Origin of the sequence: Streptomyces sp. SID10853 (assembly GCF_010548145.1) — a bacterium.
Taxonomy (GTDB): domain Bacteria; phylum Actinomycetota; class Actinomycetes; order Streptomycetales; family Streptomycetaceae; genus Streptomyces.
Map to the genome: position 1 here is coordinate 1 of NZ_JAAGLN010000040.1, position 41,354 is coordinate 41,354.

General features: G+C 69.8%; 42 protein-coding genes, 4 pseudogenes and 1 riboswitch. Of the genes and pseudogenes, 28 read left to right on the forward strand and 18 right to left on the reverse strand.

The features are described from left to right. Positions 1-349 (forward strand): trehalose-phosphatase (locus G3I19_RS10925; protein WP_239074157.1); only part of this gene is annotated, 349 nt, incomplete at its 5' end. Between the two features lie 35 nt (positions 350-384). Here G3I19_RS10925 and G3I19_RS10930 read toward each other — a convergent pair. From G3I19_RS10930 to G3I19_RS10940, 3 genes are all read right to left on the reverse strand, one after another. Beyond that, on the reverse strand, positions 385-1,812 hold the full coding sequence (locus G3I19_RS10930; RefSeq protein ID WP_164262616.1) for a trehalose-6-phosphate synthase: 1,428 nt from the start codon (positions 1,810-1,812) through the stop codon (positions 385-387). 110 nt (positions 1,813-1,922) lie between these two features. Then, on the reverse strand, positions 1,923-3,380 hold the full coding sequence (locus tag G3I19_RS10935; RefSeq protein WP_239074158.1) for an APC family permease: 1,458 nt from the start codon (positions 3,378-3,380) through the stop codon (positions 1,923-1,925). Positions 3,381-3,743: 363 nt separating this feature from the next. After that, positions 3,744-4,688, reverse strand: coding sequence for a glucosyl-3-phosphoglycerate synthase (locus G3I19_RS10940; protein WP_164262618.1), 945 nt, complete (start codon positions 4,686-4,688; stop codon positions 3,744-3,746). Positions 4,689-4,844: 156 nt separating this feature from the next. Continuing rightward, positions 4,845-4,971, forward strand: a riboswitch (SAM riboswitch). 15 nt (positions 4,972-4,986) lie between these two features. On the opposite strand from G3I19_RS10940, the gene thrC reads away from it, so the two are divergent. The 4 genes from thrC to groL all read left to right on the forward strand — a co-directional run bounded on the left by thrC (position 4,987) and on the right by groL (position 9,196). Then, positions 4,987-6,288: a threonine synthase gene (gene thrC / locus G3I19_RS10945; RefSeq protein ID WP_164262620.1), complete on the forward strand. Its 1,302-nt coding sequence runs from the start codon at positions 4,987-4,989 to the stop codon at positions 6,286-6,288. Between the two features lie 69 nt (positions 6,289-6,357). Then, positions 6,358-6,633 carry a MoaD/ThiS family protein gene (locus G3I19_RS10950; RefSeq protein WP_164262622.1) on the forward strand — a complete coding sequence of 92 codons (276 nt, stop codon included), beginning with the start codon at positions 6,358-6,360 and terminating at the stop codon, positions 6,631-6,633. A gap of 424 nt (positions 6,634-7,057) precedes the next feature. Then, positions 7,058-7,261 (forward strand): cold-shock protein, encoded by a 204-nt coding sequence (locus G3I19_RS10955; RefSeq protein ID WP_005315736.1) that lies wholly within the window; start codon positions 7,058-7,060, stop codon positions 7,259-7,261. 309 nt (positions 7,262-7,570) lie between these two features. Further along, positions 7,571-9,196 carry a chaperonin GroEL gene (groL, locus tag G3I19_RS10960; protein WP_164262624.1) on the forward strand — a complete coding sequence of 542 codons (1,626 nt, stop codon included), beginning with the start codon at positions 7,571-7,573 and terminating at the stop codon, positions 9,194-9,196. 116 nt (positions 9,197-9,312) lie between these two features. Here groL and G3I19_RS10965 read toward each other — a convergent pair whose 3' ends face one another. Continuing rightward, positions 9,313-9,894 carry a Uma2 family endonuclease gene (locus tag G3I19_RS10965; protein WP_164262627.1) on the reverse strand — a complete coding sequence of 194 codons (582 nt, stop codon included), beginning with the start codon at positions 9,892-9,894 and terminating at the stop codon, positions 9,313-9,315. 355 nt (positions 9,895-10,249) lie between these two features. After that, positions 10,250-11,029 (reverse strand): alpha/beta hydrolase, encoded by a 780-nt coding sequence (locus G3I19_RS10970; RefSeq protein ID WP_164262630.1) that lies wholly within the window; start codon positions 11,027-11,029, stop codon positions 10,250-10,252. A gap of 238 nt (positions 11,030-11,267) precedes the next feature. Here G3I19_RS10970 and G3I19_RS36860 point away from each other — a divergent pair, with 238 nt between their 5' ends. From G3I19_RS36860 to G3I19_RS11005, 7 genes are all read left to right on the forward strand, one after another. Beyond that, positions 11,268-11,591 carry a hypothetical protein gene (locus tag G3I19_RS36860; RefSeq protein WP_203599430.1) on the forward strand — a complete coding sequence of 108 codons (324 nt, stop codon included), beginning with the start codon at positions 11,268-11,270 and terminating at the stop codon, positions 11,589-11,591. A 401-nt stretch (positions 11,592-11,992) separates the two neighbouring features. Beyond that, positions 11,993-12,193 (forward strand): hypothetical protein, encoded by a 201-nt coding sequence (locus tag G3I19_RS10980; protein WP_164262632.1) that lies wholly within the window; start codon positions 11,993-11,995, stop codon positions 12,191-12,193. Between the two features lie 54 nt (positions 12,194-12,247). After that, positions 12,248-13,018: an FAD-dependent thymidylate synthase gene (thyX, locus tag G3I19_RS10985; protein ID WP_164262634.1), complete on the forward strand. Its 771-nt coding sequence runs from the start codon at positions 12,248-12,250 to the stop codon at positions 13,016-13,018. A gap of 19 nt (positions 13,019-13,037) precedes the next feature. After that, positions 13,038-13,598, forward strand: a complete 561-nt coding sequence (locus tag G3I19_RS10990; protein WP_164262636.1) for a TIGR00730 family Rossman fold protein — start codon at positions 13,038-13,040, stop codon at positions 13,596-13,598. A gap of 40 nt (positions 13,599-13,638) precedes the next feature. Continuing rightward, a complete protein-coding gene (locus G3I19_RS10995) occupies positions 13,639-14,676 on the forward strand; it encodes a 2-oxoglutarate and iron-dependent oxygenase domain-containing protein (protein WP_343235064.1) in 1,038 nt (345 codons plus the stop codon). Between the two features lie 59 nt (positions 14,677-14,735). Next, entirely contained in the window at positions 14,736-15,971 is a 1,236-nt protein-coding gene (locus tag G3I19_RS11000; RefSeq protein ID WP_164262638.1) for an ATP-grasp domain-containing protein, read from the forward strand. Positions 15,972-16,097: 126 nt separating this feature from the next. Continuing rightward, the gene (locus tag G3I19_RS11005; RefSeq protein ID WP_164262640.1) at positions 16,098-17,630 is read left to right on the forward strand and encodes a solute carrier family 23 protein; all 1,533 of its coding nucleotides are present in this window, start codon (positions 16,098-16,100) and stop codon (positions 17,628-17,630) included. A gap of 31 nt (positions 17,631-17,661) precedes the next feature. Here the strand turns inward: G3I19_RS11005 and G3I19_RS11010 are convergent, their stop codons facing one another. Further along, entirely contained in the window at positions 17,662-18,708 is a 1,047-nt protein-coding gene (locus G3I19_RS11010; protein WP_164262642.1) for a LuxR family transcriptional regulator, read from the reverse strand. Between the two features lie 142 nt (positions 18,709-18,850). After that, positions 18,851-19,852 carry a helix-turn-helix domain-containing protein gene (locus G3I19_RS11015; protein ID WP_164262644.1) on the reverse strand — a complete coding sequence of 334 codons (1,002 nt, stop codon included), beginning with the start codon at positions 19,850-19,852 and terminating at the stop codon, positions 18,851-18,853. A 193-nt stretch (positions 19,853-20,045) separates the two neighbouring features. Between G3I19_RS11015 and G3I19_RS11020 the strand changes: the two genes are divergently transcribed. The 6 genes from G3I19_RS11020 to G3I19_RS11045 all read left to right on the forward strand — a co-directional run bounded on the left by G3I19_RS11020 (position 20,046) and on the right by G3I19_RS11045 (position 26,505). Continuing rightward, on the forward strand, positions 20,046-21,308 hold the full coding sequence (locus tag G3I19_RS11020; RefSeq protein WP_239074159.1) for an ATP-grasp domain-containing protein: 1,263 nt from the start codon (positions 20,046-20,048) through the stop codon (positions 21,306-21,308). Position 21,309: 1 nt separating this feature from the next. Then, complete coding sequence (locus tag G3I19_RS11025) at positions 21,310-22,533, forward strand: MFS transporter (RefSeq protein ID WP_164262648.1); 1,224 nt, start codon at positions 21,310-21,312, stop codon at positions 22,531-22,533. A 107-nt stretch (positions 22,534-22,640) separates the two neighbouring features. Beyond that, complete coding sequence (locus G3I19_RS11030; RefSeq protein ID WP_164262650.1) at positions 22,641-23,900, forward strand: ATP-grasp domain-containing protein; 1,260 nt, start codon at positions 22,641-22,643, stop codon at positions 23,898-23,900. A gap of 4 nt (positions 23,901-23,904) precedes the next feature. Then, positions 23,905-25,191 (forward strand): biotin carboxylase, encoded by a 1,287-nt coding sequence (locus G3I19_RS11035; RefSeq protein ID WP_164262652.1) that lies wholly within the window; start codon positions 23,905-23,907, stop codon positions 25,189-25,191. A gap of 52 nt (positions 25,192-25,243) precedes the next feature. After that, entirely contained in the window at positions 25,244-25,942 is a 699-nt protein-coding gene (locus G3I19_RS11040) for a 2OG-Fe dioxygenase family protein (RefSeq protein ID WP_164262655.1), read from the forward strand. 113 nt (positions 25,943-26,055) lie between these two features. Continuing rightward, complete coding sequence (locus G3I19_RS11045; protein ID WP_164262690.1) at positions 26,056-26,505, forward strand: PPOX class F420-dependent oxidoreductase; 450 nt, start codon at positions 26,056-26,058, stop codon at positions 26,503-26,505. Positions 26,506-26,646: 141 nt separating this feature from the next. On the opposite strand, the gene G3I19_RS11050 is transcribed toward G3I19_RS11045, so the two are convergent. Further along, a complete protein-coding gene (locus G3I19_RS11050) occupies positions 26,647-27,030 on the reverse strand; it encodes a hypothetical protein (RefSeq protein ID WP_164262657.1) in 384 nt (127 codons plus the stop codon). A gap of 317 nt (positions 27,031-27,347) precedes the next feature. On the opposite strand from G3I19_RS11050, the gene G3I19_RS11055 reads away from it, so the two are divergent. Beyond that, positions 27,348-27,614, forward strand: coding sequence for a transposase (locus G3I19_RS11055; protein ID WP_164262659.1), 267 nt, complete (start codon positions 27,348-27,350; stop codon positions 27,612-27,614). Here G3I19_RS11055 and G3I19_RS11060 read toward each other — a convergent pair. Further along, positions 27,591-28,088 (reverse strand): GNAT family N-acetyltransferase, encoded by a 498-nt coding sequence (locus G3I19_RS11060; RefSeq protein WP_164262661.1) that lies wholly within the window; start codon positions 28,086-28,088, stop codon positions 27,591-27,593. The genes G3I19_RS11055 and G3I19_RS11060 overlap by 24 nt on opposite strands. Between G3I19_RS11060 and G3I19_RS37405 the strand changes: the two are divergent. Continuing rightward, positions 28,043-28,373, forward strand: a pseudogene (locus G3I19_RS37405) (hypothetical protein); the annotation flags it as partial. The gene G3I19_RS11060 and the pseudogene G3I19_RS37405 sit on opposite strands and share 46 nt — an antisense overlap. 66 nt (positions 28,374-28,439) lie before the next feature. Then, a pseudogene (locus G3I19_RS11065) lies at positions 28,440-28,899 on the forward strand (hypothetical protein); the annotation flags it as partial. A 34-nt stretch (positions 28,900-28,933) separates the two neighbouring features. Here the strand turns inward: G3I19_RS11065 and G3I19_RS11070 are convergent. Then, a complete protein-coding gene (locus tag G3I19_RS11070) occupies positions 28,934-29,359 on the reverse strand; it encodes an acyl-CoA thioesterase (RefSeq protein ID WP_164262663.1) in 426 nt (141 codons plus the stop codon). A 120-nt stretch (positions 29,360-29,479) separates the two neighbouring features. Here G3I19_RS11070 and G3I19_RS11075 point away from each other — a divergent pair, with 120 nt between their 5' ends. After that, positions 29,480-30,055, forward strand: coding sequence for a SigE family RNA polymerase sigma factor (locus G3I19_RS11075; protein WP_343235065.1), 576 nt, complete (start codon positions 29,480-29,482; stop codon positions 30,053-30,055). Then, positions 30,052-30,552, forward strand: coding sequence for a hypothetical protein (locus G3I19_RS11080; RefSeq protein ID WP_164262665.1), 501 nt, complete (start codon positions 30,052-30,054; stop codon positions 30,550-30,552). The genes G3I19_RS11075 and G3I19_RS11080 overlap by 4 nt, the downstream gene beginning before the upstream one ends. Positions 30,553-30,767: 215 nt before the next feature. Here G3I19_RS11080 and G3I19_RS11085 read toward each other — a convergent pair whose 3' ends face one another. After that, positions 30,768-31,040, reverse strand: coding sequence for a DUF397 domain-containing protein (locus G3I19_RS11085; RefSeq protein WP_164262667.1), 273 nt, complete (start codon positions 31,038-31,040; stop codon positions 30,768-30,770). 67 nt (positions 31,041-31,107) lie between these two features. Here G3I19_RS11085 and G3I19_RS38070 point away from each other — a divergent pair, with 67 nt between their 5' ends. Then, a complete protein-coding gene (locus G3I19_RS38070; RefSeq protein WP_275402714.1) occupies positions 31,108-31,239 on the forward strand; it encodes a hypothetical protein in 132 nt (43 codons plus the stop codon). Positions 31,240-31,314: 75 nt separating this feature from the next. Here G3I19_RS38070 and G3I19_RS11090 read toward each other — a convergent pair whose 3' ends face one another. The 5 genes from G3I19_RS11090 to G3I19_RS11110 form a co-directional block, all read right to left on the reverse strand. Further along, positions 31,315-32,559 carry an alpha/beta hydrolase gene (locus G3I19_RS11090; RefSeq protein ID WP_164262669.1) on the reverse strand — a complete coding sequence of 415 codons (1,245 nt, stop codon included), beginning with the start codon at positions 32,557-32,559 and terminating at the stop codon, positions 31,315-31,317. Positions 32,560-33,324: 765 nt separating this feature from the next. Next, positions 33,325-34,023 carry a DUF899 family protein gene (locus tag G3I19_RS11095; protein WP_164262671.1) on the reverse strand — a complete coding sequence of 233 codons (699 nt, stop codon included), beginning with the start codon at positions 34,021-34,023 and terminating at the stop codon, positions 33,325-33,327. 179 nt (positions 34,024-34,202) lie between these two features. Then, on the reverse strand, positions 34,203-35,960 hold the full coding sequence (locus tag G3I19_RS11100; protein ID WP_164262673.1) for a PTS transporter subunit EIIC: 1,758 nt from the start codon (positions 35,958-35,960) through the stop codon (positions 34,203-34,205). Between the two features lie 54 nt (positions 35,961-36,014). After that, positions 36,015-36,962, reverse strand: coding sequence for an N-acetylmuramic acid 6-phosphate etherase (gene murQ / locus G3I19_RS11105; protein WP_164262676.1), 948 nt, complete (start codon positions 36,960-36,962; stop codon positions 36,015-36,017). A gap of 62 nt (positions 36,963-37,024) precedes the next feature. Continuing rightward, the gene (locus tag G3I19_RS11110) at positions 37,025-37,951 is read right to left on the reverse strand and encodes a MurR/RpiR family transcriptional regulator (RefSeq protein WP_164262677.1); all 927 of its coding nucleotides are present in this window, start codon (positions 37,949-37,951) and stop codon (positions 37,025-37,027) included. A 79-nt stretch (positions 37,952-38,030) separates the two neighbouring features. On the opposite strand from G3I19_RS11110, the gene G3I19_RS11115 reads away from it, so the two are divergent. Both G3I19_RS11115 and G3I19_RS11120 read left to right on the forward strand, forming a co-directional pair. Beyond that, the gene (locus tag G3I19_RS11115) at positions 38,031-38,381 is read left to right on the forward strand and encodes a hypothetical protein (protein ID WP_164262680.1); all 351 of its coding nucleotides are present in this window, start codon (positions 38,031-38,033) and stop codon (positions 38,379-38,381) included. Then, positions 38,378-38,644 carry a DUF4031 domain-containing protein gene (locus G3I19_RS11120; protein WP_164262682.1) on the forward strand — a complete coding sequence of 89 codons (267 nt, stop codon included), beginning with the start codon at positions 38,378-38,380 and terminating at the stop codon, positions 38,642-38,644. The genes G3I19_RS11115 and G3I19_RS11120 overlap by 4 nt, the downstream gene beginning before the upstream one ends. A 208-nt stretch (positions 38,645-38,852) precedes the next feature. Here the strand turns inward: G3I19_RS11120 and G3I19_RS11125 are convergent, their stop codons facing one another. Continuing rightward, positions 38,853-40,076 carry a Cmx/CmrA family chloramphenicol efflux MFS transporter gene (locus G3I19_RS11125; protein WP_164262694.1) on the reverse strand — a complete coding sequence of 408 codons (1,224 nt, stop codon included), beginning with the start codon at positions 40,074-40,076 and terminating at the stop codon, positions 38,853-38,855. Positions 40,077-40,429: 353 nt separating this feature from the next. Here G3I19_RS11125 and G3I19_RS11130 point away from each other — a divergent pair, with 353 nt between their 5' ends. Further along, positions 40,430-40,681 carry a hypothetical protein gene (locus G3I19_RS11130; protein ID WP_164262684.1) on the forward strand — a complete coding sequence of 84 codons (252 nt, stop codon included), beginning with the start codon at positions 40,430-40,432 and terminating at the stop codon, positions 40,679-40,681. An 86-nt stretch (positions 40,682-40,767) separates the two neighbouring features. Here the strand turns inward: G3I19_RS11130 and G3I19_RS11135 are convergent. Beyond that, positions 40,768-41,124, reverse strand: a pseudogene (locus G3I19_RS11135) (hypothetical protein); the annotation flags it as partial. On the opposite strand from G3I19_RS11135, the pseudogene G3I19_RS11140 reads away from it, so the two are divergent. Continuing rightward, positions 41,125-41,354, forward strand: a pseudogene (locus tag G3I19_RS11140) (hypothetical protein); the annotation flags it as partial.

Here is a 41,354-nt window from a genome sequence, read left to right on the forward strand (position 1 = left end):
GGCCCTGCGCGCCCCGCTGGCCGCGCTCGCCGCCCGGCACGGACTGATCGTGGAGCCGGGCCGGATGGTCCTCGAACTGCGCCCGCCCGGCGTCGACAAGGGCGTGGCGCTGACCGCGTACGTACGTGAGTCGGGCGCCGGGGCCGTCCTCTACGCCGGGGACGACCTCGGGGACCTGCCCGCCTACGACGCCGTCGACGCACTCCGCGCACAGGGCGTGCCGGGGCTGCTGGTGTGCAGCGGCGGCGACGAGGTGCCCGAACTGGCCGCACGCGCCGACCTGGTGGTGCCGGGCCCTGGCGCGGTGGTCGCCCTGCTCGCGGCGCTCGCCGACGCGGTCACGGCGTAAGGCGCCCCCCTGCGCAGTACACGTGCAGGGGCGGGCTACCCCTGCGGCGCTGCCGGGCCCAGTGCGTTCAGCTGGTCGAGGAACCACTGCTGCGGCGGGAGCGCGGTGGCCGCTGCGGCCAGTCGCTCGCTGCGCTCCGCGCGTTCGGCGTCCGGCATGGTGAGTGCCTCGTGCAGCGCGGCGGCGGTGGCGCTCACGTCGTACGGATTCACGGCGATCGCGTCCCGGCCCAGCTCCTCGTACGCCCCGGCCTCCCGCGAGAGCACCAGCGCGCACCCGCGGTCGGTCACCACCGGGACCTCCTTGGCGACCAGGTTCATACCGTCGCGGATCGGATTGACCAGGGCGACGTCCGCGAGCCGGTACGCGCCGAGCGAGCGGGCGAAGTCGTCCTTGAGGTAGAGCGCGACCGGGGTCCAGTCCGCCGTCCCGTAACGGGAGTTGATCTCGTCGGCGACCCGGCTCACCTCGGCCATGTAGTCGCGGTAGACCGAGAGGTCCTGCCGCGAGGGGTACGCGAACGCCATGTGCACCACCCGGCCGCGCCACTCGGGGCGGGTGTCGAGCAGCTCCCGGTAGGCGAGCAGCCCGCGCACGATGTTCTTGGACAGCTCGGTCCTGTCCACCCGGACGATCGTCTTCCGGCGGCCGTCGGGCCCGTCGCCCGTGCCGCCGCCGATCCGTTCGCGCAGTGCGGCCATCCGCTCGTCCACATCGGGCTCGTGGGACCGCTTCCGCAGGAAGTCCGCGTCGGCGCCGAGGCCGTGCACCGAGATCACGGTGCTGTCCCCGGTGCCGCCGATGACCTCCGTACAGCAGGCGGTGAAGGCGTCGGCCCAGCGCCGGGTCAGGAATCCGGCCCGGTCGGCGCCCAGGATGCCGCGCAGCAGCTCGGCGCCGACGTCGTCGGGCAGCAGCCGGAAGTACTCGGGCGGCGCCCACGGGGTGTGCGAGAAGTGCGCGATCCGCAGGTCGGGGCGGAGTTCGCGCAGCATGCCCGGCACCAGGGCCAGGTGGTAGTCCTGGACCAGCACGGCGGCCCCGTCGGCGGCCTCGGCGGCCAGGGCGTCGGCGAAGGCCCGGTTGTACGTACGGAACGCGTCCCAGCGGCGCCGGAACTCCGCGTCGAAGACCGGCTCCAGCGGGGTCTGGTAGAGCATGTGGTGGACGAACCACAGCACGGAGTTCGCGATGCCGTTGTACGCGTCGGCGTGCACCTCGGGGTCGATGTCGAGCATCCGTACCCCGTCCTCGGCGACCCCGCGCCGCACGGCGGCCCGGTCGCCGTCGCCGAGCGCGGCACAGACCCAGAGCGACTCGGCGTTCCCCTCGACGGCGGAGAGTCCGGAGACGAGACCGCCGCCGCCGCGCTTCGAGGTGAGTTCACCGTCGTCGCGGAGGGTGTACGAGACGGGGCCCCGGTTGGAGGCGACGAGGACGCGGGCGGCGTGCGGAGAGGCCATGACGCGAACTTAGCCCGTGCCGCGAATGCTCAAACGTGCGGGCGACGCGGGCGGTACGGAGGGAACGGGGGAGCGGCGGTAGCGCGGCGCGGGGAGCGGGGGAGCGGCGGTCAGTGCGGGGCGGGGACCGCGTCCGCCGTCGGGGCGCGCTCGTCCTCGGGCACGGAGATCACCCAGTGCGTGGCCTGCCGGGGCCTGAGGTAGAGCGCCCAGTACGCGGCGGCAGCGATCACGATGATGCCGGTGATGACCAGGCTCTTGGCGCTCTGCTGGTACAGCACCCAGGCCAGCACGACGACCAGCAGCGCCGGCACCGCGGGCCACAGCGGCATGCGCCAGGCCAGCCGGTGCTTGTGCTCTCCGCGCCGTGACACCAGCGCGCCGAGCGCGACGAAGACGTACATCGCGGCCACCGCGACACCGGTGACATCGCTCAGCGTGTCCAGATTGACGAAGCACAGGACCGCTCCGGGCACGCCGACGGCGAGCGTCGCCGCCCACGGGGAGTTGTAGCGCTTGCCGATGTGGGACAGGACGCGGTTGGCGGCAGTCGGCCAGGCCGCGTCGCGCGCCGACGAGTAGACGACGCGGGAGTTCTGGATGACCATCACGATCGCCGCGTTGATGATCGCGAGGGCGATGCAGAGGCTGACGAACGTGCCGACGCCCGAGTTGCTCCAGGTCTGCACCATGCCCGCCACATCACCGGCGGCGAGCGTCCTGAGGTCCGGGGCGCCCAGCGTGATCGCGACCACCGGGATCAGTACGACGGCCGCGCCGATGCCGAGCGTCCACAGCACGGTGCGGGAGACGTTGCGGCGCGGGTTGTCCATCTCCTCGGCCAGATACACGGCCGTCGAGAAGCCCTGGAGGATGAAGAGCGCGGTGGCGAGCCCGGTGACGATCAGCCCGGCGGTGACGGCCGAGCTGTGGCCGTGCCCCGCGTCCATCACGGGGTGGACGAGCACGGAAGCGGACCGGCTGGTGTGGGTGAAGCCGAGGAAGGCGACGACCGCGCAGGCCACGACCTCCAGGACGAGGAAGATGCCGGTGATCCAGGCATTGGCCCGCAGGTCGAGCAGGCCCATCGCGGTGGCGAGCAGCATCACGCCGGCCGCCGTGTACTGCGGGTTCAGATGCACGATCGGCGCCAGATAGTCGGCGGTGCCCAGCGCGATGATGGGCGGCACGATCATGACGACGATCAGCGAGAGGATGAAGACCAGCCATCCGGCGAGCCGCCCCATGAGGGTGCCGACCATGGCGTACTCGCCACCGGAGCTGGGGATGAGCGTGCCCAGCTCGGAGTAGGTGAACGCGACACCGATACAGAGCACACCCGCGATGGCGATGGTGAGGGCGGTCCCGGTGCCCAGGGTGGCGAACGAGTCCGGCACGATCACGAAGAGCGACGATGCCGGGGTCAGACAGGAGAGCGTGAGCAGCGTGCCTCCCACCACCCCGATGGACCGGGTGAGCGTGGGGGCTTCCCCCGCCGTCACGGCACGGGTGTCGGCTTCCGGCTCCCCGGGGGGCGCGGCAACGGTCGTGTCGGGCGTATGGGTCATCCGTTGTCCCATCGGTGCTGGCGGCAGGAGGCTGGCGGCATGAGGGGGAGGCACCTTCGGGGATTCACCGATGGGTGCCGCACATGCGGGGTGGACCGCGAGGACGTCCACGCCGCTCCGGTGACCGAATACAACTCCCGACGGCGATTCCCGTCAAGGGTTCGCCAAAGCGTCACCGCAACGAAATCCGTTGTTTGTTTACGGCATTGCGGTGCTCATTACCGTTCCGAGTGCGGTGACTGCACGGATATCGCGGATCAGAGTCAGGTTCGGATTCTCGCGCCGGCGATGGCCAAAACCTTTCCATGGACGGTGTGCGCGTACGGAACCCATGGATGGCTTGCGCGTACGGCTGGCTCCCGGTCAGGCCGCCCGGCGTGCCGCGTACTCGCCGACGCTCCGCATCGGGGGCCGCTCCTCGGTGTCCACCGCGTACGTCCTCGGTACGAAGCCGCCGGCCCCGCGCTCGAACTGCGTCAGCGCCGGCCGCACCAGCTGCCCCCGCGAGAGCCGCAGCTGCGCCGTGCGGTAGATCGCCGCCGCCATCCGCCCCAGCGCGAGCCCGTCCTGGTGGCGGTGTTTGCGCGAGCCCACGTCGACCTGCGCCAGCGCGTCGAGCCCCACCGTGTGCAGCGCGTCGACGAGCAGGCCCAGCTCGACGCCGTAACCGACCGGGAACGGCAGCTGTTCGAGCAGCGGGCGCCGCACCGCGTACTCGCCGCCCAGCGGCTGGACGAATCCGGCCAGCTGCGGCCAGTGCAGATTGAGCAGCGGCCGCGCCACCAGCTCGGTCACCCGCCCGCCCTGGCCGGCCGCCTCGCCGAGCGGCCGGTCGTACATGGCCTTCACGAACTGCACGTCGGGGTCGGTCAGCAGCGGCCCGACGATCCCGGAGACGAAGTCCGCGGAGAACTCCCGCAGATCCGCGTCCACGAAGCAGACGATGTCGCCGCCGGTCACCAGCAGCGAACGCCACAGCACTTCGCCCTTGCCCGGCACGGCCGGAATCCGCGGCAGGATCTCGTCCCGGTGCACCACCCGCGCCCCGGCGGCCGCCGCCACCTCGGCCGTACGGTCGGCGGAGCCGGAGTCGATCACCACCAGCTCGTCGACGAGCGGCACCGGCAGGGTGTCCATCAGCTCCCGCCGGATGGTCTCGACGATCGCCCCGACCGTCGCCTCCTCGTTGAGCGCCGGCAGGACGACACTCACGGTCGTGCCGCGCTTGGCGGCGGTCAGCCGGTCCAGCGGACGGTCGGCCACCGACCAGGAACGCCTGGTCAGCCAGCGGTCCACCTCTTCCAGCACGGCGCGTCTCCTTGACTGTGAGCCATCTCGCGGTTCGGACGACTATCTCAACCGTCCCGGCCTTCGGTTACAGTCTTGAACAACGCGAATGGCCACGGCATGCCGGGGTCAGCACTCGCGGACAAACACGCCGGGCCTCGAGGCCCGCGTCATAAGCGCTCATCCAGAGGGACTGAGGGAACGGCCCGTAGAAGTCCCGGCAACCTTCCGCCGACCGCGAGGTCATGGTGGGGAAGGTGCCAATTCCGTCTCGCGGCGAAGTACGTCGCGAGGAAGATGAGGAGAGGACCTCGCCACCATGGCTGTGCAGACCATCACCAGCACCAACGACTCCACCGGGACCGTCGATCTCGGCCCCGCGGCGGCCCTCTCGTGCCGTGAGTGCGGCGAACGTTTCCCGCTCGGCCCCCTCTTCGCCTGCGCGTCCTGTTTCGGGCCGCTCGAAGTGGCGTACGACCTGCCGAGCGGCTCCCCCGACGAGCTCAAGAAGCGCATCGAGGCCGGCCCGAACAGCATCTGGCGCTACGCCCCGCTGCTGCCCGTCCCCGCAGGCGTGGCCGACCAGCCCAACCTGAACCCGGGCTTCACCAAGCTCGTCAAGGCCGACAACCTCGCCCGTGAGCTGGGTGTCACCGGCGCGCTGCACATCAAGGACGACTCCGGCAATCCGACGCACTCCTTCAAGGACCGTGTCGTCGCCATCGCCGTCGAGGCCGCCCGCGCCTTCGGCTTCACCACGCTCTCCTGCTCCTCCACGGGCAACCTGGCCGGTGCCGTCGGCGCCGCCGCCGCCCGCGCCGGCTTCCGCTCCTGCGTGTTCATCCCGCACGACCTGGAGCAGGGCAAGGTCGTGATGGCCGCGGTGTACGGCGGCGAACTGGTCGGCATCGAGGGCAACTACGACGACGTCAACCGCTTCTGCTCCGAGCTCATCGGCGACCCGATCGGTGAGGGCTGGGGCTTCGTCAACGTCAACCTCCGCCCGTACTACGGCGAGGGCTCCAAGACCCTGGCGTACGAGATCTGTGAGCAGCTCGGCTGGCAGCTGCCCGACCAGATCGTCATCCCGATCGCTTCCGGCTCCCAGCTCACGAAGATCGACAAGGGGCTCCAGGAGCTGATCAAGCTCGGCCTGGTCGAGGACAAGCCGTACAAGATCTTCGGTGCGCAGGCCGAGGGCTGCTCTCCGGTCTCCACCGCGTTCAAGGCCGGGCACGACGTCGTACGGCCGCAGAAGCCGGACACGATCGCCAAGTCGCTGGCGATCGGCAACCCGGCGGACGGCCCGTACGTCCTGGACATCGCCCGCCGCACCGGCGGCGCCGTCGAGGACGTCAACGACGCGCAGATCGTCGACGCGATCAAGCTGCTGGCCCGCACCGAGGGCATCTTCGCCGAGACCGCGGGCGGTGTGACCGTCGGCGTCACGAAGAAGCTCATCGAGGCCGGTCTGCTCGACCCGTCCCTCACCACCGTCGTACTGAACACGGGCGACGGCCTCAAGACCCTGGACGCGGTCGCCCCGACGTCCGGCCCGACCGCGACGATCCGTCCGACCCTGGACGCGTTCCGCGAGGCCGGTCTGGCCACGGGCGCCTGAGCCGCCGTCCACCGCCCGCCCCGCCGTCCACCGCCTGACACCGCTGCCCATCCCCGGAAGGCAATCCGCATGAGCGTCAAGGTCCGTATCCCCACCATCCTCCGCACCTACACGGGCGGCCAGGCCGAGGTCGCCGCCGACGGCGGCACCCTCTCCGAGGTCATCGCCGACCTGGAGAAGAACCACACCGGCATCGCGGCCCGCGTCCTGGACGACCAGGGCAAGCTCCGCCGCTTCGTGAACGTCTACGTGAACGACGACGACGTGCGCTTCGAGCAGGGCCTGGAGACGGCCACGCCCGACGGCGCGGGCATTTCCATCATCCCGGCCGTCGCCGGCGGCTGAGCGCCCCCTCCGGCGCCGCGGCGCGCCCTCCGGGGCGCTCGCCGCTCTGCTGTCCGCTATGCCTATTGCCCTCTCCGCGCCCCAGGCGGAGGGGGCAATTCTGCATGGTTGAACACGGTAGAGTTGGGGCAGCCCCCTTGATCGTCCGCGCCGTGAGCTGCTGAGCCGGCGCCAATGTGTGGGCAATGTGCTCGATCTCTTTGCGGCCTAAGTGCCCTTTGCCCGGCCCGACTTGCCCGGGGATCCCCAGGAATCCGCCCAATGGTGCGGTCGGTCTCGCTCAGAATTCTCGTCCGATTGACCTGTTGCAGAGGGCAGTTGGGCAGATACATTCAGCCGCGGTCGACGCGTTCCGGCGCAAGGTCTGACCCGGATCCCGCGAAGTGCGGGCTCTGTGCAAGGGCCAGTAATAGGGGAGTTAGGCATGGCTCAGGGCACCGTCAAGTGGTTCAACGCGGAGAAGGGGTACGGCTTCATCGCGGTCGACGGTGGTGCGGATGTTTTCGTCCACTACAGCGCGATTCAGATGGACGGCTACCGCACCCTTGAAGAAGGTCAGCGAGTCGAGTTCGAGATCTCGCAGGGCCAGAAGGGTCCGCAGGCGGACATGGTCAAACTCGCCGTCTGATCTCGGCGCGATCGGCCACCGGCCCACTCACGCACGAGAGGCCCGCACCCCACAGAGGGGAGCGGGCCTCTCGCGCGTCCGGGCGCTGTCCCCGGGGCCAGGGGCCGCATCCACCGAAGGCGCTTGCACTCGATGGGGTCGAGTGCTAATCATTGGCGTTAGCACTCTCCCAGTGAGAGTGACAGAAGGACCGGGTTGGTGAGGCTCGCGGGCCGGGTGGGGCAAGGAACCACCGGGCAAGCAGGCCGTCCGTCGCGGGCACCGCCAGGTCTGACGCTTTCCACCCCCTGTCCGGGAGGACCACTTCACATGGCCAAGATCATCGCGTTCGACGAGGAGGCACGGCGCGGTCTCGAGCGCGGGATGAACCAGCTCGCCGACGCCGTCAAGGTCACCCTCGGCCCCAAGGGCCGCAACGTCGTCCTTGAGAAGAAGTGGGGCGCCCCCACGATCACCAACGATGGTGTTTCCATCGCCAAGGAGATCGAGCTCGAGGACCCGTACGAGAAGATCGGCGCCGAGCTGGTCAAGGAGGTCGCCAAGAAGACGGACGACGTCGCCGGTGACGGTACGACCACCGCGACCGTCCTCGCGCAGGCGCTGGTTCGTGAGGGCCTCCGCAACGTCGCCGCCGGTGCCAACCCGATGGCCCTGAAGCGTGGCATCGAGAAGGCCGTCGAGGCCGTCTCCGCCGCTCTCCTGGAGCAGGCCAAGGACGTGGAGACCAAGGAGCAGATCGCTTCGACCGCCTCCATCTCCGCCGCTGACACCCAGATCGGCGAGCTCATCGCCGAGGCGATGGACAAGGTCGGCAAGGAAGGCGTCATCACCGTCGAGGAGTCGCAGACCTTCGGTCTCGAGCTTGAGCTCACCGAGGGCATGCGCTTCGACAAGGGCTACATCTCGGCGTACTTCGCCACCGACATGGAGCGTATGGAGGCGTCGCTCGACGACCCGTACATCCTGATCGTCAACTCCAAGATCGGCAACGTGAAGGACCTCCTTCCGCTGCTCGAGAAGGTCATGCAGTCCGGCAAGGCGCTGCTGATCATCGCGGAGGACGTCGAGGGCGAGGCGCTGTCGACCCTGGTCGTCAACAAGATCCGCGGCACCTTCAAGTCCGTCGCCGTCAAGGCCCCGGGCTTCGGCGACCGCCGCAAGGCCATGCTCGGCGACATCGCCATCCTCACCGGTGGCACGGTCATCTCCGAGGAGGTCGGCCTCAAGCTGGAGAGCGCCGGTCTCGACCTGCTCGGCCGCGCCCGCAAGGTCGTCATCACCAAGGACGAGACCACGATCGTCGACGGTGCCGGTGACAGCGACCAGGTCCAGGGCCGCGTCAACCAGATCCGTGCCGAGATCGAGAACTCGGACAGCGACTACGACCGCGAGAAGCTGCAGGAGCGCCTGGCGAAGCTCGCCGGCGGTGTTGCGGTCATCAAGGCCGGTGCCGCGACCGAGGTCGAGCTCAAGGAGCGCAAGCACCGCATCGAGGACGCCGTTCGCAACGCGAAGGCGGCCGTCGAGGAGGGCATCGTCGCCGGTGGTGGCGTGGCCCTGCTCCAGGCTTCCGCGGTGTTCGAGAAGCTTGAGCTCGAGGGTGACGAGTCGACCGGCGCCAACGCCGTGAAGCTCGCCCTGGAGGCCCCGCTGAAGCAGATCGCCGTCAACGGTGGTCTCGAAGGCGGAGTCGTCGTCGAGAAGGTCCGCAACCTGACGGTCGGCCACGGCCTGAACGCCGCGACCGGCGAGTACGTCGACATGATCGCCGAGGGCATCATCGACCCGGCGAAGGTCACGCGCTCCGCGCTGCAGAACGCCGCGTCGATCGCCGCGCTGTTCCTCACCACCGAGGCCGTCATCGCCGACAAGCCGGAGAAGGCCGCCCCCGGCGGCGCCCCGGGCGGCATGCCGGGCGGTGACATGGACTTCTGATCCTCGGCTCGCAACGAGGATCGGCTGCTCCAGCAGCAGTACGGCAAGCAGTACGGACCGAGGGCGGTACCCCTTCTCGAAGGGGTACCGCCCTCGGGCGTCTGCGGTTGCTTCGGTCAGGGGGCGTAGGCCTTGAGCTTCTCGGTCTCCAGGGTGATCGAGACGGGGGCGGGAAGAGTGACCGTGGAGCCGTAGGCGTGAGACGTACGGGTCCGGTACTCGCCCCGGTCCGGCTCGCTGTAGACGACGAGTTTCTCCGCGTCGCGGTCGACGAGAAGGTAGACGGGGATGCCCGAGGCCGCGTAGCCGTCGCGCTTCTCCACGCGGTCAGGGAGGTCGGTGTCGCCGTCGTACGAGGTGACTTCCACAGCCATGAGCGTGCCATCGGGGTCCGCCCACTCGCCGCTCTGCCCCACGTAGTGGTCGAGCGGGGCCAGGGCGCCGTCCGCGCGGGCGCGGCCTCTGCGGTAGGAGTCCACCTTGAGGCCCTGTTCCGGATACAGGGCAAGTTCAGGGCGCTGCTGCATGCACTGCCTCAGCAGCCACATGACAATGGCGCCATGCAGTTGGTCCGGCACGTGCTTGACCTCGAGCTTTCCGTTGATGAATTCCAATGACACCGTCTCGGGAGCATGGCGGGCGAGCTCCTCGAAGTCCTCGACGGACATCTGGGCGTGGTCAGCGGGGCTGGGGGTCATGGCGTCGCCTCCTCGCCTCCATCCTGCCCCGCTTCCGGCACGAATGAGCTGAACGGTCATGTGCGGGTCCTCTCGGGCGGCCGGATCACGGCTGCCCGGGCTTCGGCGCCGCGGACACGGACGTGGTCAGGGGCCGGCCATCGGGTGAGGGGCGCGTGCGTCGGGCGCGGGGCCGTTCACGTTCTGTGAGCACGCTAGAGCCTGGCAACTGCCCGTGGAAAGTTGGTCACGAAAAGTCAACAGGGCTCGCGGGGAGGGTGGTTGGACGGGAGACCGGCCCCCCCCGCCCCGTCACTCTCAGGGGCGCGCGGAGCACGGGACTTGAGCCCCGGGCCGGCCCCGGGGCGGGGCGAGGTCAGTGAGCGGTGCCGGCCTCGAGTGCTGTGGCCGTGGCCCTGACGAACGCGTCCGGGTTGTCGAGCATGATGTTGTGCCCGCAGTCAGGGATCGCGGTCACTGATACGCCCGCCGCGGTCAGGCCGTCGGCGCCGGGGAGGACGCCGTCGGCCTCCGGGTACAGGAAAGCGCGCGGGATCTTCAGGCCGATGAGCAGCTCGCGCATCGGCGGTGTGCTGCCGTGGGCCAGGTGGGTGGCGCTCCGGTGCAGGGCCTCCCGGCCCGCCAGCCGCATGGTGGACCACCAGTGGGCCCCTGCCTGGTCGCGTACCTCGGCCCAGCCGTACGCGAGGAACTCCTCCTCGGAGTAGGCGGCGATGCCACTGCTGCCGAGCGTTCCCAGGGTGGGCACCAAGGGGTCGAGGTTGGCGTCGATCAGGACGAGGCGGGAGACCAGCTCCGGGTGGCGTGCGGCGAGGACGATCGCCGCCGAGCCGCCCATGCTGTGCGCGACGACTTCGGCGCCCGAGACGCCCGCCGCGGTGAGGGCCGCCGCGAGGGCGTCGGCGTGCGCCTCCAGGGTGTAGCCGAAGTCGGTGGGGCGGTCGCTGATGCCGTGGCCGAGCATGTCCATCAGGAGTGACCTGCGGCCCGCGAGCAGCGGGTGGACCGCGACTTCGGCGAAGTAGGCGGGTGAGGTCGCGCCGAGGCCGTGCAGATAGACACGTGAGGGCTCGGCGCCCGGGAGTTCGACCCACCTGATGCGGTCGCCGTTGCCTGTCACTGCGGTACTGCGCACAGCATGCTCCCCTGCGGTCAAGATGGCTGACCGCCGAGTCTAAAGGTCCGCCGTAGGTCCGCCGTGCCGCGGTGCGGCCCGCCGGGCCGTGAACTCGCCCTGGTTGCGGTGCAGTTCTCTGCACCTGCATGGATGTGACCCTTCCGGGATCCCGGGAGCGGCAACAGAATCGTGCTCGACCGGCGCCGGCGCGGACCGACCTATCGACGTGGACCGACCTATCGAGGGGACCTCAGCCGTGACCGAAACAGACACCCAGCTGACCGCGACAGCGCTGCTTGAGACGGCCCACAAGGCGGTGGCCCAGGGCTTTCCGTGCGACGACCGGCTGGCGCGGGCCGCGCTGCATCTCATCGAGTGCGCGGCCGACGTGGTCGAAGGGCTCCCCAGGGCCGGCCGTGATGTGGACTCCGCCCGTGAGGCGCTCGGGCACGCCCGCGCCGCCGTGGTGACGGCGACGTTCGCCGTACGGCAGATCCACGACGAGGCCGGCACCGGCTTGGTGCAGGAGTCCGGCAGCGTCCAGCGGCCGGGGCGGGCCGTCTGCGGCCTCGACCGTTAGCGGGCCCGCATTCCCGCATTGCCGCTGGGCATATTCGGGCGGCGAGGATTCCGGTAGCCGGTAGCCCATATTCCGGTAGTAAGCATTCCGGTAGGAAACATTCCGGCAGAGGGGATCCCACCAAAAGAATCGGAAGCGGTTTTCCGCTCCCGTGCAAAGACCAGCATCGTGACGGCGAGGCTCCGTTGCCGCAGTCGACTTCCCAGTCGGCCGTGGCACCGGAGCTTCGCCGTTTCTGCTGGTCGAACGCCCGGCCCCATGGTTCCTACTTACGCACTGCACAAGTCTGACCTTATAGCGGTCGCCCTCTTCTCGAAGAATAGAAATGTGCGAAGGGGTCGCACCGAGAACGCAGAAGCAGACTCGAAGACTCGCAGACTCAGCGAAAAGGAAAAGAAGCCATGCGGAAGTACAACGACCAGATCAAGACCGTCGCCGCTCGCCGTGGAGTCAAGGCGGCGCTGGTCGCCACCGTGGCCGGCGCGGCGTTCGTATCGGCCGTCGGCGCCGGTGCGGTCACCCAGCTCGCGGCCGGTCAGCACACCGCCACCACCCACGTGGCGGCCGACGCCTCCCCCGCCGGCGACCACGGCTGGGACTGATCTGTTGTATTTCCGGCCGACGCAATCACGCCACCTCAGCTGAGGAGAGAACGAATGACGATCACCACAGCCCTGGAAACCGGCACCGGAACTGCCGAATCCGCAGTCTTCGGTCCCGAGATCGAGCTCCGCTCCACGATCACCGCCGAACTCGTCGACCACACCGCGTCCGATCTCGCGGTCGTACGCGCGGCCCGGGTATCCACCGCAGGTGAGGAAGCACACCGCGAGGAACGCGGTGACGCGTATATAGCGGGGCTCATCAACTATCTGATGCGCAGCCGTCACGGCAGCCCCTTCGAGCACAATTCGCTCACCTTCCTGGTGCACGCGCCGATCTTCACGATCCGGCACATGATGCGCCACCGTATGTGGTCGTTCAATGAGGAGAGCGCCCGCTACAAGGACCTCAAGAACGTCTTCTATGTGCCCGACCGCGACCGCATGCTCCGCCAGGAGGGCAAGCCGGGCCACTACCAGTACGTGGAGGGCACCGAGCAGGACTACGAGCTGCTGTCCACGTCCACGAGTGAGGCGTACCGGGCGGCGTTCCGCGAGTACCAGCGGCTGCTCGATGCCGGGATCGCCCGTGAACTGGCCCGGATCGTACTCCCGGTGGCCACGTACTCGACGGTCTACGCGACCTGCAACGCCCGCTCGCTGATGCACTTCCTCGCCCTGCGCACCAACCGCTCGGACGCCACCTATGTGTCGCACCCCCAGCGTGAGATCGAGCTGGTCGCCGAGCAGATGGAGAACGAGTTCGCGCGGCTGATGCCGCTGACCCACGCCTCCTTCGAGAAGTGCGGGCGAGTGAGCCCCTGACCGGACGGAGATCTCTGCCATGCGCATCACGGTCTACGCGGGATCGGCCCTGGGCAACAGGGCGGCCTATCGGGACGAGGCGGCTGTCTTCGCGAAGGAGATGGTCGCGGCGGGACACGAGATTGTCTACGGCGGGGGTGCGGCGGGCCTCATGGGTGTCGTCGCCGACACGGCCCTGGCCGCAGGCGGCCGGGTCACGGGGGTCATTCCCCGCCATCTGGTCGACGCCGAGGTGGCCCACCAGGGCCTCACCGAACTGCATGTCGTCGACACCATGCACCAGCGCAAGCAGCTCATGGCCGACCTGGCGGACGCCTTCGTGGCGCTCCCCGGCGGTGTCGGCACGGTCGAGGAAATCCTCGAAGTGTGGGCCTGGCTGATCCTCGGCCGCCATCACAAGCCGGTGGCCCTGCTGAATGTCGACGGGTACTGGGACCGGCTGCTGCGGATGAACTGCCGGATGTCCGCCAGCGGTTTCCTCCGGCCCGGCGAGGCCGGGACGCTCCCGGCGGTCGCGGACGCCGACGAGTTCATCGAGTTGCTCGGATCGTGGGAGCCTCCGCCTCCGCGCTGGGGCTGAAATCGGAAGTCGGAAGTCGGAAGTGGGAATGATGTCGGTAGTGAAGTTGGAGAGCAAGCCGCGCGAGGCCGACCCGGTCACGGTGGTGGACGGCTACGTCCCCGTGATCGACCTCAGCTCCGCCCGTACGGGGGAGAGCGCGGACCAAAGACTTGCCGCGGTGATCGACGAGGTCTGCCGGACCAGCGGCTTCCTCGTCGTCGTCGGACACGGCGTCCAGGAGCACACGATCTCCGAGATGTACCGGGCCACCCGGGAGTTCTTCGCGCTGCCCGCCGCGCGGAAGGCGGCGCTGCGGGCGGATGCGTCCGACCCGCTGATGCGCGGCTTCGGCCGCGAGGGCAGCCTCGCCGCGTCCAACGAGGAAGCTCTCGTCGAGCAGGAGCGTGCCCTGCCGGACGTGTCGGAGACGTACACCGTCAACCGCCTGGGCGAGCCCGGCGATCCGGGCCTTCCGCCGGACGCCGACCCCGCGCTGCGCACGCCCAACCGGTGGCCCGAACTGCCCGGCTTCGCCGAGGCGTACCGGAGCTACTACGCGGCCATGGAGACGCTGGCCGCGGACATCATGCGGCTCTTCGCCCTCGCCCTCGACCTCCCGGAGGACTGGTTCGCGGAGAAGATCCGGCACCACATGACGAATCTGACCGCGAACTTCTACCCCAAGCAGCCCGTTGCGCCGGCGCCCGGCCAGCTGCGCAAGGGCATGCACAGCGACTGGGGCAGCCTCACCATCCTCTACCAGGACGACGGCCCCGGCGGGCTGCAGGTCCTCGACAAGGAGGGCCGATGGCTCGATGTCCCGGTGATCGAAGGCTCGTTCGTGGTCAACATCGGCGATCTGATGGCCATCTGGACCAACAACCGGTGGGTGAGCACCGTGCACCGGGTCGTCAACCCGCCGCGGGAGCTGGCCGGCCGGGAACGGTACTCGGTGCCCTTCTTCCACCAGCCCTCCTACGACGCGCTCATCGAGTGCATTCCGACCTGTACCGGGCCGGACAACCCGCCCAGGCACCAGCCGGTGCGCTCGGGCGACTACATCATCGGGAAGTTCAGCAGGGCCTACGGCACGTGACGGCCCGGAAGCACGCCGGGCTGCCCTGGGGCACTCCGCGGAAGGCGAGTTGACCAACCGTGGTCAGAACAGTGCTGCTCCTCGGAGCGGAGAGCGAAGTCGCCGAACGCCTCGCGCAGGCCGCCGATGAGCTGGACATCAGGCTCCATGTGGCGACCCACCGGGCGCTCTACCGGAACTACGGGGACGCCCTGCGCAACCGGCTGGCGGGCGTCGTGTTCACCGACTTCCGTATCCCGCTGCACGCCCTGGAGCAGCTCACCGAGCACTGCGTCCAGGGCGGTGTCGGGGGCGTCGGGGTCAGCTGGAAGTTCCTCTCCCCGCTGGGTGCCCTGCTGGCTTCCCGGCTCGGACTGCCGGGGCACGACCCCGCCGTCGCCCCCGCGACCCGTAACAAGTGGCTGATGGCGGAGGCGTTCCGCGAACGGGGAGTCCCGCACCCGCGCACCCTGGCCGTACCGGCGCCCGACGCCGGGATTCCGGCCGGGAGCGCGGCCGGGCTCGGCTATCCGCTCGTCGTGAAGCCCGCCGAGAGCGACGGTTCGGTGGGGGTGCTCCCGGTGGACTCCCCGGACGACCTGGCGGGGACGGTACGGATGGCACAACGGCGCCGGAAGAGCCTGCCGTACGGTGCGCCCGTCGACACGACCGTCCTCGTCCAGCAGCATGTGGAGGGTGCGTCGTGCGGTGTGGTGACAGCAGTGCACCAGGGGCGGTTCACGCACCTGGCGATCCTGCGGAACTACACCACCACCGGCCGGTTCCGCGAGGACACCGGCCGTACGATGCCGGCCGGTTTCGGGCTGCCGACCGAAGCCCTGATCCTGTCGACGGTGGAGAGCGGGCTGGCCGCACTCGGCCTGCGCGACGGAGTCGCCCACAGCGATCTGAGGGTGACGGAGGCCGGGCCGACGGTGATCGCGGTGGACGTCGGGCCGCCCGACGTCCCCACCATGCAGGCGATCGAGCTCGCGACCGGGGTCAACACGGCCGCGGTGTACCTCCAGACCGTCCTGGGCGAATGTCCTGGCACCCGGCCGCGGCGCACCGACGCCGCCGCGATCAGGTTCATCAGCACGGTGCGCCACGGCGTCTTCCGCGGCCTTGAGGGGCTGGCGCAGAGTCCGCATGTGGCACTCGTGCGCTCCTATGTGCAGCCGGGCGACCTCATCGGCAGCGCCCATCGCAAGTACACCCGGCTCGGCCATGTGATCGTCCAGGCGCCCAGTCCCGACCTGGCGGACCAGCGTGCCGACGCGGCGATCGCGGGCATCTCCAGCCGGGTGGAGCCCTGACGGAGCCGTCGGCCGCCTGCCGAAATCCGTCATCCGTCATCCGTCGGGCACCGACCGTCGACCATCGAACGCTGTGGGGCCGCCGGGCACGGCGCGCGGCGGCCCCGCCATGGACCGGAGGGAAAGATGAAAGGCACGTACCGCTCGCCGGGCCGACTGCTCGGCATCGGCTGGAGTCTGCACGGCGACGGCAGCCGTCCGCTGCCGGGAGCCGTGGTGATGCCGGACGAACGGCTGTCCTGGCCCCGCACGGTGGGGCTCGGGGCACAGCACGTCGTGGCGATGTTCGGCGCGACCTTCGTGTTCCCCGTGGTCATGGGCCTCGACCCGAACCTGGCGATCATGATGTCGGGGCTCTCGACCGTCCTGTTCCTGCTCGTCGTACAGGGGCGGATTCCCAGCTATCTGGGCACCAGCGCGTCCTTCGTGGGCGCGGTCGCGGCCATCAGGGCCGCCGGTGGCAGCACCGGCACCGTCACCGGAGCGATCCTCGTCGCGGGTCTGGTGCTCGCCCTGGTCGGCCTTGTGGTCCACTACGCGGGCCCCGGGCTGATCAACAGGGCCTTCCCGCCCGTGGTTTCGGGCGCCGTCGTGCTGCTCATCGGGCTCAATCTGGCGCCGGTCGTCGCGAACATCTACTGGCCGCAGGACCAGTGGGTGGCCTTCGTGACGATGTGTGTCGTCGTCGGCGCCGGGGTGCTGCTGCGCGGATTCTGGGGACGGCTCGCGGTGTTCGTCGGCCTGGTCTCCGGCTTCCTCCTGTCCTGGCTGCTGGACCGGCTCGCCGGACCGATCACATCGCCGGGCCCGAGCGGCGAGGTGGGCCGCCATCTGCGGGTGCAGCTGTCCGGGGTCGCGTCGGCGCCATGGGTCGGGCTGCCGCACTTCCAGGCGCCCACGTTCTCCGGGTCGGCGATCCTGCTCGTACTCCCGGGGGTGATCGCGCTGCTCGCCGAGAACACCGGGCACATCAAGGCGGTCGCCGAGATGACCGGCAAGGACCTCGACCCCACGCTCGGCCGGGCGATTCTGGGTGACGGTCTCGCCACCGCGATGTCCTCGTCGGTCGGCGGTGCGCCGACGACCACGTTCGCGGAGAACATCGGGGTGATGGCCGCGACCCGGGTCTACTCGACGGCCGCGTACTGGGCGGCGGCCGGAGCGGCGGTCGTCTTCGGCCTGTGCCCCAAGTTCGGTGCGCTCGTCGCGGCCACCCCCGGCGGCGTACTCGGCGGCATCACCGTCGTGCTGTACGGGATGATCGGGCTGCTGGGCGTGAAGATCTGGATCAAGGCGGCCGTCGACTTCGGCAACCCGCAGAACCTCGTCCCGATCGCGGCCGGCACGGTGCTCGGGATCGGCGGGGTCTCGGTCACGCTGACGGACACCTTCTCCATCAGCGGGATAGCGCTGGGTACGCTCGTGACACTGGTCGGGTACCACGGGCTGGCCTTCGTCGGCAGGAGGCGCCCGGCGGAGACGCCGGCCCGGACAGAAGCGGCGCGGACAGAGCCTGTGCGCAAGGCCGTTCAGCAGGCCGGTGGCCCTACCGGTGCTCCTGCCGACACCGCATCCGAACCCCGTACCGACACCGCATCCGAACCCCGTACCGGCACAGCCTCCGATGCCCGTCCTGTCGCGGCCGGGGCCGGGACCTGACACCGGTCGGAGCGCCCCGGCACCGGGCGGGTCAGAACCCCTCGGTGCCGGGGACCGCCTCGTTCGCGCCGGATGCGGCTTCCTCCGCCGCGAGCTGGCCCAGCAGATAGCCGAGCTGGAATCTGCTCTCCGCCTTGAACTCGGCCTTGAGCTTGGCCAGATGGGAGGAGTAGGCGCGGGTACTGAGCCCGATCCGCTTGGCGATCTTGCTGTCGCTGTCCCCGTGGATCAGGCAGCGGATGATCGTCTCCCGCAGCCCGGCGCTGATGTCGACCGACTCGTTCGGGGTGCGGGAGCCCTGGAACATCTTGGCGCGCTGCCAGTTGCGCTCGAAGACCTCGACGAGGAAGCGGACGACAGCCGCCTCGCGGATGATGACGGCCCGTTCGCGTTCGGTGTCCGCCGGGATGAACGCCAGCTTCCGGTCCACGATGATGAGCCGGTCGAAGAACTCGTCCAGTGTGCGTACCTGTGCCCCGAGTGCCGTGACCTCGGATACGTACTCCCGGGTCGGCCCGTCGTGCCAGGCGGTGTGCTGGTACAGCGTCCGTATCTCGACACCGCGGTCGAGCAGCGTGCCGGTCTGCTCGCGGATCGTGGCGAGCGTGGCCCTGGGCCTGCCGCCCCCGGGCTGCGCCGTCAGCAGCTCCTTGGCGGCCTGCTGCACGGTCTCGCCGACGATGGCGCTGATCGCCGCCTTGCCCTCGATCCGGACGATGGGCTCCCCGCCGCCCGCCGATGCGCTGCGGGCCTCGCCGATCAGCGGACGCAGCAGGTCCGTCAGGGAGCGCGCCTCTTCCAGCATGGTCAGCGCCGACGAGCGCAGCAGGCTGCCGAGCCGTGCCTCGACGATGCCGGGGTCCACCGGGGACACCTGGGCGGGCGCTGAGGCGTCCTCGCTCACCATCCCCATCCGGATCAGTTCCTGGATGGTCTCGTGGTCGGGGGAGTGGTGCCCTGCCTGCGCGGGGGAACGTTCCTGCTGCGCCAGCGCGGGGGTCTCGCCGCGGAGGAGTTCGACATACGCCGTGCGGGCTTTCGCACTGGGAACGAGCGCCACTGGCTTTGCTGAGCACATAGCCAACTCCATTTATAGGGACCGCTGTCCACCGAAACGTGTGGAGTCTAGCCGATCGTCCGGTGCAGAAGTGGTGGTTCGCCTGGAGGTCGGCGCATTGCCGTGATGACCGTGCGCGGCCGCCCGTCGGCCCGCCGGACGGTCACTCTCCGCGTTCCGGCTCCAGCGGAAGCCCCAATTTCCAAACCATATAGCCCGCTTGGAATCGGCTCGCCGCTCCCAGTTCATCCGTAATATCCTTGACATACCTGCGACACGTACGCGTCGCCATGCCCAGCCGCTTCGCAATGACCTCGTCCTTGAGGCCCGCCGCCATCAGCCGCAGGATCGATATCCGCAGCTGCTCGGCGGTCTGCTGGTACTCGGACTGCTGCGTATCAAAGGGCTGGCCCGATTCCCAGATGCTCTCGAACATCCGGAACAGGAAGCCCACCACGGTCGGGTCGGTGACGATCGAAGCACCGTGCGGCCGGCCGTCGGTACGCGGCTGCGGTACGAAGGCGGTTTCGCGGTCGAAAATGATCATCCGGTCGAACACCTCGGCCGTGGTGCGTACCTGGGCGCCCGCCGCCGAAACCTCCCGTACGTAGGCCCTGGTCGTCAGGCTCGCCCGGGCCGTGTGCTGGTAAAGAGTGCGCAGCCGCACCCCGCGTTCCAGCATCGACAGGCTCTCCTGCACGATGCCTCGCAGAGTGTCCGGATTCCGCCCTCCGCCTGGCTGGATGGAGACCATCTCCTCGCTGCACAGCCGGGTCATCATCGACAACTCGCGCTGTACGGCCGCGGGTTCGTCGAAGGAACGGATCCCCTCGCCCTGCCGCCCGGTGCGCGTGTGCTCGGCGAAGAGGGGCGACAGCGGGCGCAGTTGCTCATGGACGCGGATCAGGGCCTGCCGGCGTTGCTCTATCTCCTGTTCGAGCGGGGCGCTGACCATCATCTCGGCGATGGCCGGGTCGGCCGGAATCTCCCCCGTGCCGTCGCCGGCCGGCAGGAGCAGCCCCTGGTCCAGCAGGTCGGTCCGCGCCTGCGCCAACTCATCGGCGGTCAGGCCCAGATCGGCCGCTGCCGTGCTCCCGGTGCGGAGTGCGCCATTCCGCAGGGCCCATTCATAGACGGACAGCGAGTTGTTCTCAAGCAGGGACATTTCGCCGTCCCGTTGCATCCGTGAATGCCCCATTTGTCGAGAACCTCTTCCGGTCTGGCCAGCTTAGGACACCGAGTATCCCCCCACGGCGGTCGTTGCGGCTGTCAAGGTCTTCATATCGCGCTTACAGCACGGCCGAGTTCACGGCCGAAGCTCCCCGGAAGGGTGACTCAGCATGCGCAGAATCGCATTCTTGCGTTCCATTGAGATCCAGCAGACAAAGCCTTTCCTGCAGAACCTGTCCGAAAGGTTCGAGCGGGACGGCATCGAGGCAAGGCTCTTCTACACCGACGGCGAGTGCGGCCCGGATGAATTCCCGGGAACCTCCGAGAAGGTGCCGGTCGATATTTCGGCCGACGATCTCGCCAAGAAAGTCATCGACTGGTCGGCGGATGGTGTCATCTCGCTTTCCATAGCCGACGAGAACGCCCTGCGCGACGCGGTGGTGAAGCGCAGGCTCGAACCACTCGGAATTCCGATGGTCATGCACAGTGTGTTCGCCACAGGTCTGACGGCGAACAAATGGGAGACCAAACGGATGCTCATCGAGCAGGGTTTTGACACCCCGCACGGTGTGCTCGTCGACAGTGACGTCCTGGCCGGCCGCGGGCTGCTGATCCCGGCCTACGTCGACTCGATCCTCCTCCAGGTCTCCGACATGGGCTTTCCCGTCCTGAGCAAGCCGCTCTGGGACTGCATGGGGGCCGGCATGGTGGTGATCCCCGACGAGGCGGCGCTCGAACGCCACCTGGCGGAGCCGCACGACGGGAACTTCATCCTGGAGCGCTGTGTCTCCGGTGAGATCTGTTCCGTCGAAGTAGTCGGCGCATACGGGGAGTACGTGGTCCACCCCGTAGTGTGGCAGGGCCCCGCCGAAGAGGGTCCCGTATTCAATTTCGGCCGCCTGCGCTCGGTGGCGCCGCGCGAAGCCGCCGACCGGGCCTTCGCCCCCATCGCGGTCAAGCTGCAGCGGCTCGGCCGGGTCCTCAATCTCCAGGGCGCTGTCGGACTCGACATGATTTACGAGGACGGCGTGTACCGGATCCTCGAAATCAATCCGCGGGTAACCGGAACGACCACCCCCTGCATAGCGGCCACGGATTTCAACACCTACGACTGCCTGGTGTCGATTTTGGACGGTACCTGGCCCGATGGTATGGACCACGGCCGGGATCTCAAGCGGGTTGCTCTTCAGTTCCCGGTACGTGAACTGAGCCCGGAGTTCGTCGAGGACGCCCGGCGCGAACTCGACGTCGTCAGGACCCAGACGCTCACGATCGACGGCGTCGAGCACCCCAACATGATCATCACCTGCGAGCTCGACGCCCGTGCGGCCCTGCCCGCCAGGCTCGAATCGCTCTGGCAGCGGCACCGGTTCACCGAGCGCTCCTTCCTGGAGCAGATCGCGGTGGCCGTCGGTGCCGCGGAAGCCCATACGACGGAATTGGACACCTGACATGCGTACCGGAACCTATCGACAGGTTCTCGCCCAGCCGGGGATCGCCCTGCTCATGCTGCTGGGGTTCTTCTCGAAGATCGCCGTCGTGGCGATCCCCGTGGTCATGAACCTGGCTGTCGTCTTCGGACTGCACCGCGGATTCGGCGCCGCGGGGCTGGTGATCGCGGTGTGGACCGTGGGCGTCGCGGTCGGCGGCCCGATCCAGGGCCGGATGATGGACAGGTACGGCGCACGGCCGGTGCTCGCCGTGTGTCTGGTGGGGCAGCTGCTCTTCTGGGGCCTCGGGCCGAGCATGCCGTACGGCCTGCTCATGGCCGGTGCGGTCGTGTCCGGGCTGCTGAATCTCCCGGGCTTCTCGATCGTGCGCCTCAGGCTCGCCGTCGCGGTCCCCGAGGAGCTCAGGCACACCGCCTTCGCCCTGGACGCCATGACGTCCAACATCTCCTACATGGTGGGCCCGGCCCTGGGCGTGACCATCGCGACGTCCATCTCCAGCACGGTCTCCATGCGGGGCCTCGGCCTGGTCGTCGCCATCGCGGGAGTGGGCCTGTGGCTGCTCAACCCCCAGGTGCGCGACGCGACGAAGACGGCGAACGGCAAGCCGCCGAAGGTTCCGGTACGTGACTGGCTCAAGGGCGGGCTGATCCCCGTGCTCGCCGCTACCACGGCCACCACACTGGCCACATCGGGCTACGAGACCGCGATCGTGGGCGGGTTGCGCGAGTCGGGGCAGGTCGGCTGGTCCGGTCTGGTCCTGACCGTCTGCGGATTCTGCTCGCTGCTCGGCGCACTCACCTACGGCATGCTGAAGAAGCCGCCGATCCCGGCGGCCGGCCTGGCGGCACTGGTGGGCCTCACCACGCTCATCGGCGGGTTCGCCACGAGCGACTGGCGCCTCCTGTGCCTGGCCATGGTGCTGCCGGCCGGCCTGTGCTCGCCCTCGTTCGCCTCGACGGGCGCCGCCGCCAGCGCACTTGCCCCGGCGGGCTCACGGGGACTCGTGATGGGGGTGTACAGCGCCGCGATGACGCTGGGCAACAGCGTCGGGGCCCCGCTGTCCGGTGCGGTCCTGGACGCCAGAAGCCCCGTCTGGGCCTTCACCGTCATCGGCCTCGCGAGCGCCGGACTCGCCCTGCTCGGCCTGGCCCGCAGCGCCTACCTGGCCAGGAGCGCCGTACGGGACGGCGAGACCGTCCCGGCCCTGGCCGACACGGCTGCCTGACACACCCCCGTACGCCCCCCGTACGACACCCCCGTACGACACCCCGTATGACACGCCGCCCGGCTGCACCTGTCCGGCGTTCCGAAGACAAGCTGTTGGAGAGACTTGTGAACACCAAGGGTTACGTCGTCATCGTCGACGCCTTCGCACCTGCCCGGTTCTTCCCCCCGGAGTTCAGCAAGGCCGGGTACGAGTGCGTACGGGTCCAGAGCACCCCCCAGGTGCCGGCGGCCTTCGCGGGCTCGCTCGACCTGACGCTCTACGCGGACAACATCATCCACACCGGAGACCTCGCCGAAACCGTGCGGGCGGCCGGTGCCTACGAGCCCGTGGCGGTCTTCTCGGGCAGCGAGTTCGGCGTCGAGTTCGCCGACCGGCTGAGCGAGGCGATGGGCCTGCCCAGCAACGGCACCGCCCTGAGCGCGGCCCGCCGGGACAAGTTCACGATGATCGAGACGGTCAAGGCCGCCGGAGTGCGCGGCGCCCGTCAGCTGCTGGCCCGCAGCGAGGACGAACTCCGCCGCTGGCACGAGGAGCTGGGCACCCGTGCGGTGATCAAGCCGCTCAAGAGCGCGGGCAACGACGGCGTCAGGTTCTGTGCGACGCCCGAGGAGAGCGTGGCCGCGTTCCGCGAGCTGGCCGGCTCGGAGAACCTGTTCTCCGAGCGCAACGAAGGGGTGGTGGCCCAGGAACACCTCTTCGGCGGCGAGTACATGGTCAACACCGTCAGCCGGGACGGCCGCCACCACGTCACCGATGTCATGGGCACCACCCGGATCTCCGTGAACGGCGTCCACGACATCAGCAACTCGGTCTTCCTGCTGCCCCGCCGCGGCGATGTCCAGGACCAGCTCGTCGCGTACGCCTTCGACGTACTGGACGCGCTCGGTGTGCGGCACGGCCCCTCCCACATCGAGATCAAGATGACCGCCACAGGACCGGTCCTCATCGAGATGGGTGCCCGGATCTGCGGCGGCGACCTCCCGCACTACGTCCAGCTGGCCACGGGCGAGTCACCGTTCGACTGGACCGCCGAGGCGTACGTACGGCCCGAGCGCTTCCACGAGCGCTGCGACGACGAGTACCGCATCGACCGCTACTTCTCCTCGGTCGGTCTGGTCTCCGGCACCTCCGGCACCCTGCGCTCGCTGCGGCACCTCAAGTCCGTGCAGGAGCTGGAGAGTTTCCACGACCTGTCCCAGTTCGTACCGGTCGGCGGAGAGGTCGTCCCCACCACGAACGACAGCACGTACGTGGGCTTCGTGCGGCTGTTCCACGAGGAGGAGGAAGTCGTGCGCAGGGACACCAACACCCTGCACTACCTCGACGGCGACGGAATGTACGAGCTCTCCGAGCAGAAGGCGTGACCCCATGAACGGAACCAGTGCCCCGCGTCCGCACATCGTCGTCATCAACCGCTGGCGGGAGAGCTACGCCCGCTACGCGGACTACCTGGACCACGAGACCCACCAGGTCTCCTACATCACGACCGAGGTGGGCCGGCCCTCCGTGCCCGCGGCCGCGGGCGACATCACCGTCGTCACCGCGACGGACGACCTGGAGGAGGTGCGCGCCGCGCTGCGGGTGCTCGCCGTACGCCACGGCCGCCCCGACCGGATCGTGGCGCTCAAGGAGGACGATCTCCTGATCGCGGCGCAGCTGCGCGAGGAGTGGGACGTCCCCGGCCAGCGGGTCAAGCAGCTGGCGCACTTCCGGGACAAGTACCTGATGGCGTCCGCCGTCGCGGCCGCCGGCCTTGAGCTCCCGGAGTTCGCCCTGGCGGTCGACGGGTCGGTCATCCTGGAGTTCGGCCGCACCCAGGGCTGGCCGGTCATCGTCAAGCCGGTGATGGGCAGTTCGAGCGAGGGTGTCGTACGGCTGGACGGCCCGGACGATGTGCCGTCCGTGCGGCTCAACGACACACCGATGATGGTGCAGGGCTTCAACTCCGGGCAGATCTACCACGTCGACGGTGTCTTCACCGGCCGCGATATCCAGCACTGGCGGGCCTCCCGCTATGTCAACACCTGCCTGGGCTTCAGGACCGGTGACTTCCTGGGGTCGGTCGAGGAGGACGACGAGGAGATCAACCGGGCCATCGGGGTGAGCGCCGCCGAGTATCTGCGGGCGCTCTCCGACGAGCCGCTGGTCTTCCATCTGGAGGTGTTCGTCGACTCGTCGGACGGCCCGCCCCGGTGCAGCTTCCTCGAAGTCGGCGCCCGGGTCGGCGGGGCGGAGATCCCCTTCGTCTGGCGCGAGATCCACGGCTACGACCTGATGGACGCCGCGTTCCAGCTCCAGCTGGGGCGGCCGGTGCCGGAGGGCCCGCTGCGCGACGGCGGCGAAGTCGGCGGCTATCTGCTGATCCCGGCGCCCGAGGAGCGGCCCTGCCGCATCACCGAGGTCACCTCGATGACCAGCCGCACCCCGGGACCCTATGCCGAGGCGCTGCTGCGGGTCGGCGACATCCTGCCGCTCGCGGACGCCTACTACGAGCACGTCGGCGGCCGGTTCCGCTTCCGCGGCAGGTCCAGCCGGGAGGTGGAGCAGACGCTGATCGCCACCGCGGCGGCGTTCCGGGTCTCCGCCGTGCCGGCGTCGGGACCCCAGGAGCCCACCCCCGCAGGGCGGTTGCAGACCGCCGCGGCGCACGCCTGAACCCTCTGTTCCGCACCCGTACGTACGTCAGTATCGAAGAGGAGTGAGTTCCATGCCCGCAACCACCGTCACGACCACACCGTTCCGCCACTCTTCGCCGGAACTCCTGATGCGTGCGCTGAGCGCGCACGCGGCCTGGCAGGTGAAGGAGTTCACCGCGTCCTGGGAGGATATGCCGGTCGACGCCTATCTGAAGGGCGGTGCGACCTTCCGCCGGCGGCGCTACAGCCAGTTCCGGCTCGACGGTGACCGGATCGTGCCCGCGGCGGTCACCGCCTTCGAGCAGTCCGCCGAGGTGAACGCCCTGTTCGGCGGTGTGCAGCGGCACTTCGAGCCGATGCGCGCCGACATCGCCGCCTCCCCGGTGCTCCAGTCGCTGGTGTCCGCCTTCCTCGATGTGCTGCCCGGACCGTTCGACCCGGCGACCGCCGGCATCGGTGTCCACCAGATACGGATCACCGCCCGCCGCGACGAGGCGTGGCCGCCCGCCCCGGAGGGCATCCACGAAGACGGGCACCACTATGTCGCCCAGATCCTCATCAACCGCCTTGATGTCACCGGCGGTGAGTCGCAGCTGTACGACCGTGAGCGGGTGCCGGTCTTCAACACGCTGCTGCTGGAGCCCTTCGAGTCGATCGTCATCGACGACCGCCGGGTCTTCCACGGGGTCTCCGCGGTGACACCCGCCGCGGGCGCCACCACCGGGGTACGCGACATGATGCTGATCGACTTCTTCCCGCTCGGCGGCTGATCTTCAGCCGATGCGGTCAGGCCGGCGGGGATACGCTTCCCGCCGGCCTGTTCCGTTTCTCTCTTCGTCTCTCTTCATCCCTCTGCGCAAGGAGACCGCACCCTATGAAGCCCATGTCCGACGGTCAGTGGGAGGCGTTCGTCCTGTCGGGCACGCGCACGGCCAAGCTGGCGACACAGCGCAAGAACGGCCGGCCGCATGTCACCCCGGTGTGGTTCCTGCTGGACGACAGCGCCGGCGACAGCGCCGCCGGCGGCCGCCCGGAGGTCGTCTTCACCACCTGGCACGCCTCGGTCAAGGCCAAGGCCCTGCTGCGCGATCCGCACTTCGCGCTCTGCGTGGACGATCAGGTCCCGCCCTACGGATACGTGATGCTGGAGTGCACCGCCCGCCTCGCCCAGGACGATCCCGGGCTGCGGACCTGGGCGACCCGGATCGGCGCCCGCTACATGGGCGACGAGGCGGCCGACGCGTACGGCGAGCGCAACTCGGTGCCGGGGGAGTATCTGGTCCGGGCCACCATCGACCGCGTCATCGCCTTCGAGGGCATCGCGGAGCAGTAACGGATCCCCACCGGACGCGAGTCCGTCCGTGTGGCGGGGATCACATCCAGGGGAAAACCCGCGGCAGGGCCCGGGCGTCTACCGAGTAGGTGGATCTGGTCGAACTGCCTACGGGACAGCCCTTAGCGACGCCTCGGCCGTTTATTTTTTGAGAAGTTGAGACACGCGCTGAGGTGAAACACCCAAGATTTGCGCAATGTCCCTGCCTGTTATGCCTCGTTCGCTGAGCGCAGTGGCTGTCTGGCGAAGTTCTGCCGCAGCGATGATTTGAGCTTTGTGTGCGTCAACGGTCGCCTGGGTGGCTTCTTTAACGCGTTGGTTGAGTTCATCGCCCAAGTCGATCTGGAGCTGGGCCCCATGTTCGGCTGGCGCACTTGCCGCCTCCAGCAAGGCGCATCCCTGCTCTATTGCGCCATCCAAGCGGCGGACGTAGGTCGCCTCGATTCCGTCGATCTCAAGGGCCCAGCCATCGCCCACGCGACGTGCAACGATCTTCGGAAGATCGACGATCTCCGCATCACTCATCGAATCCCCTTTCTCTACTCAAGAATAATCTAGCCCCTCTAGATGTTCATGTCTAGGTGGGCTGGATCTCGGTTGCTCTCGACTTCCCTTTACGCCTGGATGCGATGTCTTCCAGCCCCTTGACGCCCCTGGTCGCCCGCCCAGGGGGGCGCCTGGGCTGTCTCGAGTGAGGATTCCCGCCGACGCCTCCCATCGGCGACTTCCACCGCGCGGGTCTCCCCGTGGCCGGCGAGACATCCGCCTCCACTTGAAGAACGTTCGGGCCCACTGCCCCCGAGGCCGACGCACTCACCATGCACGTCCGGTCCTTCGCGACCATGCTCACCGAGCGCCAGGGCGAGCGCCTGCCAGACTGGCTCGACGCCGTCAGGCAGGACAATCTGCCCAGCCTCCACACCCTTGCCGCGGCCATCGACCGCGACGCCGTCACTGCCGGCCTCACTCTTCCCCGGAACTCGGGCGTCATCGAAGGGCATGTCAACCGCATCAAGATGCTCAAGCGCCAGATGTTCGGGGCGCAGGATTCCAACTTCTCCGGAAGAGAGCGCTGCTGTCATGACTCAGCCCGACTGACGCTCGGATGACAAGGCTGGACGATTCAACGCGTACACAGTGACAGAACTGCCGTTCAGCCCGTCCTGTCGGCGTGGTGAGAAGCCGAGCCGCTCAGCTGCTTTCACCGACGGGAAGTTTCCCGGCTTCATGAGGGCGGTGAAGTAATCAGCTTCAAGGTTGGCAAGGCCCCAGTCCAAGCCCGCTCGGGCCGCCTCGGTTGCGTATCCGCGCCCCCATTGCTCCGCTTTGAGGGTCCACCCCAACTCGATTTCGTCAAACTGCTGCCAGTACTGCAGGCCACTTCGGCCGATGAACTCGCCGCTGGACCGAAGCTCTAGGGCGCACAAACCATGCCCTCGCGCCGCCCACTGCTGCTCAACTTCGGCGAGCCATCGCAGTACCTGCTGCTGAGAGAATCTTCCAACGAATCGATTGCCCCTCGGGTCTGCATGGAGCTCGACGAACCCTGCTGTCCCCTGCGGTGCAGGACGTCCGCGCGGCATTCGTCACGCTCTCTGCCTCCGTGCATGTCGGGCAGACGATCTGGCTGCTCGCCATGGCCGCGACCGGCTTCGCGCTGCTGGTCGCCGCGCACCCGGCTGATCGCCCTGACACCCCTCCTGGCGGGGGCGGTGGTCGCCCTGCTCGTCCTTCCCTCCGACCCGCGCCGGATGTACGTCGTCGACAAGAGCGCCGCGCGGCTGGTGTGCGACGGCCCGGTGTGTGTGACGAAGACGCAGCAGGCGCGCCTCACCGGCCTCGCGGGCCCGGGCAAGGAGGCGCTGCGCCAGGACCCGCCCGGTGTGGAAGGAACTCGAGGCGCTGCCGCGGGCCGGGCAGTTCGCACGGATCGAGGCGATCCGCGGCTGCCGGTGCTCGTCCTGGCCGCGGGGGGAGATGGCTGCCTCGGTCGGGCTCGGCGGCCAGGACCTCGCGCTCGACCGGACGGCCGCGATCCGCTGGGCGCCCCGCAGAGCGGCACGTGTGCCGCTCTGCGGGGCGGCCGTCGCCGCGGTGCTGCCGGCCGTGCAGGCGTTCGGCGAGTCCCTGGCCACCCCCGCGTTCGGCGTCCGGGACGGCGCGGGCCTGATGGGCCTGACCGCACTCGGCGCGGCGCTCTCGGGCGCCCGGTACGCCTGGATGCTGCCGTTCGCCTGGCTGTGCTTCTCGTTCTTCGCCCCGGCCCCGACAAGTGCGCCGATGCGGGTGGCGAGCTGGCTGCTGCCGTCCGGCACGGCAGCGGGCACCTGGACGGCCCTAGTCGTCGCGGTCGCCGGCACCGCGGACTACGCCGTCGCGGGACCGAGACGGTGACGGCCGCGGCGCGGTCGCGTACGGCCGTACGGCGTCAGAGGCCGAAGGCGGCGGGGTCCGTGGCGAGGGACCGGAAGCAGCCGCCCGGGTTCTCCACGAGCTTGCGTGCGGTGAGGTCCATCAGCCCTGCCACAGCGGTCACTTCGGCGGCCACGGTGCCGTCCGCCTTGCGGATGACCTGTTCGATCCGGAACGTCTTCCGCTCGCCGAACACGAAGGCACAGGTCGCCTCCACCTCGTCCCCGGCGCGGAGTTCGCGCCGGTAGCGGATGGTCGTCTCCAGCGTCGCGGGTCCGACACCCTTGTCGAGCAGGTCGCTCTGCTGGATGCCGCCGTGGCGCAGCAGTGACCACCGGGCGTGCTCGGCGTACTGGAGGTAGACGCTCTGGTTGAGATGGCCCTGCGAGTCGGTCTCGTACCCGCGTACGACGATGTCCACCGAGAACGGCTCTGTTGCCATGAGGTCTCCGTAAGTTGTCGGTTGGCCGCAGCCCGTGCGCTGTGACTCAGATCTCATGATGCGCGTGCAGCACACGGGACCGCTTTCCCGTCGAGGAGGGGTGACAGGAAGGGAGGGGATGTGGATCTGGCAACCGAGCACGATGTCCGTACCGGACGCAGCGAGCCCGAGCCGACGGAGCCGGGGAACGACTTCCATGGCTTCGTCGTCGCCCGGTCGGCCGTACTGTTCCGAGGTGCCCTCGTCTTGACGGGCAATCATGAGGCCGCGGAGGACCTGGTCCAGGAGACCCTGGAGCGGGCCTGCCGCAAGTGGCGCACCATCGCCGCCAAGGACTCTCCGGAAGCCTACGTGCGGCGGATCATGGTGAACCTGGCCAACGACCGCTGGCGGAGGTTCCGCCGCACGGTCCCGCAACAGGACAGCGGTGACCGTGCCGCTCCCGGGGATCAGTACGGGCGGGTCGACACGCGGGACCAGTTGGTCCGGGCTCTGCAGGGTCTGCCGATGCGCATGCGGACGGTCGTGGTACTGCGGTACTTCCACGACCTGTCGGATGACGAGATCGCGGCGGACCTGAGGATCGCACCGAGCACCGTGCGGTCCCAGCTCGCTCGCGGTATGGACAAGCTCAGAGGCCAGTTCCCCGCACTCTCCGGCCCTTCAACTCCGCAGCACACGGAAGGAGTCCGATGAGTTCGCACGATTCGCCGCCTTCCGGCTGCACATCCTTCGAGCAGGAACTGGTGAACGCCATGAACGACTACGCAGGAACCGCCCGGACGCCGGACTTCGACACGGCCACCATCGCGCGCGGGGCCCGGCGCAAGCGGGCCACGGCCATCGCGGGCATCGCCACCGCCCTCGTCGTGGCCGGCGCGGGCACCGCGCTGGCCGTCGGCGCTGTCGGCGGCGATGCGCACACCACGGCCCAGACCGCCGCCACCGCCACCGGCAGCACCACCTTGCTCGTCCGCACCAGCGACGGCGGGACCGCCACGGAGCGGCTGGCCGGCGTGAGTGCGGCGAGGGCCAGGGCGACGCTCGTCCACTTCGGCCTCAAGCCCCACTTCACCCGGGTCAAGAAGGCCGACTGCCAGAAGCCGGAGGACGCGGTGGTCTCGCTCTCGCCGCATGCCCCGACGGTCGTCCACGCGGGTGACACGGTCCTCGTGACCACCTGCTACCGCTGACCCCGGCGCAACCGGCCTGACCGGGCCTGACCGGGCCGACCGGGCAGAGACAGAGGCAGAGGCAGAACAGAGGGTGGTGGCCCCGTCGGAACCGGGGCCACCACCCGCCTGCATTCCACCACGCCTGCCCCCGGGAGGGCGCTGCGGCCGCACATCGCACGGGCCGCCGCCGTGTTGACCCGTCGTCGGCAGGGGCAACGGTGCTCGACGCGGTACTAGACGTTCCTGAGGTGCGTGACGAACGCGGCCCAGGCGGTCGCCCGGAACACGAGCGCGGGGCCGGCCGGGTCCTTGGAGTCGCGGACGGGGACGGTGCCGGGGAAGTGGTCGGCCACTTCCAGGCAGTTGCCGCCGTCACCGCCGCTGTAGGTCGACTTACGCCAGGTCGCTTTGCGGGCGAGCTCCACGCAGTTGCCGCCGCTGCCGTCGCTGTAGCTGGACTTCTGCCAGGTGGCTGTGGACAGGTCGCAATCAAAGGTCCTCGTCATGCCCGTAATCTTCCGCCACTGATGCGATCAGGGCCAGAGATTCCTGTGATGACCATGCACTGGGCGTGTGGGGGTCAGCCTGCTGTCGCTGCGGGTGGATCCGGTGCCGTGCGTGAACGCCGGGGCGTTGCCGCTGGTGGGGCTGGGCCGGTGCAATCCGGACGCCGTGGCCGCCGTACTCCAGCAGGTGCGGTCATGAGCGGGGCAGCTGCCTCGATACGGAGAGAGCCCCGCAGCGGCGGCCCGGCTGCGGGGCTCGGCTCGGGGCCGGCTGTCACCCGAGTTGGTCGATGATCCAGGAACCGAGTTCCTCGGTCATGAGGGAGTGCGCCTCGTTCCGGGACGCGAGCTTGAAGTCGTCCAGCCCGCTCTCCTCCGGGTCCAGGACGGCCACCGGGGTGTACAGGTCGTCGTGGGTCTCGACGCCCTTGATGTCCACGGCGCTCACCGACGGCACGAAGCAGTGCTCGCGGATGAGGGCCTCCGAGGCCATACCGGTGTAAGCGGGCAGGGCGTTGAGTGCGTCGGCGAGGATGCCGAAGCCCTCCAGGGTGCCGCCGGGTGCGCCGTCGATGTCGGGCAGGCCCGAGGTCCGGACCTGCGGCTTCTTCAGGGTCACGACCCGCAGCTGGGCCACGAGTTGGTCGTCGCCCTGCGACTGGGCGTACAGCTCGGTGCCGGTGATGGCCAGGCCCTTGCCCTCGAACGCCGTGGCGCCGGGCCGGATGCCGTTGCTCTGGCCGGTGGCCACGCCGTTGGCGACGCCGATCTTCCGGGGCCGCATCGGCCATCCGCCCACGCGCTCCAGCTCGGCCAGGAACTCCGTCCGGAGCGGGCTCCGGGCGGGGGTGTCCTCCCATTCCTGGATGTGCCGGCTCAGCAGCTGCTGGGCGGCCGGGCTGTTCATCTGGTCCGAGAAGCGGCTGTCGAGCTTCTTGATGTAGTGCGCGAATGCCTGGAGCCCGACGGGAATCCAGGCCCCCCGGTGCGGGCTGTCGTAGGAGAAGTAGAGGGAGGTCTGGTGGTCGACGTGCTGGGCCTCCAGCTTGGCCAGGGCGTAGCGGGTGACCAGCCCGCCCATGCTGACGCCGCCGACGGTCAGCGGGCTGTCGCCCTGCCGCTCAGCGATGGCTCGCAGGATCGCGGCGGTGGCTGCCCTGGCGTTGTCCAGGATGGAGGCGCTGCGCTCGTCGAAGCCGAGCAGTACGACGTCGTTGCCCCGGCGGCGCAGTTCGGTGAGGAACGGGTACGCGCCGTTGTCGAAGTGCTCCCAGAGCGGATCGCGTTCGCTGGGGCCGGAGTTGAAGCCGTCGGCCAGGATGAACGGGCGGGTCAGGGCTTGGCTGCCGTCGCCGTAGTACACCCAGGCGGTGCCGCCGTGCAGCTCCCATGTCTCGTCGGGCGACGGCGCGGCGGCCCGGGCGGCCCGCGCCACGGGACTGGAGGCCAGCAGGATGGGTGCCGCGTTCGTCAGGGCTTCGGCGAGCTGCTGCTCGGTCGGTGCCTTCTGGTCGGCCATGGGGGGTCTCCTCACGTGCGCTGATGACGTTCGGTGTCATCGTCGCTACGTGTGGTAGCCGTGAGGGTGTGAAAGCCGCATTCCGAACTGGCGTCGGACAATTTCCGGACGGTGTACGGGCGGTCGTCCCTGTCTGGAATGCATACGGCAGCGAGTTGCGGGGATGCCGTGGGATCCGCGTCCGGCGTGGTCGCGGGTGATGCGAACCGGACAGCAGCGTGGCTGTGGGCGCCGGTGAAGTCTGACGCGAACGGGACCGTGATCGTGGGCGGAGTCGGCCGGTCGGCTTCTCGGCAACCGCCCCGGCGGGGCTCGGGCGTTCCTGTCCTATTGATGGTGCACAGACAGGCGTGGCGTGGAGTGCAGGCCACCTGCCCGGAGCGGGCCCGGTCAAGCCAACTCCGGGGAACGCAAGGAGAGTTGCGGGGGCCTCATGCCTCTCACTGTGTCCCGCACGGGGAAGGCCGCGGTGGCGACCGCTGTTGCCACGTCAGGTCATGCCCGAGTTACGGGCAATTCCGAACCACCATCGGCGCTCCTGTCGTTGCGCATGACCCTCTCACCGCATATCGGGTCACTCGGTTCGCCGCGGCCGAGCGCCGGCCTCGGCGCGGTGGAGCATCCAGGTCTTGCGGTGGAGGGGTGGCGGTGTGCATGACGCCCGGACGCCGGCCGAGCAGGCTCTGGCCCGTTCCTGCACGACCGGTGGCGAAGCCGGCGACAGCGCTGCCGAACTCGCCGAACAGCCCCCGGCGCTCCGGCGCCTCAGCGGTCGCTGTCTCCGTATGCTGCCGCGATTTCCTGCGGCGTAGCCCAGCGGCTGTAGGTGGGGGACTGGGGCCAGCCTTCGGGGGAGTCCTGCCACTCCTCCTGGCGTCCGTAGGGCAGGAGGTCGACCAGGCCGAACAGATAGCTCAACTGCTCGGTGCCACGGCCACTGGTGTGCCAGGTGCGGTAGACCGTGCCGTTGCTGTCGCGCAGGAACACGTTGACCGCGAATCCGCCGTTCGGCGGGGCGCCGATATCGCTGCCGAACGTGCTGTCCGACGTCGAGTACCAGGTCATCGTGTTGCCCACCTTGCGCTGGTAGGCGAGGGCCTCGTCGATCGGGCCCTGGGTGACGATCACGAACCGGGCGTCGAACTTCTCCAGGCCCGCGAGCCGGGTGAACTGGGAGGTGAAGCCGGTGCAGCCAGGGCACTGCCACTCGGCGTCCTCCTGCCACATGTGGCTGTAGACAATCAGCTGCGGGTGATCGCCGAAGATGTCAACGAGCCGGACGGGGCCGTCCTCTCCCTCCAGTACGTAGTCGGGCATCTCCACCATCGGCAGCCGGCGGCGCTGGGCCGCGATGGCGTCGAGCTCGCGGGTGGCGGCCTTCTCCCGAACGCGCAGAGCGGCCAGATCCTTCTCCCAGGTGGCGCGGTCGACGACGGGGGGCAAGGCATTGCTGCGGGCGGACATGGTTCCTCCGGGCGGTCGGGTGCCTTCTGTACGTACCGACTCCCGGCCCGGCCTGAACTCATCGGTCGCCCGACGACGACGTCGCGGCGAGCGTGCGAGCGTGCCGGGCACGCGAGCCTCCCGGCCTGATCCGAGCGGGAGGCCCGGGGCGGGAGGCCCGGGGTTTTTCTCGCTCCGGATCAGGCCGTACTCGGTTCCTCCTCCGGGGCCGGTGTGGTCGGTCCGGGCGGCTCCGGGGCCTCCGGAGCCGCCTGCGGTGCTGACGGGTCCGCTGTCGTGCGGGCCGCCGCCGCCTCTTCCGCGTCGACGTTGAACTCCGTGAGCAGGGTCCTGCTGAAGCCGAAGAAGTACGTCGCCACGAAGCCCGCGACATAGCCCGCCAGCAGGCCCCCCGCGTAGATCGCGATCGAAGCGGTCAGCGTGTGGTCGCCCTTGAGCAGCGGGAACAGTGCCCAGCCCGAGGGGCCGATCGCCGTGGAGCCGACCGTGGTGCCCAACTGGTTGAAGAGGCCGACGAAGCCGCCGCCGAACGCGCCGCCGACACACGCGGTGATGAACGGGCGGCCCAGCGGGAGCGAGACACCGTAGATCAGCGGCTCGCCCACGCCCAGGAAGCCCGCCGGGAGCGCCGACTTGATGGTCCTGCGGATCGACTTGTTCTTCGGGAGGCGCAGATAGACCGCGATGGCCGAACCGACCTGGCCCGCGCCCGCCATGGCGAGGATCGGGAGCAGCACCGTGTAGCCCTGCTGCTGGATCAGCGTGGTGTGGATCGGGATCAGCGCCTGGTGCAGGCCCAGCATCACCAGCGGGAGGAAGAGGCCGCCGAGGACGAAGCCCGCGGCCGCGCCGCCGTGTGCCAGCAGCCAGGTGGCGAAGGTGCCGATGGCGCTGGACACCTGACCGGCCACGTACATGAGGCCGAAGAGCGTGACCAGGCCGGAGACCAGCACCGTGATGGTCGGGGTGAGCAGGACGTCGAGGGACTGCGGCATCCAGCGTCTGCACCACTTCTCGACGTACACCGCAAGCACGGCCGCGCCCAGAGCGCCGAGGACGCCGCCCTCGCCGGGGGAGAGCTTCTCGCCGAACGCGGTCACGTCCGTCACGCCCGCGTAGACGATGATCGCCGCGACCGCGCCGCCCAGGATCGGCGTCCCGCCGAACTCCTTCGCCGTGTTGTAGCCGACGAACACCGCGATCAGCGCCATGAAGCCGGACGCGATCGCGGCGAGCGCCGGGGTGACGCCCGGCAGCCGGCCCGCGTTGATCAGCAGACCGTTGATGCCGGCGATGATGCCGCAGCCGATGAGGGCGGGGATCAGGGGCACGAAGATGTTCGCGATCCGCCGCAGGAAGAGCTTGAACGGCGTCGCGTTCTTCGCCTTCCGCGCCGCCTTGATGGCCGCGCCCTGAGCGGCCAGCTCGTCGGCCGTTGCGGCCACGCCGCTCGCAGTGGTGCCCATGCCCGATGGGCCCGCCGGGGCCACCCCGGCCACCCCGGCTGCTGGGGCCGCCGCGCCCGCCGGGGCAGTGGGCTCCGGCCCCGGCGCGGCTGCCCGGCCCCGGCCCTCCGCCACCAGTGCTTCGAACTCCGGCGTGACACGGGCGACCGTGCCGGGACCGAGGACGATCTGGTACGTGTCGTCGTCGACCACACCCATGACGGCGGGCAGGGCCTTCAGCGCCTCTTCCTGTACGAGCGAGCGGTCGGCGAGGCCGAGCCGCAGGCGGGTCATGCAGTGGACGGCGGAGGTGACGTTCTGCGCGCCGCCCACGAGGGGCAGGATCGCGGCGGCGACGGCGCGGTTCTTGTCACCGGGGCCCTTGCCGCCGGGGCTCTTCTCTCCGGGGCTCTCGCCGCCGGGGTTTCGGCCGCCGGGGTTTCTGTCGCCGCGGTTTCCGTTTCCGTCTTCCGGTGTGCTGGGGGAGGTCATGGTGCGTGGCGCCTCTGGTTCAGGTCGCTCTCGGGTCGAGCGGGGGTTCCAGAGTCAACTGGTCCGGGCCGCGGACCCGAGAGCGGCACGCAGATGTCCCCCGGTCTCTTCGAGAAGCCGGGTGGCGGTGGGGGCGTCCACGCTGCCCAGGACGATGAGGATGGCGGTCTTCACCTCGCCCTCGGCGGCGGTCAGCGCCTGCTCGATCTCGGCGTCGTCCGCGCCGGTCGCGAGCGAGACGATGCGGCGCGAGCGGGCGCGGAGCTTCTCGTTCGACGCCCGGACGTCGACCATGAGGTTCCCGTACGTCTTGCCGAGCCGGATCATGGTGATCGTCGAGAGCATGTTGAGGACGAGCTTCTGCGCGGTGCCCGCCTTGAGCCGGGTGGACCCGGTGAGCAGCTCGGGTCCGACGACCACCTCGATGCCGTGCTCGGCGGCGTCCCCGAGGGCGCTCTGCGCGTTGCAGGAGATGCCGATGGTGAGCGCGCCGAGCGTACGGGCGTGCTCGACGGCGCCGATCGCGTACGGGGTGCGGCCCGAGGCCGAGATCCCGACCACGGTGTCGTCGGCGGTGAGCTTGAGCGCGTCCAGATCGGCCGCCGCCAGCTCCTTGGAGTCCTCGGCGCCCTCGACCGCCTTGACCATGGCGGAGGGGCCGCCCGCGATCAGGCCCAGCACCTCGGACGGGTCGGTGTTGAAGGTCGGCGGGCACTCGCTGGCGTCCAGCACACCCATCCGGCCGGCGGTGCCCGCGCCCGCGTAGACGAGCCGGCCGCCGCGGGCCATCCGCTCGGCGGTGGCGTCGATGGCGGCGGCGATCCGCGGCAGCTGCGCGGCGACGGCCGCCGGAACGGTGGCGTCCTCACCGTTCATCAGCCGGGCGATCTCCTCGGTGGGCAGCTGGTCGATCTCGGCGAGCTCGGGCCGGAACGCCTCGGTGGTGAGGGTGGCCAGCTGGGCGCGCAGCGCTCCGTAGTTGTTGGAGGCGGTGGAGGTCATGGTGTGCGGCTCTTTCCGGTTCAGCGCTTCTGCGGTGGGAGTTACGGGGTGGTGCGAGGGGCTCAGCGGCTGCTGGTGCGCGGGGCGTGGCGGTGGGCGAGCGCCTCGTACGAAGCGGAGAGCGCCGGCGCCGCCCGGTCGTACGTCCGCTGCATGACCCCGATGAACAGGCAGTCCACGACCAGGAGCTGGCTGGTGCGGGAGGACATCGCGGCGGGCCGCAGTTCGCTCTCGCGGGCGGTGGACGTGGTGAGGATGTGGTCGGCGTACTGCGAGACCCGGCCGTCCGGGCGGCCGGTGATCGCGATGGTCGTCGCGCCGTGCTCGAAGGCGGTGTGCAGCGGCTCTATGACGTCACCGGTGGCGCCGGAGTGGGTGATGGCGATGGCCACGTCGCCGGAGCGCAGCTGTACGGCGTTGGTGACGGCGAGGTGCGGGTCGCTGTGCGCGTGGGCTATCAGGCCGATGCGCAGCAGTTTCTGGGCGAGGTCCTGGCCGACGAGCGAGGAGGCGCCGACGCCGTAGATGTCGATGCGGCGGGCGGTGGAGAGCGCGGAGACCGCGGCGCCGAGCTGGACGGTGTCCAGGGCGGCGGCGGTGTCGGCGAGGGTCTGCTGTTCGTCGTAGGCGAGCTTGGTGACGACGTCGGCGATCGGGTCGTCGACGGCGATGTCCGCGGTGACGGCGGGCGCCCGGCCGGACTGCTGCTGGGCGGCGAGCCCGGCGAGGGCGAGGCGGAGATCCCGGTAACCGGGGTAGCCGAGTATGCGGGCCGTACGGACCACGGTGGCCTCGCTGGTGCCGGTGAGTTCGGCGAGGCCGGTGACCGTGAGGGCCGCACAGCCGGCCGGATCGCCCGCGACGGCCTCGGCGACCAGCTGCATCGAGCGGGTCATGGAGGGCGCCAGGGTGCGGACCTTGGCGGCGAGGGCTGCGGGGGCGGGAGGCGCGGACGTGCCGGTGAAAATTTCCTTCACATTATTGGTCACATGTGAAAGATATTTTCGCCCGTTGGGGACGTCAACCCTCCCGCAGCCGTCTTCCCCGGCGACCGGGGACAATGGAGCCATGGATCCCGTGACCCCTCTGGAACAGTCCCTGCACGAAGCGCGGGCGCTGGTGCTCGCCGATCTCGCGTCCCGCGATGTGGCAGAGGCCGATGTGGTCTCGCTGGTGGAGGACGCGGTGACGCACCGCCGCTGGTGGGTGGAGCAGTGGCCACAGGGCGCCGAGTTCGTCGCCGGTCTTGTCGCCCAGGACGTCCAGGACGCGCTGCTCGAACGGTACGGCCGCTGGCCGCTCTGCCCCGTCTGCCAGGACCCGCACGCCCTGGAGGTCGAGCCGGAACTGGGCCCTGACCCGCACTGGGTATGCGCCAAGGAGGCCGTGATCGTGGCTCCGGTGGGCGCGCTCTCGTGACGCTCTACATCGACCCGCCGACCTGGCCCGGCCACGGCAGAATGTGGTCGCACCTGGTCAGCGACGTCTCGTACGAGGAACTGCACACGTTCGCCGCGGCCATCGGCTGCCCGGCCCGCGCCTTCGAACGGGACCACTACGACCTGCCGTCGCACCGGTACGCGGACGCGGTGGCGGCGGGAGCGGTCGAGATCGGCTCGAAGGAACTGGTCCGCAGACTCACGACAGCGGGCCTGCGCCGGCCGAAGGGGCGGCCGGCGTAGGGGGCGGTCGTCGGCGCTGGGAGCCCGGAGCCCGGTGATCGGAGCCCGGAGCCGGGTGATCGGAGCCCGGAGCCGGGTGATCGGAGCCCGGAAGACCGGAGCCCGGAGTGCTGTGCCGGTCAGACCGGGGAAGCGCCCGTGTCCAGCAAGCCGCCGAAGGGGCGTTCCACCGACGAGTGAACGACGCGGCAACCCCGGCCCCGGCAGGTCAGACGTTCTCCGTGGCCACCGCATCCGTGGCCACCGCATCCTGGGCGCGGGCCGAGGAGCGGGCCACCACCCGTGAACCCGAGCGGTACAGCCGCAGCGAGAGCGTCACCGCGACGATCGCCACCACCGTCATGGCCGCGCCCGCCCAGGCCGTCGCCGCGAAGCCGAAGCCGCCGCTGATCACCGCGCCGCCCAGCCAGGGGCCGCCCGCGTTGCCCAGGTTGAAGGAGGCCGTGGTGGTGGCGCCCGCCAGGGTGGGGGCCGCGCCCGCCACGTTGAACATCCGGGCGTTCAGCGCCGGGGCCGTGTAGAAGGCCGAAGTCCCCAGCAGGAACGACAGGGTCACCACCGCGGCCGGGTGGTGGGCCAGCAGGGCCAGGGCCACCAGGAAGACGGTCGAAGCCGCGATGCCGGTCAGCAGGACGCCGAAGAGGTGCGCGTCCGCGATCCGGCCGCCCACGGTCGTACCGACCAGCGCGCCCAGGCCGAAGAGCGCCAGCACCGTCGGGACCCAGCTGTCGGCGAGGCCCGCCACATCCGTGAGCAGCGGTGCCAGATAGCTGAACGCGCAGAAGACGCCGCCCGCGGCGAGCGCCGTGACGACGATGGACAGCCAGACCTGCCGGTCGCGGTAGATGCTCAGCTCGGTACGGAGCCGGGGGCGTTCGGCGGGCAGCGGGATCCGGGGGATCAGCGTGGCCACGCCGACGAGGGCGATGGCGGAGGCGGCGCCGACCGCCCAGAACGCCGAGCGCCAGCCCAGGTGCTCGCCGAGGAAGGCGCCCGCGGGGACGCCGAGCACGTTGGCGATGGACAGGCCGCCGATCATCACGGCCATGGCGCGGGCCCGGGCGTTCAGCGGCACCATCGCGATGGCCACCGCCGCGCCGACGGCCCAGAAGCCCGCGCAGGCGAAGGCGCTGATGACGCGCGAGGCGAAGAGCAGTTCGTAGTTGGGGGCGAGTGCGCCCGCCACCTGGCCCAGGCCGAAGACGGTGATCAGGGAGATCAGGGTGGTGCGGCGGGGCAGTCGCAGGGTGGCGACGGCGAGCAGCGGGGCGCCGACCACCATGCCGATCGCGAAGGCCGAGATCAGCAGACCTGCCTGCGGGATGGACACGTTCATGTCGTCGGCTATGTCGGGCAGCAGCCCGGACAGCATGAACTCACTGGTACCCAGAGCGAAGACCGCGAGCCCCAGTATGTGGACGGCGAGCGGCATACGGGCGCGTTCGGTGGTAGCGGGCATGCCAGGTGCCAACGACGGCGTAGCAGCTGACATTCCCGCGTTCCCGCGTTCCCGCGTTCCCGCGTTCCCGCGTTCCCGCGTTCCCGCGTTCCCGCGTTCCCGCGTTCCCGCGTTCCCGCGTTCCCGCGTTCCCGCGTTCCCGCGTTCCCGCGCGCCGGGGCGGTGTCCGTTTCCGTGGCGGTGCCGGTTTCCGTGGCGGTGCCCGTCTCCTGTGTGGCCGGATGATGTGGCCAGGTGGTGCAGGTCCGGTGTGTCCAGGTGGTGCGGGTGGGTGGTGCATGGTCACGCTGTGCATGTCACGGGGGACTTGGGGGAGGAGGACAGACATGACGGTGAGCACAGATGCCCAGGAGGCGGACGGCGGGCCGGTGAACGGTTCGTATGTCATGGACACCCGGCGTGGCCAGGTCGGCGAGGTCATCGGGCGCGACGCCGGTTTCGTACGGCTGCGGCCACCGGCGGGCGGCGCCGAGTGGACGTGCCCCGATGACGCCCTCCGGGCGGTCACCGCGCGTGAGCAGTTGATCGCCCGCAACGCACTGGCCAATGCCCGCAGCCGGGGCGACGTCTGCCGGTGAGCGGCCGGCAGGGCGATGCGGGGCGGCGCGGGTGGGACCCGGCGCGCGGCCTGTTCGGCCCGGCGCTGTCTGCTCGGCCCGTTGCGTCAGAGCGTGAGCAGTTCCAGCTCCGTGGCCAGGTTCTGGCGCGCTTTGTCCTCCCACTGCGTCTGCCCGTGGTCCGTGTGGAACAGCCTCGGCAGCCCGAGCAGTTCACGCAGCACCGCCGAGCGGCCCTCGCGGAACGCCTGGTCCGGTACGAAGGCGTACTCCTCCCGTACGGCCGCCGCGTACCGCGCGTACGCGGCCGGGTCCGAGGCCAGGATCGCCAGGTCCGCGTCGCACAGCACCTCCCCGTTGGTGTCGCCGGGCTGCGGATCGTGGCCGACGGTCAGCCGGACCAGCCGGGCCACCTCGGCCGTACGGGCCTCGGGCACCCCCGCCTCGGCGAGTGCCCGCTCGGCGCCGACCACGAGGCGGGCGGCAAGTCCGGCGGTCACTGGCTCGCCGAGTACCGGCCCGAGCTGTTCGCAGGGGTCACCGAGGCGATCGGCGAGGGCGGCGGCGTCTCCTTCGCCATCGACGACACCCGCAGGCTCTACCCGATCGAGAACGCCCAGCGTGGCATGGCCTGGATGGAGCTGACCGCCACCGGCCGGGCCGGGCACGGCTCATCGCCCAACGACGAGAACGC

Excerpts from the sequence above, each read along its gene's own strand:
- G3I19_RS11100 (WP_164262673.1), bottom strand. The coding sequence starts at position 35,960 with ATGACCTCCCCCAGCACACCGGAAGACGGAAACGGAAACCGCGGCGAC.
- G3I19_RS11040 (WP_164262655.1), top strand. The coding sequence starts at position 25,244 with ATGCCCGCAACCACCGTCACGACCACACCGTTCCGCCACTCTTCGCCG.
- G3I19_RS11035 (WP_164262652.1), top strand. The coding sequence starts at position 23,905 with ATGAACGGAACCAGTGCCCCGCGTCCGCACATCGTCGTCATCAACCGC.
- G3I19_RS11080 (WP_164262665.1), top strand. The coding sequence starts at position 30,052 with ATGAGTTCGCACGATTCGCCGCCTTCCGGCTGCACATCCTTCGAGCAG.
- G3I19_RS11115 (WP_164262680.1), top strand. The coding sequence starts at position 38,031 with ATGGATCCCGTGACCCCTCTGGAACAGTCCCTGCACGAAGCGCGGGCG.
- G3I19_RS11045 (WP_164262690.1), top strand. The coding sequence starts at position 26,056 with ATGTCCGACGGTCAGTGGGAGGCGTTCGTCCTGTCGGGCACGCGCACG.
- G3I19_RS11070 (WP_164262663.1), bottom strand. The coding sequence starts at position 29,359 with ATGGCAACAGAGCCGTTCTCGGTGGACATCGTCGTACGCGGGTACGAG.
- G3I19_RS10935 (WP_239074158.1), bottom strand. The coding sequence starts at position 3,380 with ATGACCCATACGCCCGACACGACCGTTGCCGCGCCCCCCGGGGAGCCG.
- G3I19_RS11025 (WP_164262648.1), top strand. The coding sequence starts at position 21,310 with ATGCGTACCGGAACCTATCGACAGGTTCTCGCCCAGCCGGGGATCGCC.
- G3I19_RS11085 (WP_164262667.1), bottom strand. The coding sequence starts at position 31,040 with ATGACGAGGACCTTTGATTGCGACCTGTCCACAGCCACCTGGCAGAAG.
- G3I19_RS10990 (WP_164262636.1), top strand. The coding sequence starts at position 13,038 with ATGCGCATCACGGTCTACGCGGGATCGGCCCTGGGCAACAGGGCGGCC.
- murQ (WP_164262676.1), bottom strand. The coding sequence starts at position 36,962 with ATGACCTCCACCGCCTCCAACAACTACGGAGCGCTGCGCGCCCAGCTG.
- G3I19_RS11125 (WP_164262694.1), bottom strand. The coding sequence starts at position 40,076 with ATGCCGCTCGCCGTCCACATACTGGGGCTCGCGGTCTTCGCTCTGGGT.
- G3I19_RS11130 (WP_164262684.1), top strand. The coding sequence starts at position 40,430 with ATGACGGTGAGCACAGATGCCCAGGAGGCGGACGGCGGGCCGGTGAAC.
- G3I19_RS10955 (WP_005315736.1), top strand. The coding sequence starts at position 7,058 with ATGGCTCAGGGCACCGTCAAGTGGTTCAACGCGGAGAAGGGGTACGGC.
- G3I19_RS11015 (WP_164262644.1), bottom strand. The coding sequence starts at position 19,852 with ATGTCCCTGCTTGAGAACAACTCGCTGTCCGTCTATGAATGGGCCCTG.
- G3I19_RS11050 (WP_164262657.1), bottom strand. The coding sequence starts at position 27,030 with ATGAGTGATGCGGAGATCGTCGATCTTCCGAAGATCGTTGCACGTCGC.
- G3I19_RS11090 (WP_164262669.1), bottom strand. The coding sequence starts at position 32,559 with ATGGCCGACCAGAAGGCACCGACCGAGCAGCAGCTCGCCGAAGCCCTG.
- G3I19_RS10980 (WP_164262632.1), top strand. The coding sequence starts at position 11,993 with ATGCGGAAGTACAACGACCAGATCAAGACCGTCGCCGCTCGCCGTGGA.
- thrC (WP_164262620.1), top strand. The coding sequence starts at position 4,987 with ATGGCTGTGCAGACCATCACCAGCACCAACGACTCCACCGGGACCGTC.
- groL (WP_164262624.1), top strand. The coding sequence starts at position 7,571 with ATGGCCAAGATCATCGCGTTCGACGAGGAGGCACGGCGCGGTCTCGAG.
- G3I19_RS10950 (WP_164262622.1), top strand. The coding sequence starts at position 6,358 with ATGAGCGTCAAGGTCCGTATCCCCACCATCCTCCGCACCTACACGGGC.
- G3I19_RS10930 (WP_164262616.1), bottom strand. The coding sequence starts at position 1,812 with ATGGCCTCTCCGCACGCCGCCCGCGTCCTCGTCGCCTCCAACCGGGGC.
- G3I19_RS11010 (WP_164262642.1), bottom strand. The coding sequence starts at position 18,708 with ATGTGCTCAGCAAAGCCAGTGGCGCTCGTTCCCAGTGCGAAAGCCCGC.
- G3I19_RS10965 (WP_164262627.1), bottom strand. The coding sequence starts at position 9,894 with ATGACCCCCAGCCCCGCTGACCACGCCCAGATGTCCGTCGAGGACTTC.
- G3I19_RS11060 (WP_164262661.1), bottom strand. The coding sequence starts at position 28,088 with ATGCCGCGCGGACGTCCTGCACCGCAGGGGACAGCAGGGTTCGTCGAG.
- thyX (WP_164262634.1), top strand. The coding sequence starts at position 12,248 with ATGACGATCACCACAGCCCTGGAAACCGGCACCGGAACTGCCGAATCC.
- G3I19_RS11055 (WP_164262659.1), top strand. The coding sequence starts at position 27,348 with ATGCTCACCGAGCGCCAGGGCGAGCGCCTGCCAGACTGGCTCGACGCC.
- G3I19_RS11005 (WP_164262640.1), top strand. The coding sequence starts at position 16,098 with ATGAAAGGCACGTACCGCTCGCCGGGCCGACTGCTCGGCATCGGCTGG.
- G3I19_RS11095 (WP_164262671.1), bottom strand. The coding sequence starts at position 34,023 with ATGTCCGCCCGCAGCAATGCCTTGCCCCCCGTCGTCGACCGCGCCACC.